A 57,671-nucleotide genomic window follows, 5' to 3' on the forward strand; every position below is an offset into this window, starting at 1 on the left:
ACAGCCGTACGCCAAAAGCGATATTGTCGAAAATCGACATCGGAAAGGGGGTCGGCTTTTGGAAAACCATGCCGACCCGGGCGCGCAGCAACGACACATCGCGCTTATCGGTCAGGATATTTTCGCCATCAAGCAGAATTTCACCCTCCGCGCGCTGTTCGGGGTAAAGCTGGTACATCTTGTTAAAGGTACGCAATAGCGTGGACTTGCCGCAGCCGGACGGACCGATAAACGCCGTCACCTGGTTACGGGCAATATCGAGGCTGATATTTTTCAGCGCGTGGAATTTTCCATAATAAAAATTCAGATCGCGAACCTGTACTTTGCTGTCGGTGGCGTTGTTGATCGTGCTCATGCAACACTCTCTCTTTCAATCAAAGACGCGTCGGCGTCTGATGCTTAATAAGTTTTTTTGGCAAAAATAATCCGGGCGATAATATTTAATAACAGCACGCACAGGGTGATCAACAAGACCCCGGCCCAAGCCAGCTGTTGCCATTCCGCGAACGGACTCATGGCGAACTTAAATATGGTGACCGGAAGATTGGCGATGGGCTGCATTAAATCGGTACTCCAGAACTGGTTGGAGAGCGAGGTAAACAGCAGCGGCGCGGTTTCACCCGCGATCCGGGCCACGGCCAGCAATACGCCGGTAATAATGCCGGAAACCGAGGCCTTAAGCGTAATAGCCGAAATCATCTTCCATTTAGGCGTGCCCAGCGCATAGGCCGCTTCGCGCAGCGTATCGGGCACCAGCCGCATCATATTTTCCGTGGTGCGGATAACAATCGGCACCTGTAGCAATGCCAGCGCTATCACTCCGGCCCAACCGGAGAAATGCTCCATCTTCGCCACTACCAGGGTATAAACAAACAGCCCGATCACGATGGAAGGCGCGGAAAGCAAAATATCGTTAATGAAACGAATCACTTCCGCCAGCCAGGATTTACGGCCATATTCCGCCAGATAGATGCCCGCCATAATGCCCAGTGGCGTGCCGCCTATGGTGGCCCAGAGAATCAGCAACCCGCTGCCGGCCATGGCGTTCGCCAACCCGCCGCCGGCGGTGTTGGGCGGCGGCGTCATTTCCGTGAACAAGGCCAGCGACATGCCGTCAAAGCCCCGGCTTACCGTAGTCAGCAAAATCCAGCACAGCCAAAACAAGCCAAACACCATGGTCGCCATGGATAAAAACAGCGCCAGGCGGTTTTTTTGCCGGCGCCAGGCCTGCCTTTTACGTTTGGCTTCCATTTGCGGGGCGCTATGGGACAAATGATGTTCAACGGTCGCCATTATTTGGCCCCCTCATTTTTAGCCAGGCGCATAATCATTAATTTGGAACAGGCCAGCACCACAAAGGTAATCACAAACAGAATCAGCCCCAGCTCCATCAGCGCGGCGGTATGCAGCCCCGCCTGCGCTTCGGCGAACTCGTTGGCCAGCGCCGAAGTGATGCTGTTGCCGGGCATAAACAACGAAATGCTGTCCAGCTGATTGGTATTGCCGATAATAAAGGTTACCGCCATGGTTTCGCCCAGCGCGCGGCCCAAGCCCAGCATTATACCGCCGATAACGCCGTTTTTCGTGAAGGGCAGCACCACGCGCCAGATAACTTCCCAGGTAGTGCAACCGATGCCGTAGGCTGACTCTTTCATCAGCACCGGCGTTTGTTCAAAGACGTCGCGCATAACGGCGGCGATATAAGGAATAATCATTATCGCCAGGATAATACCGGCAGCCAGAATACCGATACCGAATGCCGGCCCTGAAAACAATACGCCGATAAAGGGAATGGTCGACATCACATCGCCCAGCGGCTGCTGGAAATACTGCGCGAACAGCGGCGCGAAGACAAACAGGCCCCACATACCGTAAACGATGCTGGGAATGGCGGCCAACAGCTCAATGGCCACGCCGAGCGGGCGTTTTAACCAATTAGGCGCCAGCTCGGTAAGAAACAAAGCAATGCCGAAACTGACAGGAACGGCAATCAGCAGGGCGATAAACGAGGTGACGAGGGTGCCGTAAATGGGTACCAGCGCGCCGAATTTTTCACCGGGCGGATCCCATTCTTTGGTCCAGAGAAAGGCGAAGCCGAATTTTTCAATGCTCGGCCACGAAGCGACAATCAGCGAAACGATAATTCCGCCCAACATCAATAAGGTAATCAGCGCGGCCAGCCTGACCAGTGTGCCGAATATCAGGTCGCCTTGTTTACCGGGGGCATGCAGTGCCGGCTTATTGTCAGCCATAAGATACTCTTTTAGTTGGTTCGTAATCCCTTCCCCGCGCGGGGAAGGGACGAAACACACATGCTTACTTAGTAGAGAGCTTTACCGTTACTGTCTTTGATATTGGCCTTCCAGGCGGCGCGAATCTGAGTGACTACGTCTTGCGGCAAGGTTGCATAATCAAGGGCATTGGCCTGCTCGGCGCCCTTGTTGTAAGCCCAGTCAAAAAACTTCAGGGTTTCACGGCCTTGTTCGGGTTTAGTCTGGCTAGTATGCAGCATAATGAAGGTGGTCGAGGTGATCGGCCAGGCATTGTCGCCCTTTTGATTGGTTAAATCCTGAGCAAAAGATTCCTGCCAGTTCACGCCTTTGGCCGCGGCGCTGAAGTTAGCCTGGGTCGGCATAACCGGTTTGCCGTCGGCGGAAATCAACTTGGTATAAGCCAGGTTGTTTTGCTTGGCGTACGCGTATTCCACATAACCAATGGCGCCAGGTAAACGCTGGACAAACGCGGCGATGCCGTCATTGCCTTTACCGCCCAGTCCCACCGGCCAGTTGACCGTAGAGCCGGCGCCGATTTTTTCTTTCCAGGTCGGGTTCACTTTGGCCAGATAGCTGGTGAACACAAACGAGGTGCCTGAACCATCGGCGCGGCGCACTACCGCGATATTCTGGTCGGGCAACTTCACGCCGGGATTAAGCTTGGTTATGGCCGGGTCGTTCCATTTCTTAATGTTTCCCAGGTAGATTTCACCCAGCGTATGGCCATCCAGGGTCAGCTCGCCGCTTTTAATGCCCGGGACATTGATGGCCAGCACCACGCCGCCAATCACGGTGGGGAATTGAAATAAACCTTCTTTTTTCAGGTCTGCATCGCTTAAAGGAGCATCGGACGCGCCGAAATCAACGGTGTTGGCTATGATTTGTTTTATGCCGCCCGAGGAGCCGATGCCCTGGTAGTTTACTTTAACGCCGGTTTCTTTTTGATAGGTATCGGCCCATTTAGCATATACCGGGGCGGGGAATGTGCCGCCGGCACCGGTCAGGCTTGCGGCAGCGAACGAAGAAATACTCGCCAGGGCGAACGTAGCTGCGACAACACTGGCAACGGTGGTATGCATCAGTTTCATAATCCCTCCTGTGGGATATTAAATTCGGCCCAAGGCCGCTTTCTTCAATTATCTAGGCTGCAGGAAGGAAAATAGGACAATTAGGTTACAGCGACATGTCAGTAATATGACGGTTTTATGACGGCGTAAAAGGATGGAAAAAAACCCGTTAATTATGCTGATTCCCCTCCGCAAAACCAGTATAGCCCATACTGCCGGCCGGAAGCGTGCGGTGCGCCAGTTCGCTGGCCATGGCGTGCATATAGGGCGCGATATGGGAAAAAATAGCTTTGTAGCCGGCGCATAAATGATTGTGCCACTGCCCGTCTATGCGCTGGATGCGATGTTTGGGGCAGCCGCCATGGCAGGCGAATCGATATTCGCAGGCCTGGCAAAGCGCGGATACGTTGGCTTTTTGCTGGCCGAATTGCTGCTGTTTTTTGCTTGCGGCCATCGTTGATAAAGCGCCGGTCAGCAGGTTCCCCAATCGGTATTCGGGATACACAAAATGATCGCAGCTGTAGATATCGCCGTTTTGCTCCACCACCAGCGCTTGTCCGCAGGTAGGCTGCATGACGCACAGGCTGGGCTTCACGCCGCTCCAGGCGGCCAGCGCGTTATCAAATAACTGCACGTAGACCTTGCCCACATCGTGGCGGACCCAGTAATCAAAGATGCTATTGATAAAGGCGCCATAGTCTTTGCCGCTGACCGACCAGGGCGTCAGCGTTTTTTCACCCATCGCCCGGGGAAAAATCAGTTCTCCCCGCGCCGGCCCGGCTAATGTTTGCTCCACGACGGGAATAAACTGCACAAAACGCGCACCCAGTTCCCGGGTAATAAAATGATAAATTTCCAGGGGCGCGCGGGCGGTTTCGTGATTTACCACAGTCAACACATTATATTCAATGCCATAGCGCTCGAAGAGCCGTATCGCGTTGATGACCTTATCGAACACCGATCGCCCGCTGGCGGATTGGCGGTAAAGATCGTGTAGCCTGGCGGGTCCGTCGAGCGAAATACCCAGCAAAAAATGATTATCCGCGAGAAAACGGGCCCATTTTTCATCGATCAATACCCCATTGGTTTGCATACTGTTATGTATGCGCTTCCCCGCGGCGAAGCGTTGCTGCAAGCGCAGCACTTTTTCATAAAAATCGATGCCGGCCAGGGTCGGCTCGCCGCCCTGCCAGGAAAAATGCACGTCGCTACCGGCGCTGGCGGCGATATATTGTTTAATAAACTGTTGTAAAACATCATCGGCCATATGTTTTAAAACGGTTTTCCCCCGCGGGATCACGGCATCTTTTTTGCCTAAATAAAAACAATACTCGCACTTCAAATTGCATTGGTAACTGGTCGGCTTCGCCATGACATGAAAGGGGCGCTTCATGATCGCTTCTCCATCGTTCTCGCCATAGCGGCGGCTTAGCTCCCGTCAGCCGGTCAGGCTGCAAAAATCACTGAAAAACAGACCATACCCGCCACCGCCAGCAGCGTTAACGAAACCGCCCCGAAGACCCGACTTCTGTTCGCCAGGCCCGCGGAATCATTCATATGATCCAGCACCCTATATTTTCTGCCGATCGCCACCATGACGGCCAGGCACAGCAGAACCACCCCCGCGCCAACAATGAGCGGCAGATGTTTTGTCAGGCCGACGCGTAAAAATAACAGGCTATCGAGAACAATCACATATAGGGTCCTGGTCCACGCCAGGCTGGTGCGCTCGGGCTGTAGCCCGTTATCCCGCTTTATGGCCACCGGCTTGCTGGGTTCCATATCCTACTCAATAGACGGCGATAAAAATAATAAATAAAAATGCTATCAGCGCGATAAAAAGAGATATAGCCGCCAACAGCCGGGTGTAAGGCAACGGCGCGTCCTGGCGCATGGCGTTTTCGTTATCAGCCCAGCGCCGTAATGCCACCAGGGCCAACGCCGCGCCCCCCATCGCCAGCAGGATAGCCAACATCACCCGGATCGCCGGCGAGGCGAAGTCGGGGGTAAGTTGATCGATGGCTATCGACCCGGCTAAAAAAGCCAGCGCGGTGCGAATCCACGCTAAAAAAGTCCGCTCATTGGCGAGTGAAAAGCGGTAATCGGGGTTTTTCCCCTGGCGCTGCCAATCTTGGTTTCTGAAAAACATAGCGTTCCTTCCGTTACGGAGGCGTCCCCTATAGTCTACCAAGCTACCATGAAGCACATTATTTAATGTTAATCGTTATCATACCCAAGCATGACGGACTTAAGCGGATGTCACTGTGGAAGAAAGGAAAGCGCGGCGGAAAACACCTGCGGAATGGGGGTTCCGCAGGCCAGGGTTTTACTCGACGGTAACCGATTTGGCCAGGTTACGCGGTTGGTCCACATCGGTGCCTTTGATTAGCGCGATATGGTAAGCCAGCAGTTGTAGCGGTACGGTATAGAATATCGGCGCTACGATCTCTTCCACGTGCGGCAGCGAAATAATCTTCATATTTTCGCTGTCGCTAAAGCCGGCATCCTGTTCGGCGAAGACATACAGCAGGCCGCCGCGCGCGCGCACTTCTTCGATATTTGATTTCAGCTTTTCCAGCAGCTCGTTATTGGGCGCAATAACGATGACCGGCATATCGGCGTCAATCAGCGCCAGCGGGCCGTGCTTCAGCTCGCCGGCGGCGTAGGCTTCCGCATGAATATAGGAAATTTCTTTGAGCTTCAGCGCGCCTTCCATGGCGATAGGATAAAGATCGCCCCGGCCCAGGAACAAAGCGTGGTGCTTATCCGAGAACCCTTCCGCCAATTGCTCGATGGGCTTGTCCAGCGCCAGCATCTGCTCGATGCGTGCGGGCAAAGCCTGCAAGGCGTGGACGATTTGCTGCTCGATGGCCACATCCATGCCCCGCAGGCGGCCGATGCGCGCCACCAGCATCAACAATACCGTTAACTGGGTGGTAAAAGCTTTGGTTGACGCTACGCCGATTTCCGTCCCGGCGCGGGTCATTAACGCCAAATCGGATTCGCGCACCAGCGAAGAACCGGCGACGTTGCAAATAGCCAGCGAACCAAGATAACCCAAGGTTTTGGTCAGGCGCAGAGCCGCCAGGGTATCGGCGGTTTCACCGGATTGCGACAAGGTAATCAGCAGGCTGCCCGGCCGCACGGCGGATTTACGATAGCGGAATTCGGAGGCGATCTCCACGTCGCAGGGCACGCCGGCCAAGGCTTCGAACCAGTAGCGCGACACCATCGCCGAATGATAGGACGTGCCGCAGGCGATAATCTGCACATGCTGCACCTGGGACAGCAGCCGATCGCTGCCTTCGCCCAGTTCGGACAGCGTGATTTCGCCATGCTTGAAACGGCCTTCCAGGGTATTTTTAATCGCCTGGGGCTGCTCGAAGATCTCTTTTTGCATGTAATGGCGATACAGGCCCTTATCGCCGGCATCGTATTTTACCTGGGATTCGATTTCCGGCCGTTCAACCGGGTTGCCGCGGGTATCCCAGACGCGCACCGTGCGCCGGGTGACTTCGGCGATGTCCCCCTCTTCCAAAAACATAAACCGGCGGGTAACCGGCAGTAACGCCAGCTGATCGGACGCCAGGAAGTTTTCGCCCACGCCCAGGCCGATGACCAGCGGACTGCCGGATCGCGCCGCCACCAGGACGCTGGGGTCGCTGCTGTCCATGATTACCGTGCCGTAGGCGCCGCGCAGCTGCGGGATCACGCGCCGGATGACTTCGGCCAGCGTGCCCCCGCCCTGGTTTTGTTCCCAATGCACCAGATGCGCAATCACTTCGGTGTCCGTTTCGGATGCAAAACGATAACCGCGCTCGATCAGCAGCTTACGCAGGGGCTCATGGTTTTCGATAATGCCGTTATGCACCACCACGATATGGCCTGAAACATGGGGATGGGCATTGATTTCCGACGGTTCGCCGTGAGTGGCCCAGCGGGTATGGGCGATGCCCGTGCCGCCGGTCAGGGGATGTTCCGTCGCCGCCTGCGACAGCGCGCTAACCTTGCCTACCCGGCGCAGGCGCTGTAAATGGCCTTCGTTATCCACCACCGCCAACCCGGCGGAATCATAACCACGATACTCAAGCCGGCGTAATCCCTCTAACAGGATTTCGGCAATATCACGCTGCGCAACCGCGCCTACTATTCCACACATCAGTGTTATTCCTAAATGAACGGCATTGGTTAGCCGTTTCGATGTCTTTGACCTGACTGATACCGGTTGTTACCGGTTTCCCCGAGCCTGTAGAACAGGGGATTATTATGTTTTGTCAGCCACTCTCAGGGAAAATGGCTGACAAAACAGGGCAGTGGCGCCGCCCCGCCCGCGTAAAACCATAATATGGCTTAACTCGTCTTGGTTTTTTTTACCGGCCGTTGCCAGCCGGTAATATGGGTTTGCCTGACCCGGCTGAGCACCAGCTCGTTTTCGCCGACATTGCGCGTCACGGTGGTGCCCGCGCCAAGGGTGGCGCCGTTGCCCACGGTAACCGGTGCCACCAATTGCGTATCCGAACCCACAAACACATCATCGCCGATGATGGTTTGATGCTTGTTGGCGCCGTCATAGTTGCAGGTAATGGTGCCGGCGCCGATATTCACGCCGGCGCCAATCTGCGCGTCGCCCAGATAGCTCAGGTGCCCGGCTTTTGATCCCCGGCCGAGCCGCGCCTGTTTCATCTCGACAAAATTACCGACATGGGCGCCCTGCGCCAGTTCCGACCCCGGCCGCAGGCGGGCAAACGGCCCCACGGTAACGTCGGCGTGCAGCACGGCGCGGTCGATAACCGTATAAGGGCTGATAACCACCCCGTCGCCGAGCTCGCAGTCCTTCAGCACGCAGCCGGTACCGATAACCACGTTATTACCCAGCGAGACCCGGCCTTCAATAATCACGTTGGTATCGATGATGACATCACGGCCATGGGTTAATTCGCCGCGCAGATCGAAACGCGCCGGATCGTGCAGCGTAACCCCGGCCAATAACAGGCTTTCCGCCTGCTGCCGCTGATAGGCCCGCTCAAGGCTGGCCAATTGCAGGCGATTGTTCACCCCCTCCACTTCGGTGAACCGGTCTGGATTAACGGTATTGATGCGCCGTCCTTCCTCCCAGGCCAAGGCGATAATATCGGTAATATAATACTCGCCCTGGGCATTATGATTATCCAATTGGCTTAACCAGCGTTTTAAATCGCCGCCGTTGGCTACCAGAATGCCGGTATTGATTTCTTTAATCAGGCGCTGCGCCTCGGAGGCGTCTTTTTGCTCGACGATGCCGGTCACGCTGCCGTTTTCACGCACGATACGCCCGTAACCGGAGGGATCGTCCAGGGTCGCCGTCAACAGGCCGATGCCGCCGGCGGGCTTGGCCGCCACCAAACGCTCCAGGGTGGCCGGGGAGATCAGCGGCACGTCGCCGTAAAGCATCAGGACATCTTCGTCATCGGCAAAAAAGGGCGCGGCCTGCTGCATCGCATGGCCGGTGCCCAGCTGTTCGGCCTGCAATACCCAGCTTAGGCCGGAAACCGGGGCGTTAAGACGTTGCTGGAGCAAGTCGCCGCCATGGCCATAAACCATATGGATGCGCGCGGCGCCCAATGACGCGGCGGTATCGATAACATGCTGTACCAGCGGTTTGCCCGCCAGGGGATGCAATACCTTTGGCAGATCGGAATACATGCGGGTACCCCTGCCGGCGGCAAGGATCACTACGCTCATCAATCGATTCGACATAACCATCCTGATGAATCAAATTCAATAGTCGAAAGTAAACCCGTTCAGAGAAGGGATTACCACATATTTTGGGTCGAAAAACACGTTATGCCAGCATAACGCCCGAAGCGGCGTCCATTCTACCCCGATTAGGGTTTCTTAAGAGAATAGCGGGCTTTTCAGGGTGAATATGCAGCAACCTGCTCGGAAAATACCGAATTTAATGCCTGGCGGGGGGAAGACTTATTTTAAAAGAGAAAATAAGAAGGTATCTAGGCAATCAATTACCGGGGCGGGACGCACGATCGGCCAATAAAAAAGCCAGCCCCCTGGGACTGGCTTTTCGAACGTAATGTCTTGCTTACATTGCTTTTTTCGTCAATTCAATGACGCGCAATTTAGCGATAGCCCTGGAGAGTTCAGCGGAGGCCTGAGCATAATCCACATCGCCGTGTGAATTATTAATATGCTCTTCCGCCATACGCTTGGATTCCATCGCTCTCGCTTCATCAAGATCTTGGCCACGAATGGCGGTATCGGCAAGAACGGTAACGGTGCTGGGTTGCACTTCAAGAATACCCCCGGACAGGTAGATATACTCTTCTTCGTTATGCTCTTTGACGATACGCACCATACCGGGCTTAATGGCAGTGAGCAGCGGGGCATGACCGGGATAGATCCCCAGTTCGCCTTCGCTCCCCGTCACCTGGATTTTTTCCACCAGCCCGGAGAACATTTTTTGTTCCGCGCTGACGACATCCAGATGGTAAGTGTTTGCAGCCATGTCACCCTCCTCTCACAGCGTTACAGTTTCTTGCCTTTTTCCACTGCTTCATCAATGGAACCGACCATATAGAACGCCTGCTCTGGCAGGTGATCGTATTCACCGTCCATGATGCCTTTAAAGCCACGAATAGTGTCTTTCAAGGAAACATATTTACCCGGCGAGCCGGTAAATACTTCAGCGACGAAGAACGGTTGAGACAAGAAGCGCTGGATTTTACGTGCGCGGGACACTACCAGTTTGTCGTCTTCGGACAACTCGTCCATACCCAGGATGGCAATGATATCTTTCAGCTCTTGATAACGCTGCAGGATAGACTGCACGCCGCGGGCGACATCGTAATGCTCCTGGCCGACGACCAGTGGGTCCAGCTGACGGCTGGTTGAGTCAAGCGGGTCAACCGCCGGGTAGATACCCAAAGAGGCGATTTGACGGCTCAATACTACCGTGGCGTCAAGGTGGGCGAAGGTGGTTGCCGGTGACGGGTCGGTCAAGTCATCCGCCGGTACGTATACCGCCTGCACGGAGGTGATGGAACCGGTTTTGGTGGAGGTGATGCGTTCTTGCAGCACGCCCATTTCTTCCGCCAGCGTCGGCTGGTAGCCTACCGCTGAAGGCATACGGCCAAGCAGCGCGGATACTTCTGTCCCGGCCAGGGTGTAACGGTAGATATTATCGATAAACAGCAGCACGTCGCGGCCTTCATCACGGAATTTTTCCGCCATGGTCAGCCCGGTCAGCGCCACGCGCAGACGGTTTCCCGGCGGCTCGTTCATCTGGCCGTACACCAACGATACTTTGTCGATAACGTTTGAATCGGTCATTTCGTGATAGAAGTCGTTCCCTTCACGGGTACGTTCGCCCACGCCGGCAAATACCGAATAGCCTGAGTGCTCAATCGCGATGTTACGGATAAGCTCCATCATGTTGACGGTTTTACCTACGCCGGCGCCGCCGAACAGGCCGACTTTACCGCCCTTGGCGAACGGGCACATCAGGTCGATAACCTTGATACCGGTTTCCAGCAATTCCTGCGAGCTGGACAAATCTTCGTAGCTCGGCGCCGGACGATGGATTGACCACCGTTCTTCTTCACCGATTTCGCCCTTCATATCAACCGGTTCGCCCAGTACGTTCATGATACGTCCCAGCGTGGCTTTGCCCACCGGCACTTCAATCGAACGTTCCAGGTTAGTCACTTTCAGTCCGCGACGCAGACCGTCTGACGAACCCATGGCGATGCAACGGACGACGCCGCCGCCTAACTGCTGTTCTACTTCCAGCACCAATTTGGTGGCACCGTTTTCCACTTCAAGGGCATTGTACACTTTAGGTACAGCATCTTGCGGGAACTCGACGTCAACCACGGCGCCGATAACCTGGATAACATTTCCAGTAGCCATCTTGAATCCTCTACGTAATTCGTAACCCTAACCTAAACCGCGGCGGCTCCCGAAACGATCTCGGTGAGTTCCTGAGTGATGCTGAATTGACGAGCCTTATTGTAAACAAGTTGCAACTCTTTGATCAGGTTGCCACCGTTATCCGTTGCGGCTTTCATCGCTACCATTCGCGCGGCCTGTTCGCTGGCCAGGTTTTCAACGACGCCCTGATAAACCTGTGATTCCACATAACGGCGCAGCAGGGTATCGAGCAGCGCCTTCGGATCAGGTTCATACAGATAATCCCAGGTTTTCTTCTTCAGTTCCTCGCCGTCTTCCGCTGGGGGCAAAGGCAGGATTTGTAAAAGTTGCGGTACCTGAGACATGGTATTAACGAATTTATTGCTGACAATATAGAGCTTATCCAGGCGGCCTTCGTCATACGCTTGCAGCATGACTTTTACCGGCCCAATCAGTTCCGACAGCGTGGGGTTATCCCCCATACCGGTTACCTGGGCAACCACTTTGCTGCCAACGGCGTTAAAGAAAGATACTGCCTTGGAACCAATCAGCGCCAGTTCTGCCTCAACGCCTTTTTCATTCCAGCCTTTCATGTCCGTCAGCACTTTTTTGAACAGGTTAATGTTCAGGCCGCCAGCCAGACCACGGTCGGTCGACACCACCAGATACCCAACGCGCTTAACGTCGCGCTCTTCCAGGTAGGGATGTTTATATTCCAGATTTCCCAAAGCAAGGTGACCAATCACTTTACGCATAGTTTCTGCATAAGGACGGCTGGCCGCCATACGCTCCTGCGACTTGCGCATTTTGGATGCGGCAACCATCTCCATCGCTTTGGTGATCTTCTGCGTGTTTTGCACGCTGGCGATCTTAGTACGTATTTCTTTGGCGCTGGCCATCTCTGCTCCTCCTCATTGCTTTATGGCCTGCCGAAGCAGGCCATAGCGCGTTACCAGGACTGGGTTGCCTTGAAGTTATCGAGGATGCCTTTCAGCTTGCCTTCGATCTCATCGTTATAGGCGCCTGTCTGGTTGATTTGCAGCATCAGCTCGCTTTCTTCGCGGTCGACGTAAGCCATAAGCGCGGCTTCGAAGTCACCGACTTTAGCCAGCTCAATGTCTTCCAGATAACCACGTTCAGCGGCGAACAGAACCAGGGACTGCTGTGACACGGACATCGGCGCATACTGTTTCTGCTTCAACAGTTCTGTCACTTTCTGACCATGATTCAACTGCTTACGGGTAGCTTCATCCAGATCGGAAGCGAACTGCGAGAACGCAGCCAGTTCACGGTACTGGGCCAACGCCGTACGGATACCGCCCGACAGTTTTTTCATGATTTTCGTTTGAGCGGCACCGCCCACGCGAGAAACAGAGATACCCGGGTTGACCGCAGGACGAATACCGGAGTTGAACAGGCTTGATTCCAGGAAGATCTGACCATCGGTGATGGAAATCACGTTGGTCGGAACAAACGCGGAAACGTCACCCGCCTGGGTTTCGATGATCGGTAATGCGGTCAGCGAGCCGGTCTTGCCCTTAACTTCACCCTTGGTGAAAGCTTCGACGTATTCGACGTTGACACGCGAGGCACGTTCCAGCAAACGGGAGTGAAGATAGAATACGTCCCCAGGATAGGCTTCACGTCCTGGCGGGCGACGAAGCAGCAGGGAAATTTGGCGATATGCCACGGCTTGTTTAGACAGATCATCATAAATGATCAGCGCATCTTCGCCGCGGTCACGGAAATACTCGCCCATGGCACAACCAGAATACGGCGCCAGATATTGCAGGGCGGCGGACTCGGAAGCGGTGGCGACCACAACGATGGTGTTCGCCAGTGCGCCATGCTCTTCGAGCTTGCGCACCACGTTGGCAACGGTGGAGGCTTTCTGGCCGATAGCGACATAAACGCATTTTATGCCGGAATCGCGCTGGTTGATTATCGCATCGATCGCCAGCGCCGATTTACCGGTCTGACGGTCGCCGATGATCAGCTCACGCTGGCCGCGGCCGATAGGAATCATGGCATCGACGGATTTGTAACCGGTCTGTACCGGTTCATCAACCGATTGACGCTCGATAACGCCCGGCGCAATCGCCTCAACGGCGGAAAATCCGTCATTATCAACCGGGCCTTTACCGTCGATAGGCGCACCGAGGGTATTGACCACGCGGCCCAACAGGCCCCGTCCTACCGGCACTTCCAGAATACGGCCGGTACATTTGACCTTCATGCCTTCAGCCAGATCTTCGTAAGGCCCCATCACCACGGCGCCGACAGAGTCGCGTTCCAGGTTCAGGGCGATAGCGAAGCGGTTACCCGGCAGAGCGATCATCTCACCCTGCATAACTTCGGCCAGGCCATGAATACGGATAATACCGTCACTCACGGAGACGATAGTACCTTCATTGTGAGCTTCGCTCACTACATTGAACTGAGCAATGCGCTGCTTGATCAGTTCGCTGATTTCGGTGGAATTCAGTTGCATGCTCCAGTCCCCTTAAGACTGCAATACGTCTGCCAGGCGTTCGAGACGACCGCGTACGCTGCCATCTATCACCATATCGCCCGCACGAATGATTACGCCGGCAATTACAGACTTATCAATTTTGCAATTCAGCTTAACTTTGCGTGACAGACGTTGTTCCATCGCGGCAGTAATTTTCGCCAGTTGCTCATCTTTCAGTGTGCTGGAGGAAATCACTTCCACTTCCACAGTCAATTCCTGCGCGGCACGCAATTGAATAAACTGTTCCAGCACATCAGGCAAAACCGCCAAACGTCCATTTTCGGCCATGACCTTAATAAGATTTTGGCCCGCCTGGTCGAGTTGATCGCCGCACACCGCGATAAACGTTTCCGACAGTGTTTCTGGCGCAATGGCGCCGGATAACAGTTCAGCCATCTGATCGTTGCGGCTGACCTCGGCGGTAAATGACAACATTGCTTGCCACTGTTCAACGCTTTGGTGCTCGACGGCAAAGTCAAACGCTGCTTTGGCGTAGGGGCGAGCTACAGTAACTAATTCAGACATCAGCCCCTCCCTCCTTACAGTTCAGCGACCAGTTTATCTACGATGTCGCTGTTGGCAGCTTCATCCACGGAACGTTCGATAATCTTCTCGGCACCAGCTAAAGCCAGCAGCGCGACTTGCTTACGCAGCTCTTCACGAGCCCGTTTGGTTTCGGCCTGAATTTCGGCCTGAGCCTGCGCTACGATTTTGTTGCGTTCGTCTTCTGCTTCCGCTTTTGCTTCGTCCATAATCTGAGCTTTGCGCTTGTTGGCTTGCTCGATGATTACCTGGGCTTCGGCTCTCGCTTTTTTCAGTTGATCGCTCGCGTTGGCTTGCGCTATGTCTACCTCTTTTTTGGCCATATCCGCAGAAGCGAGGCCATCAGCAATTTCTTTCTGACGCTTCTCGATGGCTGCTATGAGCGGCGGCCATATGTATTTCATGCAGAACAGGACAAACAGGATAAACGCGATGGCCTGGCCGAGGATTGTTGCGTTAAGATTCACAGCACAATGCCTCTTATAAAGTTAACGGGTTGATGTTTTACTAATTTCACGCAGTGATACACACTACGCTACGGCAAACATCACGTACAGTCCCAGACCTACAGCGATCATGGGGATGGCGTCGACCAGGCCCATAACGATAAAGAACTGAGTACGCAGCAGAGGAATCAGATCCGGCTGACGCGCTGCACCTTCCAAAAATTTACCACCCAGGATGCCGATACCGATCGCAGCACCGATTGCCGCCAGACCCATCATCACAGCGGCAGCCATGTACAGCAGATCGAGATTCAGGTTTTCCATGACAGTCTCCAGTTTGTTTCAGATTAAACGCAACAGTATTGTAAAAAAATCAGTGTTCTTCGGACGCCATCGCAAGATAGACAATCGTCAGCACCATAAAGATAAAGGCTTGCAACGTAATGATCAGTATATGGAAAATGGCCCAGGGCACATTCAGAATCCACTGCGACCACCACGGTAACAGACCGGCAATCAGAATGAAGATCAACTCACCCGCATACATATTGCCGAACAACCGAAGGCCTAAAGAAACTGGTTTAGACAGTAAGCTAACGCCTTCGAGAATCAGGTTGATGGGTATAAACGCCCAATGGTTAAACGGCTGCATGGTGAGTTCTTTGACAAAACCACCAATCCCCTTCATCCGCACGCTATAGATAAGAATGAGGATAAATACGCCCAGCGCCATGGATATGGTGATATTCACGTCCGCGGAAGGCACCACGCGCAGCGCCGGCAGCCCCATATAGCGTTCGGCGATAGTGGGCAGCAAATCGATAGGCAGCAAATCCATCAGGTTCATAAGGAAAACCCAGACGAAAATGGTTAACGCCAGCGGCGCGATAAGCTTGCTCTTGCCGTGAAACATGTCCCGCACGCTGCCGTCGACAAACCCGATAATCAGTTCAACCGCGGTTTGCAGCTTTCCAGGGACGCCGCTGGTGGCGCCTTTGGCTACGCGAGCAAAGATGGTGATAAAAATCACACCGAGCAGCACGGAAAAGAACATGGAGTCAATGTTGAGCGTCCAGAAAGTCGCCGGGCCGTCGTGGGGATTAACCAGTTCAAAAGTACGCAGGTTCAACTGAAGGTTATTCAGGTGATGGCCTATGTATTCCTGTGGAGTAGAGATTTCTCCTGATGCAGACATGATGCCTCTTACCCTTTGTTGTTAATTACGGCCGGTGCCAATATCTGCACAATCAGCACCGATAAATAGGTCAGGCCCAGTGGAACAAACGCTGCCCTGAACATCCCAAGCGCCACTATCAGCAAGGCTATGGTGGCGACTACCTTGAGCGCCTCTCCGATGGCGAACGACCAGGCTACCCGCCCCGCGGCCGGAACGCTCACCTGAAGGCACGAGGTAAATAGCACAAACAACACATTCGGCAGCCAGGCCGCCAGTCCCCCGCCAAGGGCGGAAACGCCCCACTGCGAACTCCGCAGCGCGAACAGCGCGCTGAACAGGACCAACGCCATTAGCTGGATAAATAATAACTTTCCAGCAACTTTCCCGCTATAGAGGGATAAGGACATATGTTCACTCCCCCCTACCCGTTCTGGTCAGATTGCAGGTGTATAAAACTGCCTTTAGCGCCATGAGTCAAGTAACGAAAAACGTGCAAATTATACGGGTAGACACTACGAATTCAATGCATAAGTAGCGAAAAGGTGAACAATAATTTAAATCCCTTCGTTTTAGCCCTTTTTCCCCTTAAAGCGCGGGAATCATACCATGCATAACTTTATACTGCTTGAGCAATTATTGCTTACGAAACTGTGCGCGTGATCACGTTAAAAGGGGGGAATGTTTTTGCAACGCGGATTCCCTTTTTTCGCCGCTGGGTGAAGTTAAATTAATAAATATATCAAATTCATACAGTTATATATTTTTTTATAAAAAACAGCCTTTATATCCCGCCAATCCCCTCTGACGCCCATAAGACCGACTATTTTCCGGAAATCAGGCGGGTAATAGCATAGACATGTTTAGACATATATATTTTACATAGTTACTATTAGGACTAGAACTAATTTTCTGCCGCCGGATAATGCTAATAGGATGTAAAATTTAAGTAAACAACATTTAAAATAGTTGACTGCTAAAATTAATTTACCCTACCAAGACGTCGTTTATTCTATTCAATCTTTTATTGATAAAAAACAAATTTAACGTGGCCGGATGACCACTAAATGCCGTTCGCCTTGTAATTGCGGAACGGCTAACTCAATCACCGCTTCCAGGACGAATGTTGCCGGCAGCGCGGCCAGCTCATCGGCCGGCACCACGCCTTTAAGCGCGTAGAACCGCCCTTGCCCCGCCGCGGGTAAATGATGGCACCATGCCAGCATATCGTTTATGGAGGCGAAGGCGCGGCTGATAACGCCGTCAAATGGCGCGTCAGGCTGATACTCTTCCACCCGGCTTTGTACCAGTTCGATATTATCCAGCCCAAGCTCATGCTGCGCCTGGCGCAAAAACCGCATGCGCTTGCCCAGGCTATCGAGCAAGGTAAAGCGGGCATCGGGCCGCACAATGGCCAGCGGTATGCCCGGCAGGCCGGCGCCGGTGCCCACGTCGATAAAATCGCGTCCCCGCAAATGGGGGTTCACCACGATGCTGTCGAGGATGTGGCGCACCAGCATTTGTCCGGGTTCGCGTACCGACGTCAGGTTGTAGGCTTTGTTCCATTTGTTCAGTAGCTCGACATACAGCACAAGCCGCTGTTTTTGCTCATCGGTAAGCGTTATTTCCGCCTGGGCGAGTAATGATTCCAGTTTAGCCAGCATGATGAGTCCCTCGTATACGGCACGGCCGGCGTTAATGCCGTCGCGGATAATGTGGCGTGTTGTATAAAAAAACAAAGCCGCCGGGAAGATCCGGCGGCAAAGGGTCAGAGCGGGCCGATCAGGCGCTGCGGCGCAGCAACCCCTGCTTTTTCAGCCATACCAGCAGGATCGAGATCGCCGCGGGCGTTACGCCTGAAATGCGGGAAGCCTGGCCGATGGAGTTGGGCTTATGATCGTTTAGCTTGGCAATGACCTCGTTGGACAACCCCGCCACCTGCAGGTAATCCAGCTCTACCGGCAGCAGGGTGTTCTCATTGCGCAGTTGGCGGTCGATCTCATCCTGCTGGCGCGTGATATACCCTTCATATTTGATCTGGATTTCCACCTGTTCGGCTGTCCGCGCATCGGTTAATCCCGGCGCAAACATCGGCAAAGCGGTCAATATGTCATAGGTCATCTCGGGACGGCGCAGCAGCTCTTCACCGCTGGCTTCGCGGGATAACGGCGCTTTTAACAGCTGGTTGACGCTGGCGACATCCTCGGTACGGGGATTAACCCAAACGTCGCGCAAGCGCTGGCGTTCCCGTTCGATATTTTCCAGTTTCTCGCTAAAGCGCGCCCAGCGCTCGTCGTCAACCAGGCCAAGTTCACGCCCGGCGGCGGTCAAACGCAAATCCGCGTTGTCTTCGCGCAGCAGCAGGCGGTATTCGGCGCGGGAAGTAAACATACGATAGGGTTCTTTGGTGCCCAGGGTGCAAAGATCGTCCACCAGCACGCCGAGGTAGGCTTGATCGCGCCGCGGCGACCAGCCTTCCTGTTCATTGGCCAGACGTCCGGCGTTGATACCGGCCAGCATGCCCTGCGCCGCGGCCTCTTCGTAACCTGTGGTGCCGTTGATTTGCCCGGCGAAGAACAACCCGCCGATATATTTGCTTTCCAGGGTGGGCTTTAAATCGCGCGGATCGAAAAAGTCATATTCAATGGCGTAGCCGGGACGCACGATGCCGGCATTTTCCAGACCTTTCATCGAATGCACCATTTTCATCTGTACGTCGAACGGCAAACTGGTGGAAATGCCGTTAGGGTAAACTTCGTTGCTGGTCAGCCCCTCGGGTTCAAGGAAGATCTGATGGGAATCGCGATCGGCAAAACGCATCACCTTGTCTTCGATAGAAGGGCAATAACGCGGGCCTACGCCTTCGATCACCCCGGCATACATCGGGCTGCGATCCAGATTCTGGCGTATTACCTCATGGGTGCGTTCATTGGTGTAGGTAATGTAGCAGGGCACCTGGCGCGGATGCTGTTCCACCGAGCCCATGAACGAGAAGACCGGCAGCGGCACATCACCCTGCTGCGTGGCCAACTGGCTGAAATCGATCGTCCTGGCATCCAGGCGCGGCGGGGTGCCGGTTTTCAGGCGTTTGACCCGGAAAGGCAGTTCGCGCAGGCGTTTGGACAATGAGATCGACGGCGGATCGCCGGCGCGGCCGCCGCTGTAATGATCCATGCCGATATGGATCTTGCCGTCCAGGAAGGTGCCTACGGTCAATACCACCGCTTTAGCCCGGAATTTCAGACCCATCTGGGTGACGGCGCCCACGGCCCGATCGTTCTCGACGATAAGATCTTCCACCGCCTGTTGAAAGATCATCAGGTTGGGTTGGTTCTCCAGCGCGGTCCTGATCGCCAGCCGGTAAAGCAAGCGATCGGCCTGGGCACGGGTGGCGCGCACGGCCGGCCCTTTGCTGGCGTTTAGTATCCTAAACTGAATCCCCGCCTGGTCAATCGCCTTGGCCATCAGGCCGCCCATGGCGTCGATTTCTTTGACCAAATGGCCTTTACCGATCCCGCCAATTGCCGGATTGCAGGACATTTGTCCAAGCGTATCAATATTATGCGTCAACAGCAGGGTTTTGCATCCCATGCGGGCTGACGCCATGGCCGCTTCCGTACCGGCATGGCCGCCACCAATGATGATGACGTCAAATTGATCGGGATAGAACATGCTAAATAAACCTCGCTTGGGGCGAAAGATCGTCAAGGGCCTTCGGGAAAGTGGATTCTACTCAACTTTGGCAGTGAAACAAGCCCCGGGGATCGGCAGGTAATTAAAGAAAGATCTTTTTATTTAAAGATCTCTTTATTATGTCTACTACTATGATCGCGATCCTCTGTGGATAAGCCTTTTTTCATCTGCGAAAACAGATCGTTATCGACGATCGTTTGCTGTGAATGATCGGTGATCCCAATCGGTATAAGCTGGGATCAAGATCGGCACTTATCCACTGATTGAAAAGCGAACAAAGGTTATACAGTGGATAACTACCGGTTATAGGCGGGTTTCAAGCCAGGTTATCCACAGAAAAAGAGCGATCTTTTTTTAATTATATTAGGTCGATCCAGCTTTTCACCCACTCTTCCGCCGGATCTTCAGGAATTTCATGTTGGGTGATATCGATCTTCAGAATAGCGCCGACCCGTGACGCCCCGCGTTCGATCATCTGGCGATCGATACTGTCGATAGCGCCGCAAAACGTGTCGTATTCGCTGCTGCCGATGCCGATAGCACCGTATTTCACCCCGGCCAGCGAGGGTTGCTCGGCGGCCAGCTGTTCAAACAGCGGTTGCAGGTTATCGGGAAGATCGCCCGCGCCGTGGGTCGAGGAAACGATCAGCCAAACGCCTTGCGGGATCAGCTCTTCAAGCTCAGGACCGTGCAAGACATTGGCCGTATGCCCCTGTTGTTCAATAATGCCGGCGAGATGCTCCGCCACATACTCGGCGCTGCCCAGGGTACTGCCGCTAATGATCGTTACGTCGGTCATAATCGTTCCGTCTGAATAAAGAGCCGATATTGTACGCTGTGTATCGCCTGGGATCTACCTGTGGATAATAGGGGTATAAGAAATTACTGTCAGGGGACGATGGTGCGGCTGATGGGGTTCTGCAGGGAGATCAGCGTTTCAGTGGACTGGATCTCGTCGATGGTTTGGATCTTGTTGATAAGTACCTCTTGCAAGGCATCGATGGAGCGGCACATGACTTTAATAAAAATGCTGTAATGTCCCGTGGTGTAATAGGCTTCCACCACTTCTTCCAGCGCATCGAGCTTTTTTAGCGCCGACGGGTAATCCTTGGCGCTTTTGAGGATGATGCCGATAAAACAGCAGACATCGTAACCCAAATGCTTGGCGCTCACATCCACTCGGGCGCCGGTGATAATGCCCGCCTGCTTCATCTTCTCCACACGCACATGAATGGTGCCGGCGCTGACCATCAGCTGTTTGGCCAGTTCGGCATAGGCGGTGCGGGCATTGGCCATCAAGGCCTGTAAAATGGCGCGATCGAGCGTATCTATCTGATAACTTTCCGGCATTATTTCCTCTGTATCAACGGTGCCAGCGGCGTAATAAACGGTGTTTAAAATCGGTGTCGAAATGCCAGACATGATCGAATATCTTCAGGATACCCGGTTTTCCCAGCGATGACAGGGCGACCGCGTGGAAACGCTGCTGCTGCCCTCGCTGTTTTTGTTTTATGCGGGCGATAAGCGCATCAGGCAGCCGCTGGGCGATAAAATCCGATATCACCACCGCGTCGGCGTCCCGCCAATCCGCGGTATCCAGGCGATCGGCCAAAGCGGCGATGCAGGCGCTGAGGTCGGTGCCGCCGCTAAAGCGCTGGCCAAGAAAACGGATCGCCTGTTCCAGTCCCGAGGATGCGCTAAGTTCGTAGCTGACCATGCCGGTGGAGAATAAGGTAATAAAGCAACGGCGATTATCCGCCAGCGCGATGCGCATCAGCGCCAGGCAAAAGGCTTTTGCGCACTGCTCGTTAAACCCGCCCATCGAGCCGGAGGTATCGACGCAGACGACAAAAGGCCCTCTGGGCTGCGTCTCGCGGTGTTCGCTGTGCGCCGATCGTTTTACCACCCGTTCTTCCCACCCTTCGCCTTGTAAACGGTAGGTGAGCAATCGCTTTTCCAGCAGCCGGCGATAAAACTCAAACTCCAGCTCGTCAATGCCCAGGGTGGCCAGCTCGGTGGGTAATAATCGCAGCAAATCGTCGCTTTGATGAATACCGCTGACTTCTTCCGGCTGTACCGCCGGTACGCGCATGCGCAGGCGGACCCAGCGCTGCGGGGCATCGGGAGCCGAGACGGCATGGGCTTCGCGGCTGCGCCCCAGTTGATCCGCCAGTGAGCGCAGTTCCGGCTGTCGCTGCAAAAACTCGCCGTAATGGACTAACAGCCGGTAATCCTGCCGCTGTCGCTGCCCGACGGCCATATCCCATAATCGCCCGGCGGAGGCATCGTTTTCCACCATTAAAGGCGCCAGCGCACCGCTGATGGCCAATTGCTGCTGCAATTCGTTAAGCAGCATCTCCCGCTCCTGTTCCAACAACCGGCGGTGCAGGGTTACCGCCCGCATCGTCAGGCTGATGCGCCAACGTTGCAAAAACAGCAACTGGAAGCTTTCATCGGGGCGGTCACCTGCAAAGGTTACCGCTCCAGCCAAATGCCCGGCTTCCGCATAAAAATCCGAGTGCAACTGCCCCAGCCGTTCCAGGGTCGGGGCCAGCCCGGTCCTGAATTGTCCCAGCGGCATAAGCTGATTTTGCTGGAATAGATAGAACTCCGCCGCCAGTTCAGGTGATACCCGGGTTTCGGTCAGCGCCTGTTCCAGGCGTTGTTTAACCAGCGGTATCCGCTTGAGCAGCGCTTTTTTAAACGGCGGGTATTTTTCCAGGAATACCACCAACTGCGGGCTGGCAAGCAGCGTCAGGATAAATTCATCCAGCAGTTCGCTTTCGTTAATCGATAAAAACAGATCGAGCGTGGTTAACGCCAGCATAATGGGTTAATCCTGCCAGGCGTGCTGCAGTTGCCGTGAAACGTCCAGTAAACTGGCTTCAATTTTCGCTACCCACTCTTTAGGGATAAACAGGCAGGATTGGTGCTCGCTGAAACGGTTGCGCTGCTGATGGAATTGCCGCTCGACCAGGGCCATGGCTTCTTGCAACTCCGGCGTGAGCTCCAGGGACGGTTGCTGCCCTGCTGGCGCCAATAAGGAGGCCTGCCGGCTGATATCCAGGACTTCCAGTTGTCCCTGGGCGGTAATGCGCGCCTCCAGGGATTGGGCAAAACCGATGTTGTTCAACTTAGCCTTCAATTGGCCGCCTTTTTGTAGCCAGTGTTGCAAGGCGTCCCGCTCAAGGGAAATATGGGTCACCGTGATGTCATGTAAAATCAGCGGCGTTTGCAATATCAATTGCAGGGTGGCGGCGGTAACGCTATCAGGCAGGGAATAAACCGCTTTGCGGGCCATCATTCCTTTTTTCGCCTCCAGGGTCAGGGCCTGTAACTGCTGGCCTGCGCGGCGTTGCTCCACTCTTTCCCGTTCGATATCCTGAATTTTCATTATCATGGCCTGTTGCTGGTAGCCTTGCTCCACCATCAGCAGTTCCACCTGATTGGCCACCAGCGCCAGGCTGTCCGGGTCATGCCACAGGCAATCCTTTAACAGGATAAGATCCACCGGCGCGATAGCCTGGCGGTCGCTGAAAAAGGCGCTCGCCTGCAATAGACGCAATGCTTTTTTCCAACGCCGGTCGGACACATAGGGCGCCTGCGCCAGGGCATCCAGCCGTAGGCGGAGCTGATAGATCAATTCAAAACAGTCCGTCGGCAACGTTATCCGGTCGATTTGCCCCTGCCAGGCGAGATATTCCTCATCGCCGATGCGCAGGGACTCGGGAAAGGCGTGTTCATCGATATCATTATTATGCGTAAGCAGGGCGTGGAAATTGCTTTTATCTTTGACCTTATGCAGCCAGAGACGAATCAGCATACGGTCATAAAGCGCTTCCAGGCCGCTATCGGCATCCGGCAATTCATTCGACGCGGTAATTAACAGACGCAGCGGCAGGACTTGCTCCGTATCGCCGTTACGAAACCGTCGCTCGTTAATGGCGGTCAGTAAGGTATTCAAAATCGCCGGTCCGGCTTTCCAAATCTCATCGAGAAACACGATCTCCGCTTCTGGAAGATAACCCCTGGTTAAGCGGTGGTATCGTCCTTCCTCTTTCAGGGCCTGGATGGAGAGCGGGCCGAAGACTTCTTCCGGTGTGGAAAAGCGCGTCATCAGGTAATCAAAAGCCCGGGCGTGGCGGAAGGCGTGTTTGAGGCGCCGCGCTATCAGGCTTTTGGCAATGCCCGGCGGCCCTAATAAAAAGACGCTCTCGCCGCATAAAGCCGCCAGCAGGCAGAGCCGGATAGTATGCTGTCGCTCGTATAACCCGCTTTCCAGCGCGCTACTCAGGCGATAAATTCTCTCAACCAGCGGGGACGAATGAGCCATAATAAATGCGTTATCCCAATTAATAATGGTGACGAAACAATAAACCACCGCTTTTTATAATGATAGAGCCGAAATAACGCGCCGGGTGGCCGGATTTCATATCGTTTTGGCGGTTTGTAACGGATTGAAGCGGATATTAGATTAGGTATTCTACAAGTTTCATGCATACTGTGCGCTTTTTGATGAGCTACGGATCGAGCCCACCAAACGCTTACGGATATAAAACAGCGCGAAGAGGTTATGAGCAAAGAGAATAAGCAATCCTTGTCAGCGGTGACATTGGCAGCAATCGGCGTGGTTTATGGGGATATTGGTACCAGTCCTCTATATACCTTAAGAGAATGTCTGGCGGGACACTATGGCTTTGGCGTTGAGCGGGGTGCGGTGCTCGGCTTTCTCTCATTAATTTTTTGGCTGCTGATCCTGATCGTTTCATTTAAATATCTCAGTTTCGTTATGCGGGCGGATAACGCGGGCGAAGGCGGGATATTAACTCTTATGTCCCTGGCCGGTAGAAACACGTCCGCACGCATGACATCGGTCTTGGTTATTATGGGGTTGATTGGCGGCAGTTTTTTTTATGGCGAGGTTGTGATTACGCCTGCCATCTCGGTGCTTTCGGCCATCGAAGGGTTGCAAATCGCCGCGCCGTCGCTGGACACTTATATTGTCCCCTTATCTATCGCCGTGCTGACGTTGCTGTTTCTGATCCAGAAAAAAGGCACCGGTGGCATCGGCAAGCTATTCGCCCCCGTGATGGTGGTTTGGTTCCTGACCCTGGCGGTATTAGGGGTGCGCGGAATTATCAGCAATCCGGAAGTGCTATATGCCCTTAATCCTAAATGGGCGGTCAGCTTTTTTATCCAATATAAAACTATCTCGTTCTTTGCCCTGGGCGCCGTGGTGCTGTCGATTACCGGGGTTGAGGCGCTGTATGCCGATATGGGGCATTTCGGTAAATTGCCGATCCGCATCGCCTGGTTTAGCGCGGTATTGCCCTCGCTGGTGCTCAATTATTTCGGCCAGGGGGCGCTATTACTGAAAACGCCCGCGGCCATAAAGAACCCTTTCTTTTTATTAGCGCCGGATTGGGCGCTGATCCCGCTGCTGGTGCTAGCCACCCTGGCGACGGTTATTGCCTCCCAGGCGGTGATTTCCGGAGTGTTCTCTTTAACCCGCCAGGCGGTCCGCCTGGGGTATCTGCCTCCTATGCGTATCGTCCATACTTCCGAGATGGAATCCGGACAGATTTATATTCCCTTTATTAACTGGCTGCTCTATGTCGCCGTAGTGCTGGTCATTATGAGCTTTGAGCACTCCAGCAATCTGGCGGCGGCCTACGGTATCGCCGTTACCGGGACCATGGTGCTGACCAGTATTTTGTCCTGTACCGTGGCGGTAAAAAACTGGCACTGGAACCGCTTTCTGGTCATGGCGTTGCTGGTGTTATTGTTGGCGATGGATATCCCCATGTTTGCCGCCAATGCCCTCAAGATTTTCTCCGGCGGCTGGTTGCCGCTCCTGCTGGGTTTCCTGATGTTTATCGTCATGACCACCTGGAAGAGCGAGCGGTTCCGGCTGCTGCGGCGCATGCACGAGCACGGCAATTCCCTAGAGGCGCTGATTGCATCGCTGGAGAAATCGCCGCCGGTCAGGGTATCGGGCACGGCGGTATTTATGTCGCGGGCGATGAACGTGATCCCTTTCGCCATGCTGCACAACCTCAAGCACAACAAGGTACTGCATGAACGGGTCGTGCTGCTGACCTTGCGGACCGAGGATGCGCCCTTCGTACATAACGTGCGCCGAGTGACCATCGAGCAGCTTTCCCCGACCTTTTGGCGGGTAGTGGCCAGCTATGGGTTTAAAGAGACACCGGATATGGAGGAGATTTTCCATCGCTGCGGGCTGGAAGGATTATCGTGCCGCATGATGGAAACGTCTTTCTTTATGTCCCACGAATCGCTGATCCTGGGTAAACGTCCCTGGTATCTGCTAATCCGCGGCAAACTGTTTATCGCCCTGAGCCGTAACGCCTTGCGCGCGCCAGATCAATACCTTATCCCGCCTAACCGGGTGATAGAACTGGGCACGCAGGTGGAAATTTAGGCCAGCGCCCGCCGGCGCGGCGCCTTGCTTATTCCTCAGTCATTGCCTGCCAGTAATCGCTTGCAGGCCGCCATCGCCTCCCTGGCATCGGACGCCAATATCGCGTCCACAATGGCCTGGTGCGGATCGGGTTTTACCCGATCATCGTTTACGATGGCGCGAAAATAGTTCTGATAAATCGAACTGAACAAATTGGCAAATGAAGATAAGAAAGGATTACCGCTTATCTCATAGATATGCCGGTGGAACTGCGCATCGACGCTTATCCAGCGTTCGCGGTCGAAATGTTGGTGCAGGGCGTACATCTCTTCCATTATCGCGGCCAGCGTACGTTTCTCCTCCCCGGTGGCATTGGTGGCCGCCAATGCGCAGGCCTGAGGTTCCAGGCTGGTGCGCATAACCAGGAAGTGCTGCATGACCTCCTCGAAGTTCTCGCGGGTCAGCCACCAGCCCAGCAGCTCCTGATCCAGGAAATTCCACTGATGCCGCGGCAACACCCGGGTACCGATGCGCGGGCGGGGTAATAACATCCCTTTGGCCGCCAATATCTTTACCGCTTCCCTGACCGCGGTGCGGCTTACTCCGAAAAGTTCCCCTAACTCGATTTCCCCGGGCAAGATCTCGCCGGCGGTGTATTCCCCCGCCAGGATGCGTTGGCCCAGTTTCTCGGCCAGGAGATAGGAAAGGTTTCTTTGTGCGGCTTGTTGTTGCGGTGTCAAATGCATCGCGGCCAGTCCTGTGCTGTTATCATTCTCTTCATAGTATGCCCGCAGGCCGTTATATGGCGCGGCAAATGTTGTAAATGTCGCCTCGATCCCTGAATTTAACCCACATTTGTTGAAAATTAAACCGATCGGCTTGTTTTTACGAATAAGAGCTTGTCAGGCCTGAGAAAGTCCCTATAATGCGCCTCCACTGACCGGGAACAAACGCTAACGCGACGCCGGGTCGGCAAGGGGAAAGCGCTCCGCCGCATCACGGGCCGGAGCAAATAAAAGCTTGACTCTTCAGCGGGAAAACGTAATATACGCAACCCGCGCCAGGTGAGTTTTACATCACGCTGGCCATGCTCTTTAACAATTTATCAGACAATCTGTGTGGGCACTCACAAGACGGTATCGAAACACAAAATACCAAGTCTTGAAGAGTGACATACGGTAATTCAAAAGATTAACAGTATGACAATCTTTGAGCATCAAGCTTTTAATTGAAGAGTTTGATCATGGCTCAGATTGAACGCTGGCGGCAGGCCTAACACATGCAAGTCGAGCGGCAGCGGGAAGTAGCTTGCTACTTTGCCGGCGAGCGGCGGACGGGTGAGTAATGTCTGGGGATCTGCCTGATGGTGGGGGATAACTACTGGAAACGGTAGCTAATACCGCATAACGTCGCAAGACCAAAGTGGGGGACCTTCGGGCCTCACGCCATCGGATGAACCCAGATGGGATTAGCTAGTAGGTGAGGTAATGGCTCACCTAGGCGACGATCCCTAGCTGGTCTGAGAGGATGACCAGCCACACTGGAACTGAGACACGGTCCAGACTCCTACGGGAGGCAGCAGTGGGGAATATTGCACAATGGGGGAAACCCTGATGCAGCCATGCCGCGTGTGTGAAGAAGGCCTTCGGGTTGTAAAGCACTTTCAGCGAGGAGGAAGGGGTAGGGGTTAATAGCGCCTATCATTGACGTTACTCGCAGAAGAAGCACCGGCTAACTCCGTGCCAGCAGCCGCGGTAATACGGAGGGTGCGAGCGTTAATCGGAATTACTGGGCGTAAAGCGTACGCAGGCGGTCTGTTAAGTCAGATGTGAAATCCCCGGGCTTAACCCGGGAACTGCATTTGAAACTGGCAGGCTAGAGTCTCGTAGAGGGGGGTAGAATTCCAGGTGTAGCGGTGAAATGCGTAGAGATCTGGAGGAATACCGGTGGCGAAGGCGGCCCCCTGGACGAAGACTGACGCTCAGGTACGAAAGCGTGGGGAGCAAACAGGATTAGATACCCTGGTAGTCCACGCTGTAAACGATGTCGATTTGAAGGTTGTGGCCTTGAGCCGTGGCTTTCGGAGCTAACGCGTTAAATCGACCGCCTGGGGAGTACGGCCGCAAGGTTAAAACTCAAATGAATTGACGGGGGCCCGCACAAGCGGTGGAGCATGTGGTTTAATTCGATGCAACGCGAAGAACCTTACCTACTCTTGACATCCAGAGAAGTTTGCAGAGATGCGAATGTGCCTTCGGGAGCTCTGAGACAGGTGCTGCATGGCTGTCGTCAGCTCGTGTTGTGAAATGTTGGGTTAAGTCCCGCAACGAGCGCAACCCTTATCCTTTGTTGCCAGCACGTAATGGTGGGAACTCAAAGGAGACTGCCGGTGACAAACCGGAGGAAGGTGGGGATGACGTCAAGTCATCATGGCCCTTACGAGTAGGGCTACACACGTGCTACAATGGCGCATACAAAGAGAAGCGAACTCGCGAGAGTAAGCGGACCTCACAAAGTGCGTCGTAGTCCGGATTGGAGTCTGCAACTCGACTCCATGAAGTCGGAATCGCTAGTAATCGTGGATCAGAATGCCACGGTGAATACGTTCCCGGGCCTTGTACACACCGCCCGTCACACCATGGGAGTGGGTTGCAAAAGAAGTAGGTAGCTTAACCTTCGGGAGGGCGCTTACCACTTTGTGATTCATGACTGGGGTGAAGTCGTAACAAGGTAACCGTAGGGGAACCTGCGGTTGGATCACCTCCTTACCGAAAGATGCCTCATTGTGACGTGTCCACACAGATTGTCTGATAACTGTAACGAGCAAGAAAAACCTTCTATAGGCTTGTAGCTCAGGTGGTTAGAGCGCACCCCTGATAAGGGTGAGGTCGGTGGTTCGAGTCCACTCAGGCCTACCAGTTCTACTTACCCTGGTCATTTTCACCGCGGCGTGACCCATGTGCTCACGCACACTGCGTTACTCGCGCCGAAACTGTCTGCGGCTAAGCGAACTGGCTATCGTGCTGTCCCTTATCCCGATGTTCAATTGCTGTGTATCCTTTATGGTGCCCGGTGATTTTTTCGTGGAAAAGACTGGCCGGTATTACGAGGTTTTAACGACTTGGGGCTATAGCTCAGCTGGGAGAGCACCTGCCTTGCACGCAGGGGGTCAGCGGTTCGATCCCGCTTAGCTCCACCATTTCCTTCAGGGCCTGCGTTTGTGACATATGTTTACGGCCTGTGTCTAAGGAAGGGATAGGTAAGATTGTCTGGTTTTTCTTGTTTATTTCAGAGCACACTCTAACGAGTATGCTGCGAAATACCGCTCTTTAACAATCCGGAACAAGCTGAAAATTTGAAATACCATGCTGAGCAAAATCAGTATGCGAGTCTCTCAAATAAACACACCTAAACAGGTCATCGTGTCGATGATGGCCGTGTTGAGGAATGAGCGAGAAAGCACCGGCCAAGGCGCCCGGCGCGCAGTCAGCGCAGTGGACTTGATGTCCATGAGCATGACGAGCACCGCGCAACACCGGCAGGGGCCTTTCGCCGCCATTTCGAAGACATCTTAGGGTTGTGAGGTTAAGTGACTAAGCGTACACGGTGGATGCCTAGGCAGTCAGAGGCGATGAAGGACGTGCTAATCCGCGAAATGCGCCGGTGAGCTGATATGAAGCGCTATCAGCCGGCGATGTCCGAATGGGGAAACCCAGTGCAATTCGTTGCACTATCGTTACGTGAATCCATAGCGTATCGAGGCGAACCGAGGGAACTGAAACATCTCAGTACCTCGAGGAAAAGAAATCAACCGAGATTCCCCCAGTAGCGGCGAGCGAACGGGGAACAGCCCAGAGTCACCATCAGCTTTTGCATCAGGAGAGCGGTCTGGAAAGTCCGGCAACACAGGGTGATAGCCCCGTATCCGAAGGTGCAATGGCTGTGAGCTCGATGAGTAGGGCGGGACACGTGATATCCTGTCTGAAGATGGGGGGACCATCCTCCAAGGCTAAATACTCCTGACTGACCGATAGTGAACCAGTACCGTGAGGGAAAGGCGAAAAGAACCCCGGCGAGGGGAGTGAAACAGAACCTGAAACCGTGTACGTACAAGCAGTGGGAGCCTTGATTCGTCAGGGTGACTGCGTACCTTTTGTATAATGGGTCAGCGACTTATATTCTGTAGCAAGGTTAACCGTTTAGGGGAGCCGTAGGGAAACCGAGTCTTAACTGGGCGTCAAGTTGCAGGGTATAGACCCGAAACCCGGTGATCTAGCCATGGGCAGGTTGAAGGTTGGGTAACACTAACTGGAGGACCGAACCGACTAATGTTGAAAAATTAGCGGATGACTTGTGGCTGGGGGTGAAAGGCCAATCAAACCGGGAGATAGCTGGTTCTCCCCGAAAGCTATTTAGGTAGCGCCTCGTGAATTCATCTTCGGGGGTAGAGCACTGTTTCGGCTAGGGGTCCACCCCGGATTACCAACCCGATGCAAACTGCGAATACCGAAGAATGTTATCACGGGAGACACACGGCGGGTGCTAACGTCCGTCGTGAAGAGGGAAACAACCCAGACCGCCAGCTAAGGTCCCAAAGTCATGGTTAAGTGGGAAACGATGTGGGAAGGCATAGACAGCCAGGATGTTGGCTTAGAAGCAGCCATCATTTAAAGAAAGCGTAATAGCTCACTGGTCGAGTCGGCCTGCGCGGAAGATGTAACGGGGCTAAACCATGCACCGAAGCTGCGGCAGCGGACATATCACTTAAAGCGCTTGATGACGCGGATAACGTCAGTCAAAAGGGGCGGGACAGGGTGATGGGAGAGTAAACCGTCCACGCCAGGGATGGCGTGGAACGAGCCTACAAGGACGTATTCACGGCGATGTTTACGAACCATCATGTTGTCCCGACCGGACACCGCAGGCGTTTTAAGGATATGTCCGTTGGGTAGGGGAGCGTTCTGTAAGCCTGCGAAGGTGGCCTGTGAGGGCTGCTGGAGGTATCAGAAGTGCGAATGCTGACATAAGTAACGATAAAGCGGGTGAAAAGCCCGCTCGCCGGAAGACCAAGGGTTCCTGTTCAACGTTAATCGGAGCAGGGTGAGTCGACCCCTAAGGCGAGGCCGAAAGGCGTAGTCGATGGGAAACAGGTTAATATTCCTGTACTGGGTGTGACTGCGAAGGGGGGACGGAGAAAGCTAGGTTCGCCGGGCGACGGTTGTCCCGGTTCAAGCGTGAAGGTGGAAAGAGCAGGTAAATCCGCTCTTTTATTCAACACTGAGGCGTGACGACGAACCACTACGGTGGTGAAGGAATTGATGCTACGCTTCCAGGAAAAGCCTCTAAGCTCCAGGTCACATCGAATCGTACCCCAAACCGACACAGGTGGTCAGGTAGAGAATACCAAGGCGCTTGAGAGAACTCGGGTGAAGGAACTAGGCAAAATGGTGCCGTAACTTCGGGAGAAGGCACGCTGGCATTAGGTGGAGGGACGTGCTCCCCGAGCCGAAGCCAGTCGCAGATACCAGCTGGCTGCAACTGTTTATTAAAAACACAGCACTGTGCAAACACGAAAGTGGACGTATACGGTGTGACGCCTGCCCGGTGCCGGAAGGTTAATTGATGGGGTTAAGCGCAAGCTGAAGCTCTTGATCGAAGCCCCGGTAAACGGCGGCCGTAACTATAACGGTCCTAAGGTAGCGAAATTCCTTGTCGGGTAAGTTCCGACCTGCACGAATGGCGTAATGATGGCCAGGCTGTCTCCACCCGAGACTCAGTGAAATTGAACTCGCTGTGAAGATGCAGTGTACCCGCGGCAAGACGGAAAGACCCCGTGAACCTTTACTATAGCTTGACACTGAACATTGAGCCTTGATGTGTAGGATAGGTGGGAGGCTTTGAAGTGTGGACGCCAGTCTGCATGGAGCCAACCTTGAAATACCACCCTTTAATGTTTGATGTTCTAACTCCGGCCCGTGATCCGGGTCGAGGACAGTGTCTGGTGGGTAGTTTGACTGGGGCGGTCTCCTCCTAAAGAGTAACGGAGGAGCACGAAGGTTAGCTAATCACGGTCGGACATCGTGAGGTTAGTGCAAAGGCATAAGCTAGCTTGACTGTGAGAGTGACGGCTCGAGCAGGTGCGAAAGCAGGTCTTAGTGATCCGGTGGTTCTGAATGGAAGGGCCATCGCTCAACGGATAAAAGGTACTCCGGGGATAACAGGCTGATACCGCCCAAGAGTTCATATCGACGGCGGTGTTTGGCACCTCGATGTCGGCTCATCACATCCTGGGGCTGAAGTAGGTCCCAAGGGTATGGCTGTTCGCCATTTAAAGTGGTACGCGAGCTGGGTTTAGAACGTCGTGAGACAGTTCGGTCCCTATCTGCCGTGGGCGTTGGAAGATTGAGAGGGGCTGCTCCTAGTACGAGAGGACCGGAGTGGACGCACCACTGGTGTTCGGGTTGTCATGCCAATGGCATTGCCCGGTAGCTACGTGCGGAAAAGATAACCGCTGAAAGCATCTAAGCGGGAAACTTGCCTCGAGATGAGTCTTCCCTGTGGCTTTAAGTCACCTGAAGGGACGTTAAAGACGATGACGTTGATAGGTCGGGTGTGTAAGCGCAGCGATGCGTTGAGCTAACCGATACTAATGACCCGTGAGGCTTAACCTTACAACACCTAAGATGTTTAAGAGACGAAAGAATTTTCAGCGACTGTTCCGGATAAAGGCCGATGGTTACCCCGACGAAAGCGGCGGGATAACGGTTGGTTAATCGAATTTGCCTGGCGGCACTAGCGCGGTGGTCCCACCTGACCCCATGCCGAACTCAGCAGTGAAACGCCGTAGCGCCGATGGTAGTGTGGGGTCTCCCCATGCGAGAGTAGGGAACTGCCAGGCATCCAATTGATAAGCCCTCTGTGAAAACAGAGGGCTTTTTCATTTGCTGCAAAAACCGGTCCGCCGGAAAGACGCGGCGCTTCACGGAGCTGAAGAACGCCCGCGACCCAGACAGGGTAATTCACATGACCGTAGGTTATTACCCGGCGGTCAACCCCAGTCAAACGGCGGAGGAGCGTGCCGTGGGGGTTGAGGCGGCCATTTTGCCGGCCGTCCGCATGCCCCCCCGGTGCGCCAGACCCGCCGCGCACCGGGCCTCGTTCCAGCCGCGCAGCCGGCCAAACCCGAATCGGGCAAACCGGCACCCGGCCGGCTACCCCCTACTTCTATCACCAATCGGATTCATCACTATCATCATTAACGAGTTTTCGCCTTTCTCTCATCGTTTCTTCATCGGACTTTTTATCGCTTTTATCATCGCTCAACTTTGAATTGTCTGACCTATAGCCCGATGATGAGGATTCAACGTTTGTATTCCTTAGCATTTTATCATAAGCCCTTTTCAATACATCAGCCTGCGTAGTTCCAGTTAAAGGCTTCTGATCCTCTACCTTTTGAGGCTTCACCGGCTTAAGCCTTTTTAACGTATTCTGAAGCTCTTCGGGAGTACAAAAAGATTGTGTGCCCGCGGGCTTATTAATCTGCTGGGATGAAACCCCGGAGCTACCTGGCCGACTGACAGATCCATCATTATAAGATCTCAAGCTACCGGAAGGCGGCGGGGGCGGAGGGAGAGGCACATCAACCGCCGAGGGCATTGGCGAATGGCCCGTGTCGGGTGTGCGATCGTCCAATTCATTCACTGGCTGCTGCTCGCCCTGCTCCGAAGTACCACCCTGCTGAACTTCTTCACTCAGCGTAGACATCTCATCCGGCTGCACTTGCTCGTCCTGCGCAACCTTATCATCCTGCCCAAATTCGTCATCACGTTTAGGCTCAGCATCCAGTTGCTGCAAATTCTTACGCTGGAGCAGTTCCTTCAGTAATACCTCCAGATCCGACATTTTATCAGCCGCATCCCCAGCCTCAATGGATGACATAACCTGATAACTATCGATCGTAATAGTCATCTCGCTGCGGTTTGACGCGCTTCCTTGCTTATCATAAGCCACAGCTGAAACAACAAACCGGTTAGAACCTGAACGATCATATTTGGGTAACTGAACCTGATAAGCGCGATCGGATAACGCAATAATTTTTCCACCCCGCGGCAACAGGGAACTATCATCCCACTCAATACGTCCCAATCCCGTTTTGGCCGTGAAAGCAAAATTGATATATTTCCTTTCACCCTCATAACCGGTAAGCGCCGGCGAAAGCCGAAAATGAATAGCTTCTTTTGCCCGGTAGTCAAAAACGATATTGTTATTACGCTCAACCTTATCAAATCTTCTTCCTTCCAGGGTCCTGGCCGCCGGCGCGAATTGCGGATTTAACTGCCTGGCAAGCGGCACATTAAACTGATAATTAACACCGAAGTTCACTTTAGCCTCGCTTTTGCCAAAGCTCCATTGGGCATGATCCACGCCCAGGGTAACTAGCGGTATAGGGGTATAATTCACTCCCAACGTCAACGCCGATGGATTGGCATGCCGTACATTACGCCGTAAAGTTGCGACATCGCCGCCAAAATAACGCTCATATTTCACCTTCGCCCCCAATAAGGGATAGCTCGGTAAATAGCCCTCGGCCATAATATCAAAGCCATTGGCAACCCGTTCATCTTGGCCTTTTAATAATGATGATGATTTCCAGCCAGACAGTCGGTGATAGCCATTTGCGGAGAATTTAACATTATTTCCCCCTAGCTCTAGCCCTATTCCCCCCCGCTGATGATTATTTCCCGCTATCTGCGCATCAAAAAATGCGTTATAACCAAACATCCAATTATCAAGAAAATGGCGCTGGCCCAGGCCCAAATTCATAATATTCCTCTGATCTTGCTTTCTCATGCCTAACTGGCCGAAGATAAGATTGCTATCTTCATTTTTTAAGGGCAGTAAAATATCAAAAGACGTGCCGTAAAACCCCTTTCCTCCTAAGGGAAAGTTAATATTGGATGTCGCAAACACATTGACCGGAGTAACACCCATACCAAGATTTTTCCCCGCTGAGGCATTTATGGCCTCGGCCGCTTTATCGGAGGTTTTAGCGCCAGGCGATCCGGTTTGGTCCGGGACATTCTCATCCCTGGCGGTGGCGTGGTTTACCTTATTTTTTTTAAGGTCCTTTTTTTTATCGGTTGAAAAGCATCCAACCGATAAAATGGTTATACTTGCCAGAACAACACAGTATCTTACAGATATCATATAAATTTAAGCCGTAAAGGGACGATTAGAGCAGTTTTTAAAATACCGCCTGATGATTTTAAATTTATACAGGAGTGTATTAAATAAGAAGGGAACTATAAAAAGTTGTATTAAAAAATACATTTACCTGCACAAAATTATTACTTTTAATCTATTATCACCTTCAATTATTTTATGAAGGCGAGATCTCGACCCGTTGATAATAAATTAATCAATATAAACATTGCATAACATATCAGGAGAAATAATGTTTTATATTTAATGTATTAGCTTATATTAAATTATAACAGCCTATTAATTTCATTCATGACATGAACGACGCACTCAACCCTTGCCGGGGCAATTAAGGGGTGCCCATTGCTTGCTGGCGACGCAGCCAATCACCGATAAATTGCACAATGCCGGCGGGCTGATTGATATCCAGCAAAGGCAGGGTAATATCCAGCCGTTGGTTGCTGGCCACGGCGATCACATGCTCATCGATTAACGTACGCCAATCTTTACCGGTATCCGATCTGAATAGCGCGATTTTAGGCACCCGTTCATGCTTGAAACCTTCAACCAAAATAAGATCGATTTGCGCAGGGTCCATTTGCTCCGCCAGCCAGGTTAGGGAAGGCATCACCAGATCCGGCGTTTCAGTCATTAATGCCCAGCGCGCTTCGCTTGCCACCATCGTTTGCCGCGCGCCGGCTTTACGCAACTCGTAGCTGTCTTTACCGGGGGTATCCACATCGACTTTATGATGGGTATGTTTAATGATGCCTACACGCACGCCGGCTATATCAAGTAGCGGAATAAGCTGTTTTAGCAGGGTGGTTTTGCCGGTACCGCTGTAAGCGGTAATCGCCAATAAGGGGACGTGCGTATGCGACATGATATTACTCCTGATTAACCGGCCAGTTCTGTAAATCCTGCGGCGTATTGAGATTTAAAAATGCCCCCTGACCCGCCGGGAACATAACCCTGACCGCGCCGACGCGGGCAAAAAACAGCATCACCTTGCGCTCTCCCTGCGCTAAAAAAATTTCCAGGGCCGGAATTAACGCGCGGCCAAGCAGCGCGAAGGCGGGATGATCGCGTCCGCCCCCGCAGGCGAAAGCCGCGGCGGCCTCTTGCTTGCCCTGCCAGAGACATGAAACCAAGTCCGCAGGGAAAACCGGCACATCACAGGGCGCGAAAACCACCCATTCGGTGCGTGCCGCCTGTAAACCCGCCAGCATGCCGGCCAAGGGCCCCGGGTAATCGGCGAGGGTATCGGTAATCACCGGCTGGCCGCTTTGCCGGTAGCATGCAAGATTGCGGTTGGCGTTAATCATGACGCAGCCGACCTGCGGCGCAAGGCGGTCTAAAACATGACGGTACAAGGGCTGCCGGTTAAGCATTATCAACCCCTTGTCCTCTCCTCCCATGCGAGTCGAACGTCCGCCCGCCAGGATCACGCCGGTTATTTCAGCTGTCAGAATGGTTATCTCCCGTTAGCTCTAATCGTTGATAGGCAGATTCACATATTAAGATACAATGTTTCAGATGCGACTGAACAATGATGTTTATCCTGTCCGTTGAATCTTGATACATTATCACTGATACCATACAGAAGGACTGAGTAATGAAATATCATCGCGTTAATGAGCTGATTGAGCTTCTTCACCCGGCATGGCAGAAAGAGTCCGACCTTAACTTGCTGCAATTTTTGCAAAAATTAGCAGAAGAAGCCGGTTATCACGGCGACCTGGCCGCTCTGTCCGACGATACTTTAATTTATCATTTAAAGATGCGCGGCGCCGACAAAACCGAAGCGATCCCGGGGCTGCAAAAAGACTATGAAGAGGACTTTAAAACCGCGATCCTGCGCGCGCGCGGCATCATCAAAGAGTAGGCGCAGGTAATAAACGAGCGTTTTATGAATATAACCGCATTTAATTTCAAGACGTTGATGCCAGAGCTCATTATGGATGCCTTGCAAAACGTGGGTTTAAACGTGGATTCCGGGCTGACCGCCCTGAATAGCTACGAAAACCGCGTGTATCAATTTCTGGACGAAGATAAAAAACGCTACGTGGTCAAATTTTATCGACCTGAACGCTGGTCGGTTGATCAAATTCTGGAAGAGCACGAGTTGTCGCTGGGACTTGCCGACGCGGAAATTCCGGTGGTTCCTCCGATGCGGATTAATGGTTCCACGCTTTTGGAACACGAAGGCTTTCATTTCGCCGTTTTTCCCAGCGTCGGCGGCCGGCAGTTCGAACAAGACAATGACGAACAGCTTGAATGGGTCGGACGGTTTATCGGCCGCATCCATCGCAGCAATGGCGATAAATGTTTTACCGCCAGGCCGACTATCGATCTTGAAGAGTATCTGTATGAGCCCCGGCGTGAACTTGAGCGCAGCACCCTGATTACCGGTAAACAAAAAGCCGCATTTTTACAATCCGTTGACACGCTGATAGACGAAGTTAAGTTATGTTGGAACACGCAATGGCGGCCGCTGCGTTTACACGGCGATCTGCATGCCGGCAATATTCTGTGGCGCGACGGTCCGATGTTTGTTGATCTCGACGACGCCCGCAATGGACCCGCGGTCCAGGATCTGTGGATGCTGCTCAACGGCGATCGTATCGAACAGCAATACCAGCTATCGCTGGTGCTTGATGCCTACAGCGAGTTCATGGATTTCAATCCACGCGAATTGGCTTTAATCGAACCGCTGCGGGCAATGCGCATGATTTATTACCTTGCCTGGATTAGCCGGCGCTGGGGAGATCCTGCGTTTCCTTATAGCTTCCCATGGATGGTTGAAGGGGAGTTCTGGTCACAGCAAACGTTGATCTTTACGGAGCAGGTAAGGCTATTGCATGAACCACCATTACAGCTTATGCCTACGTATTAAACATTTGGAGAAAGGATTAATGAAAAAAATTTGGTTTGCGCTTATGGGCCTGGCACTCGCATTTAGCGTTTCGGCGGCACAATTTTCCGAAGGTCAGCAATATATACAACTCGACAAGCCTGCGACCAATGAGCCGCAGGTATTGGAATTTTTCTCTTTTTATTGCCCTCATTGTTACGAATTTGAGCAAAACTACCATATCTCCAGCAGTGTGAAGCAGGCTCTGCCGGCAGGAACCAAGATTACCAAATATCACGTCGACTTCCTCGGCGGCGATATGGGTAAGCAAGTCACCCAAGCCTGGGCCGTGGCCATGGCGTTAGGCGTTGAAGACAAAGTCAGCCCATTGTTATTTGACGGTATCCAGAAAACCCAAACCATCCAAACGCCGGCCGATATTCGCGATGTGTTTATTAAAGCTGGCGTAAGCGCGCAAGAGTATGACGGCGCCTGGAATAGCTTTGTGGTTAAGTCCCTGGTGGTCCAGCAGGAAAAAGCCGCTTCCGATTTACAATTACGCGGTGTTCCGGCCATGTTTGTAAATGGCAAATATATGGTTAAAAATGACGGCCTGGATATGTCTTCCAAGGATGTCTACGTCAAACAATTCGTCGACGTGGTTAAATACTTGCTGACACAGAATTAAATATATTGATGTATCGCACCTGAACGCCGGTTAATGCCGGCGTTTTTTGTGGGCGACGGATGCCAACCGCAGTAAGTTATTTCTAGCATTCCCTCTGTCGAAAATAACCATGTTGTTATATCCTTTTTTTGCCGGAAAAAATCACGGCTTCGCTTCAGTAAAATCGATGCTGGTTATATCCACAAACAAGGAATGCTATTGATATATATGCAAATAGCTGGAGTAAATTGTTAAGCATATGATTTTAATTGATTTTTATCTAAACCTTAAAATCATTAAAGATATTTAAAAATTAAAAAAATTTTTTATTCACAAACTTATCCACAGCTCGATCTCCTGGATCTACTTATCACTTCAGTTTTTTTATCGTCCTTATGCTACGCTAATGTTCGTCTCTAGCGGCCAGCTATGGCATGCTATCCCTCATGATTGCTGACAAAAAAGAACGAAATACGCTATGGCCCACATTGCAGACAATCCGTTAATTCTGGTTGATGGTTCCTCCTATCTTTACCGCGCTTATCATGCGTTTCCGCCGTTGACCAACAGTGCCGGCGAACCGACCGGCGCCATGTACGGCGTGCTGAATATGCTCAGAAGTCTGCTGACGCAGTATAAGCCCAGCCACGTGGCCGTGGTTTTTGACGCCAAGGGCAAAACCTTCCGCGACGAGCTGTTTGAGCATTACAAATCCCATCGCCCGCCGATGCCGGATGATTTACGCAGCCAAATCGAGCCGCTGCACAGTATGGTGAAAGCCATGGGGCTGCCCCTGCTGGCGATCTCGGGCGTCGAAGCGGACGATGTTATCGGCACGCTGGCGCTGGAGGCTGCGCGGGCCGGGCGCGAAGTGCTGATCAGTACCGGCGATAAAGATATGGCGCAGTTGGTCTCGCCGACGATTACCCTCATCAACACCATGTCCAACACGATCCTCGGGCCGGAAGAAGTCCGCGAGAAATTTGGCGTTCCCCCCGAGCTGATAATCGATTACCTGGCGCTGATGGGCGACAGTTCGGATAATATTCCCGGCGTGCCCGGCGTTGGCGAGAAGACCGCCCAGGCGCTGCTGCAGGGATTGGGTAGCCTGGATAATATCTATGGCGACCTGGCGAGCGTGGGCGGCCTGTCATTTCGCGGTGCGAAAACCATGGCGCCGAAGCTGGAACAAAATAAAGAGCTGGCCTATTTGTCCTATCAGCTGGCAACCATTAAGACCGATGTACCGCTGGATTTGCCGTTTGATCAATTAACCGTCACCGATCCCGATGCGGTGGAACTACAGCAGCTGTTTAAAAAATACGAATTCAAACGCTGGCAGGCGGATTTGGAAGAGGGCAAATGGTTGCAGGGCCGCAAGACCCCGAAGGTCAACCCGCCGTCCCCGTTTACCGCCATGCGCCCGCCCGCGGACGAAGAGCAGGGTGAGCAGTTGTCCCAGGACGGCTACCTGGTCATTTACACGCTGGAAGACCTGCAAGACTGGATAGCGCGGATTAAACAGGCAGGCCTGTTCGCCTTCGATACGGAAACCGATAGCCTGGATACCCTTACCACCAATTTGGTCGGGCTCTCTTTTGCCATTACGCCCGGGGAAGCCGCCTATTTACCGGTGGGGCATGATTATCTCGACGCGCCCGATCAATTGAACCGCGATGAAGTCCTGGCCCTGCTTAAACCGCTGCTTGAGGACCCCGCCATTCGTAAAATCGGCCAGAACCTGAAATTCGATCGCGGCGTGTTGGCGCGTTACGATATCGAGCTGGCCGGTATCGCGTTCGACACCATGCTGGAATCCTACGTGCTTAACAGCGTATCGGGCCGGCATGATATGGACAGCCTGGCCGATCGCTACCTGAAACATACCACGGTCGGCTTCGAGGAAATTGCCGGGAAAGGCAAAAATCAGCTGACCTTTAATCAAATCGCCCTTGAGCAGGCGGGGCCTTACGCGGCGGAAGACGCCGACGTGACGCTGCGTTTGCATGAAAAACTATGGCCGCGCATCGACCAGGAAAGCGGTCTGAAAAAAATCTTTGAAGAAATTGAAATGCCGCTGGTGCCGGTGCTGTCGCGCATCGAGCGTACCGGGGTGCTGATTGACGAGAAGATCCTGGCGGCGCACTCGGTGGAATTGACCAAGCGGCTGGGCGAATTGGAAATCGAGGCGCATGAATTAGCGGAAGAACCTTTTAATCTTTCCTCCACTAAACAGCTGCAAGCGATTTTATACGATAAGCAAAAGCTGCCGATCCTGAAAAAGACCCCGGGCGGCGCCCCTTCCACCAACGAAGAGGTGCTGGCCGAGCTGGCCCTGGACTACCCGCTGCCGAAGCTTATCCTGGAATACCGGGGCTTGGCCAAGCTGAAGTCCACCTACACCGATAAATTACCCCTGATGATTAACCCGCTATCGAAACGGGTGCATACCAGTTATCACCAGGCGATTACCGCGACCGGACGCCTTTCTTCCAGCGATCCCAATCTGCAGAACATCCCGGTGCGCAATGATGAAGGGCGCAGGATCAGGCAGGCATTTATCGCGCCAAAAGATGCGGTGATCGTGGCGGCGGATTACTCGCAAATCGAACTGCGCATTATGGCGCATCTTTCACGGGACCAGGGCCTGCTCAGCGCCTTTGCCGAAGGGAAGGATATACATCGGGCCACCGCCGCCGAAGTCTTCGGCCTGGCCCTGGATAAGGTGTCCAATGAGCAGCGCCGCAGCGCCAAAGCTATCAACTTTGGTTTGATTTATGGTATGAGCGCGTTTGGTTTGGCGCGTCAGCTGTCGGTCGGCCGCGCGGAAGCGCAGAGATATATGAACCGCTATTTCGAACGTTATCCCGGCGTGCTGGAATATATGGAACGCACCCGCAAGCAGGCGACGGATCAGGGATATGTCTCTACCCTGGATGGCCGCCGGCTGTATCTGCCGGATATCCATTCCCGCAACGGCACGCGCAAAAAAGCGGCTGAGCGCGCGGCGATCAATGCGCCTATGCAAGGTACCGCTGCCGATATCATCAAGCGCGCGATGATTGCCATCGACGCCTGGCTGCAGCAAGAGCGTCCCGCGGTGCGTATGATAATGCAGGTGCATGATGAGCTGGTATTCGAGGTGCGGCGCGATGCGGTTAGCGCGGCCACCAGCCAAATCAAGGCGCTGATGGAAGGCTGTTTTACCCTTGATGTGCCCCTGCGGGTGGATGTCGGTATGGGTGAAAATTGGGATGAAGCTCACTAAGTGGCGAAAGAATAAGCTTTTATTGTAATTAAGCTACATAAAAAGGTGATTTAAGCCCGCATAATTGCCAAATAAATCAGGCAAGAATGAAATTAAACTACAAAAAATCCTTTTGCACCGCGATAAATTGATGTAAAGTTAAAGACGTAGGGTACAGAGGTAAGATGTTCTATCTTTCAGACCTTTTACTTCACGTAATCGGATTTGGCTAAATATTAGCCGCCCCAGTCATTATTGGCTGGGGCGTTTTTTATTGGGCGCTAGTCAGGCGCTGCGGCCTGTAGTATGAGAGCGGGGAGGGAATCAACCTTCTTCAGGCGCGTCCTCAAAGGTGTCTTCATCGGTCGCCGGAGGGATTTCGCTGAACCAGCTATCCAGTTTCAGGCGAAGTTTGTCGACGCCGGTCTTTTTCAATGACGAGAACGCTTCAACCTGGATATCGCCCATAAAAGCCGCCGCGATTTCCCTTACCTGGTTGACTTGGGCTTTGCAGGCGCCGGAAGCCAGCTTATCGGACTTGGTCAGCAGTACCAATACCGGGATATCCACGCCCACGGCCCATTGCACCATTTGCTGATCCAGATCTTTCATCGGATGACGGATATCCATCAGTACCACCAGGCCTTTCAGGCTGTGGCGTTTTTGCAGATATTCCCCCAGCGCGCGCTGCCATTTGCGCTTCATCTCTTCCGGCACTTCGGCATAACCATAACCCGGCAAATCCACCAGACGCACATCCGTTTCGACTTCAAACAAATTGATGAGCTGCGTACGTCCCGGGGTTTTACTGGTTCTTGCCAACCCTTTTTGGTTGGTCAGAGTATTTAACGCGCTGGATTTACCGGCATTGGAACGCCCGGCAAAGGCTACTTCGATGCCGGTGTCGATGGGCAAATGGCGAATATCCGGGGCGCTCATGACAAAATGCGTCATGTGATAATTATATGAGGTGGTCAAGTGCTTCCTCTCCTGCAGGATGGCTTATTGCCGTCAATTATACGTGCAATAAGGCAAAAAGCGGTTTTTATCTTTGCCGGGCCAGGACGCGCTATCTGAAGTTATGCTGCATTTTTAATAAGATAGGGATTTAACGTAAGTTTTTACCATTTTGCTATTGTGAGAGATTTGCTTGTTTCCAAGGAAGCGATCTCGTTTTAATAAAAATTAATTTATTATAAATCATAACTTTAATTAATTATCTCTGCCAAAATAGCGTCCTTGGTACATGAGACAGCCTTGTACGATAATCTTACTGAGCTACATTAGCTGGCAAGGCAAGGAGCGCCTGGAATTGGCACTTTTCAGAGCGAAAAGTTCAAGGCATGGAATAGTGCTCCGCTTTATCCCTGCACTAAGCCTTTTCATTGATCTTCCCAGGGACGGATTCTGCTCAGGATGAGCGGGTAAAGGAATACATCCTAACCAATCTGCTTCGTATAGAGTAGAATAAAACATCATCACGGCGACGACCCGATACACAGGATGTGAACCATCAGGTTCATCGCCGGTGGACTGTTTTTCTCGCGAAGCACCTTCACTTTATGGTGGCAGATTAACTGCCACCTTTTTTATTGGTAGGGTTTCTGATAGATTCCGCCGCAATTCTATACTTATTTAACGTTACTCAAGAGCAGACATCATGAATCCATCAGCAAAAAGCGGGCGCGGTAAACCGACGACCGCCAAAAAAAATAAACGTAAAAGCCGCGAAGAGTTGAATATCGAAGGCCGCGAGCGCCAGCGCCAGAAGAAACGCCGCGGCCTGGCTTCCGGCTCGCGCGCTCAGGAAGGCAATAAAGACGCGGGCCGCACCGCTGCCGGCGCCAGCACCGATCGCCGGATAGGCAGCAAAAAACCGGTACCGCTGATTGCCAGCGCCGCCACCGTTAAAAAGCCGGCAGAACCGGACTACATCATCCCCGCCACGACGATCTCCCCGCAAATGGAGCTGGATCAGCTGGAAAACGACGACCGCCTGGACGATTTATTGCAGCGACTGGAACGGGACGAAGAACTGGCCCCCGCCGAGCAGGCCTATGTCGATCGGAAACTGGATCGTATCGATGAGCTGATGACCCTGCTGGGCATTGAGCTGGATGAGGAAGGCGACGAGGAAGAAGAGGAGAAAAAAGAAGATATGCTGCAGTTGTTAAAACGCGGTCACCAAAAAGACAACTTTTAACTCTTGAATCCGTTGCTGTTATTTATCGCCGCACCGCTGACATGTTATTTAGTGTGGTTATTGAGTAAACTATGGCGGCTCTCCCGGCGCAAAGACCGGTTACGTAAGGCCCGCACCTCGGGGCGCAGAGCGGTTTTGCCCGTCAGAAGGCGTGGGCGGCGTAAATATCCAAAGGAGTAACCAGCCATGTCAGTGCCAGCGATAGAATGGGATTCGGCCCTTATTCAAAAATATAATCAATCGGGGCCGCGCTATACCTCCTATCCTACCGCTCTGGAGTTTAGCGAGCGGTATGACGAGGCGGCGTTCGTCCAGGCCGTGGCGCGTTATCCGCAGCGGCCGCTGTCGCTGTATTTGCATCTGCCGTTTTGCCACAAGCTGTGTTATTTCTGCGGCTGTAATAAAATCGTTACCCGCCAGCCCGAAAAAGCCGAACGCTACCTCGATGTCCTGGAGCAGGAGATTCGCAGCCGGGCGCCGTTATTTGAACATCGGCTGGTCACCCAGATGCATTGGGGCGGCGGTACGCCCACATTTCTTTCCCAGGCGCAAATATCGCGCCTGGTGCGCCTGCTGCGCGAACGGTTCACGTTTGCGTCCCAGGCCGAGATGTCCATTGAGATCGACCCGCGTGAAATCGAGTTGGCTATGATGGATCATCTTTATGCCGAAGGATTTAACCGCATCAGCATGGGCGTGCAGGATTTTAATCCCGAGGTGCAGCGGCTGGTGAATCGGGAGCAGGATGAACAGCTGATCTTCGCCCTGATAGATCGGGCCAAGCAAGTGGGTTTTTTATCCACCAATATCGATTTGATTTACGGTTTGCCGCGGCAATCGCTGGCGCGCTTTCAACACACCCTGAACCGGGTGATCGAACTTGCTCCCCAGCGCCTGAGCGTATTTAACTACGCGCATATGCCGGCGCTGTTCGCCGCCCAGCGCAAAATTAAAACCGCCGATTTGCCCGACGCATCCCAGAAGATGGAAATTCTACAGCACACCATCGCCACCCTGTGCGGCGCCGGTTATCAGTTTATCGGCATGGATCATTTCGCCCGGCCGGATGATGACCTGGCCATCGCCCAGCGCGCAGGCAAGCTGCACCGCAATTTCCAGGGGTATACCACCCAGGGCGACTGCGATTTATTGGGGATGGGCATCTCGGCGATTAGTATGATCGGGGATAGCTATATCCAGAACCGAAAAGAGATGAAACCCTATGAGGCCAGCGTTGCCCGCCAGGGCAATGGACTATGGCGCGGCGTGGCGCTGTCCGCCGATGATTGCCTGCGCCGGGATGCGATCAAAGCGCTGATTTGCCAGTTTCATATCGACTTTGCCGCGCTGGAGAGCCGCTACGCGATCCGGTTTACCGACTATTTTGCCGAGGATATCGCCCTGCTGCGACCGCTGGAGCGGGACGGGCTGGTGGCGATAAGCGAACGCGCCATTACGGTCACGGCAAAAGGCCGCCTGCTGATTCGCAACATCTGCATGTGCTTTGACGCCTATCTGCGTAATAAAGAGCGCCAGCGCCAGTTCTCGCGGGTTATTTAAACGCCTGTGGCAAGATGACGATTAGCTGAAAAAATTAAGCAGCGCGGCGCAGAGAATGGCAGCCAGGGCGGTTTGCGGTGCGTGGCCCACGGCTGCGGTAACGTCAGCGCCTTGCGTCACCAAATTAATCAATGAATCCAACATGGTTATCCTCCCGTTCACGGACAAGATCATACTGTCTGGACCCAGGAAGTAAAGGGCAAAATAACGCCATTTTTGCGCGTTATCTTGCATTTTTATTATACAACCATCCCCAGCCGCGCGTGGGTTTTGCGCCTTATTCCATGCCCAGCTCTTTGAGCTTGCGGGTCAGGGTATTCCTGCCCCAGCCCAGCAGCCGGGCCGCTTCCTGCTTATGTCCCTGGGTATGGCGCAGGGCGGTGGTCAACAGCGTTCTTTCCATTTCAGGCTGGGCTTCGGACAACAGGTTTTGATGACCGGAGCGCAGGGCGCGATCCGCCCACTGGGCCAGCAGCGTGGCCCAGCTATCGGGCAGCGACTGAATAGTGGAATCCGGCGCGGTACTTTCAAATAATTCCGGCGGTAAATCCTGAATCAGGACTTCCTGGCCGGCCGCCATTACCGTCAGCCAGCGGCAGGTATTTTCCAGTTGGCGCACATTACCCTGCCAGGGCAGGCGGGTCAGGGCGGTCTCGGTTTCGGGATGCAGGATTTTCGGGTCCACGCCCAGCTCTTTGGCCGCCACTTGCAGAAAATAGCGCGCCAGGCGGGGGATGTCTTCGCGCCGCTCGCGCAGGGGAGGCAAATGGACCCGGATGACGTTTAGCCGATGGAACAAATCCTCGCGGAATTTGCCTTCCTGCACGCGCAGCTCCAGATTCTGATGGGTAGCGGCAATAATCCTGACATCCACTTTAACCGGCGCATAACCGCCGACCCGGTAGAATTGGCCGTCCGCCAATACGCGCAGCAAGCGGGTTTGCACATCAAGGGGCATATCGCCTATTTCGTCGAGAAACAGGGTGCCGCCGTCCGCTTGTTCAAACCGCCCCTGCCGTACCTGATTGGCGCCGGTAAAGGCCCCTTTCTCATGGCCGAACAGTTCCGATTCGATCAAATCCTTGGGGATCGCCGCCATATTCAAGGCGATGAACGATGCCTTGGCGCGCGGGCTATGGCGGTGAAGGGCATGAGCGACCAGTTCTTTACCGGTGCCGGATTCACCGTTAATCAGCACGCTGATGGAGGAGCGTGACAAACGACCGATAATGCGAAACACATCCTGCATGGCGGGCGCTTCACCGATAATATCCGTCGTCGGGCCGCTGGCGGGCTGCGCGCGCGCCGGCTGCTGCTGCTCCAGGTAGTGGCTGACCGCGCGTTCAACCAGGGCCACGGCTTCATCGATATCAAACGGCTTGGGCAGATAGTCGAATGCCCCTTGCTGATAGGCGCTGACCGCGGCATCCAAATCGGAATGGGCGGTCATGATGATCACCGGCAGCATCGGGTGGCGCTGTTTGATCTGTTTAAGTAATGCCAGGCCGTCCATGCCGGGCATGCGGATATCCGATAACAACACGTCCGGGGTTTGGGTAGACAGCGCATCCAGTACCTGGCCGCCGCCTTCGAAGGCGACGCACGTTAACCCGGCTCCAGTGAGGGCGCGTTCGAGCACCCAGCGGATGGAGCTATCGTCGTCGACGATCCAGACTATCCCTCGTTGCATAGTGACCTCACTGGCGAATGGGCAGGAAAACCGAAAATTCGGTATGACCCGGCCAACTGTTGAATTCAATTTTACCCGAATTTTGGTCGATAAGACTGCGGGCAATGGATAACCCTAAACCGGTCCCCCCCTCACGGCCGCTGACCATGGGGTAAAACAGCGTATCCTGCAATTGCGCGGGAACACCCGGGCCGTCATCTTCAATATCAATTCGCGCTACCAAACGATAACGTACACCATGCAACGTTAGTTGGAACGCGGTACGGGTGCGTATAGTGATCGTGCCGCCGTCCGCACCCAATGCTTGCAGCGAGTTACGGGTAATATTCAGTAATACCTGTTCCATTTGGTCGGGATCGTGCGCCAGTTCAGGCAGGCTGGGATCGTAATCGCGCAGCAGGGTGACGTTTTCCGGTTTTTCCAGCGAGACCAATTGGAAAACCCGTTCGGCAACCTGATGGATGCTTTGCGTGACGTGCATGCCGGGTTGTTGCGGTCCCAGCAGGCGGTCGACCAAATTGCGCAGGCGATCGGCCTGTTCGATAATGACTTTGGTATATTCCAGCAATGAGGGATCGGGCAGCGCTTTGGCCAGTAACTGCGCCGCGCCGCGTAATCCACCGAGCGGGTTTTTGATTTCATGGGCCAGCCCGCGCACCAGATCCCGCGCCGCGACCTGCTGGGCGTGCTGAATTTGTTCCTGGCTGAGACGCCGCTGGTTATCCATGGGCGCCAGCTCCATCAGGACGTAATTGTCGGGCAGGCGTTGCACGGTGAGAGAAAGAATATGGGCACGGCCGTCCACTACCAGCGTGACCTCATTATCGGTAAAGCCGTGGCCTTCGTTAAGGCTCTCGCGCATTAACTCGATGTTAAGCGAGAAATAACCCAGCAGTTCCGGCAGCGGCGTACCAAATAATTTGCGCGAGCTTTGAGCCAGCAGTTGCTGCGCCGCCGGATTGGCGTAATGAACGGCAAGATCGTTGTCCAGCACCAATATGCTGTTTATCAACGAATTTAGGATCTGCCCAGCATCGGGCAATGAGCCTGTAGCCATAAAGCAGTCTCCCGCACTATTTGAGTGCATTTATTCCATTAGATAATAATGCGCTTGGCTATGCGCAAGGCTTGGTGGAGAAAAAAGCCCATCCGAAGATGGGCTGAAAGTTTCCACGGCAACAAAAAACACTTTCAAGTTATACGCTGTAATACAGCTCGAACTCTACCGGATGCGGTGTCATGCGAATACGATCGACTTCTTCGGTGCGCAGGGTGATATACGCGTCGATGGAATCCTCGGTAAATACGCCGCCGCGGGTCAGGAATTCGTGATCGGCTTCCAGCGCCTTAAGGGCTTCTTCAAGCGAACCGGCCACCTGTGGGATTTCCTTGGCTTCCTCTGGAGGCAAGTCGTACAGGTTTTTGTCCATGGCATCGCCAGGATGGATTTTGTTGATAACGCCGTCCAGGCCGGCCATCAGCAGGGCGGCAAACGCCAGGTACGGGTTGGCGGCCGGGTCCGGGAAGCGCACTTCGATACGGCGGGCTTTCGGGCTGGCGACTACCGGGATACGGATGGAGGCGGAACGGTTGCGGGCGGAATAGGCCAGCATAACCGGCGCTTCATACCCCGGGACCAGACGTTTGTAGGAATTGGTGGTCGGGTTGGTCAGGGCATTGATAGCCTTGGCATGTTTGATTACGCCGCCGATATAGAACAGCGCCGTTTCCGACAGGCCGCCGTACTTGTCGCCGGAGAACAGGTTATTGCCGTCTTTGTTCAACGACATATGGCAGTGCATGCCCGAGCCGTTATCGCCGAACATCGGTTTCGGCATAAAGGTCGCGGTTTTACCAAATGCGTGGGCGACGTTATGCACCACATATTTGTAGATTTGGATTTCGTCGGCTTTTTTGGTCAGGCTGTTAAAGCGGGTCGCGATTTCGTTCTGGCCGGCGGTGGCGACTTCATGGTGATGGGCTTCAACGACCAGGCCCATTTCTTCCATGGTCAGACACATGGCGGAACGCAGATCCTGCGATGAATCCACCGGGGGAACCGGGAAATAACCGCCTTTCACGCCGGGACGGTGGCCTTTATTGCCGCCTTCGTAGGCTTTATCGGTGTTCCATGCGGCTTCGATGTCGTCAATGGCGACGTGGGAACCGGAAATGGAAGAACCAAAACGAATGTCATCGAACAGGAAGAATTCGGGTTCTGGCCCAAACAGCACGGTATCCGCGATACCGGAAGATTTCAGGAACTCTTCGGCGCGTTTGGCGATGGAACGCGGATCGCGATCGTAGCCCTGCATGGTGGCAGGCTCAAGAATGTCGCAACGGATAATCAGCGTTGATTCTTCGAAGAAAGGATCAAGCATTGCGGTGCTGGCATCAGGCATCAGCACCATATCGGATTCATTAATGCCTTTCCAGCCGCCAATGGAGGAGCCGTCAAACATTTTTCCATCTTCAAAGAAGTCGGCATCTACCTGATGGGCTGGTATAGTGACGTGCTGTTCTTTACCTTTCGTATCAGTGAAACGCAGGTCGACGAATTTTACTTCGTGCTCGTTAAGCATCGTCAAAACGTGTTCAGCGGACATAACTTGTATTCTCCCGGATGTGCCATTGTGTCGTCGTGGAACGAAATCGTATGGATCGAATTTTATTTAACTTAGCTACGCTAGGCTAAACTAAAGCTAAAAGTGTGCCAACATTGCTAAAATGATGCAAAGGGCCGCATAACCGGCCTTTAACCAGAAGTCCGGATGCACCACATTGGTGGGAAAGTGCCATCATAGTGCATTTGGGCAGTAGGTGGGCACTATTTTGGTGCAACAAGTGGGGCGAGGAGAAATAATGCACTGAGAAAGGGATGACGAAGCGTTAAAAATGACGCAAATGCAGAGATCATCGCGATCTTGTTTAGTCCCTCGCTTATTACGTGTACAATAACGCGCTATTTCTAATGCCTGAGGCAAAGTTGTGATCGAAAATTTGCGTAACATCGCCATCATCGCGCACGTCGACCATGGTAAAACTACCCTGGTCGATAAGCTGTTGCAACAATCCGGAACATTGGGTGACCGCAACGACGCCACCGAGCGCGTTATGGACTCCAACGATTTGGAGAAAGAGCGTGGGATTACCATCCTCGCTAAAAATACCGCTATTAACTGGCACGACTACCGTATCAACATCGTTGATACCCCCGGACACGCCGATTTCGGCGGCGAAGTTGAGCGCGTAATGTCCATGGTTGACTCAGTATTGCTGCTGGTCGACGCCATGGACGGACCTATGCCGCAAACCCGGTTCGTGACCCAGAAAGCCTTTGCTTATGGCCTGAAACCCATAGTGGTAATCAATAAAGTCGACCGTCCGGGCGCACGTCCTGATTGGGTCGTCGACCAGGTGTTTGATTTATTTGTAAACCTCGGCGCAACCGATGAGCAACTGGATTTTCCGATCATATATGCCTCCGCGTTAAACGGTGTTGCGGGCTATGAACACGAAAACATGGCCAGCGACATGACCCCGCTGTTTGAATCTATCGTCAAGAACGTCGAAGCGCCCAATGTGGATAGCGACGGCGCATTCCAGATGCAGATTTCTCAGCTTGATTACAACAGCTATGTCGGCGTCATCGGCATCGGCCGCATCAAGCGCGGTTCGGTTAAACCGAACCAGTCCGTGACCATCATCGACCATGAAGGCAAACGCCGCAATGGTAAAGTGGGCCAGGTATTGGGCCACATGGGCCTGCTGCGTATCGAGTCCAAACTGGCTGAAGCCGGCGATATCATCGCCGTTACAGGTCTGGGTGAACTGAACATCTCCGATACCATTTGCGACCCGGCCCAGGTTGAAGCGTTGCCGCCGCTGACCGTGGACGAACCTACCGTGTCCATGTCTTTCGGCGTTAACAATTCACCGTTCTGCGGCAAAGAAGGCAAGTACGTCACTTCCCGCCAGATCCTTGAGCGCCTGAATAAAGAACTGGTGCACAACGTGGCCCTGCGCGTGGAAGAAACCGTCGATCCGGATACCTTCCTGGTATCGGGCCGCGGCGAGTTGCATCTGTCGGTGCTGATCGAAAACATGCGCCGCGAAGGGTTTGAAATCGGCGTTTCACGGCCGAAAGTTATTTATCGTACCGTTGACGGTAAAAAACAGGAACCGTTCGAACAGGTTACGCTGGATATCGAAGAGCAGAACCAGGGCCCGGTTATGGAGGCCATGGGTATCCGTAAGGGTGAAATGCGCGATATGCTGCCGGACGGCAAAGGGCGCATCCGTCTTGATTACATCATCCCCAGCCGTGGTTTGATTGGTTTCCGTACCGAATTCCTGACCATGACCTCCGGCACCGGCCTGCTGTATTCGTCATTCAGCCATTATGACGACGTGCGTCCGGGTGAAATCGGCCAGCGTCAAAACGGCGTGATGATCTCCAACGGCCAGGGTAAAGCGGTGGCTTACGCCCTGTATAGCCTGCAAGACCGCGGCCGCCTGTTCCTGGGCCATGGCGCCGAAGTGTACGAAGGCCAGATCATCGGCATCCACACCCGTTCCAACGATTTGACGGTTAACTGTCTGACCGGTAAAAAACTGACCAACATGCGCGCGTCGGGTACCGACGAAGCTACCACCCTGGTGACGGCGATTAAAATGTCGCTGGAGCAGGCGCTTGAGTTTATCGATGATGATGAACTGGTGGAAGTCACGCCGCTGTCTATCCGTTTGCGTAAGCGTCATTTGACCGAAAATGACCGTAAGCGCGCCAACCGTTCAGGTAAAGAAGCGTAATCAGCCCATCCCAGGATAGGTTTATAAGCTTAAAAATGCCGGTCCGCACAAGCGGACCGGCATTTTTTATGCCTGCAATAACCCCTGCCGGTCAATCGGTCCCGTAGATCAGCGCAATATTATGCTGCTGGCAATAGTCATGAAACTTATGGGGCGGGGAACGATCGGTTATCAGGGTATTAAACTGGGTCAGCGGCCCGATGGCCGCGGGCTTGGTGTTATCGAATTTACTGCTATCGGCCACCAGGATCGCCTGCTGCGACATGGCTAACGCACGGTGCTTCATGGTTAGTTCGTCGAAGTTAAAGCAGGTGGCGCCGTAGCCGATATCGATGCCGGCCGCGGAAATAAACGCCTTATCCGGGCAGATATTATCCAGGATGGAGTATTGGGTCAGGGGCGTAAAAATACAGTTGGCGGCATGGAATTCGCCGCCGCACAGAATGACTTTGCAGTTGGGCCGGTCTTGCAGCGCCAGGAATGTGTTCAGGGAATAACAGATGGCGGTAAAGGCCAGGTCTTCGCTTATGGCGTCGATAATCAGCGGCGTCGTGGTGCCGCAATCAAAAAACACCGTGTCGTCCGGCTGTATCAGCCGAGCCGCCAGCCGGCCGGCGATGCTTTTCTCTTCAACGTGTTTGGCTTTTTGATCCGAGACAAAATAGTGAGTGACCGCGCTGCTTCTCGGATCGTTGACTATATAGCCGCCAAGCAGCACCACCTGGGCAGGTTCGGCGCTGAGATCGCGGCGGATGGTCATTTCAGAGACACCCAGCAGGATGGCGGCATCTTTCAGGTGAAGCTTGTCTTCCCGCTTCAATGCCATTATCAGCTTATTAATCCTTTCCTCGCGCCGCGTTTCCATAGTACATCCTGCGTCATGAGATCCGGTATTTCCGAATCCCTAAATTAATAGTTGCCGGTCGCCGCCGCCCCCGACACGATAGATACGCCGGAGCTGGTGCCGATGCGGGTAGCGCCGGCCTGAATCATGGTTTTGGCGGTTTGGCGATCGCGCACGGCGCCGGAAGCTTTAACCCCCACGTCTTCACCCACCGTCTGACGCATTAATTTGACGTGATCTTCACGTGCGCCGCCGGTGCTAAAACCCGTGGACGTTTTAACAAAAGCCACCTTGAGTTCCCGGCAAATCTGGCAAACTTCAACGATTTGTTGCGAACTCAACAAGCAGGTTTCCAATATTACCTTCAATGGAATAGCCGCGCAAACCTCATGGACCGCCCGGATATCGGCGGTTACCGCGTCGATTTTTCCGCTTTTCAGCCAGCCTACATTAATCACCATGTCAATTTCCTGCGCCCCCGCCTGGATAGCCGCCTGCGCTTCAAACGCCTTGACCGACGTCAGGGCCGAGCCCAGCGGGAACCCGATTACCGAGCACACTTTAACCGCAGAACCCCGTAGCGCTTGTGCGGCGAACGGAACGTAACCGGAATTCACGCATACAGAATAGAAACCAAACCGTTTTGCTTCGTCGCACAGGGTGGCGATTTGCGCTTCGGTGGCGTCCATGGCCAGCAAGGTATGGTCAATATAACGGGCAAAATCGATTTCAGGTTGAGTCATTTTAAGGTCCTTTATGAGGATTGATATTGTTGCAATGTTAGAATAATAACATCATAGAACCGCTTTCAATAGCCATTTATCAATTTTTCATTCATTAATTGGTGTGATTAATGTCACGTTAATAACATTTAACAGTTGTTAGTGTTACAGGAATAACATTGAATAGAGTGAAATTTATGAGGGCTAATAATTATGGATATTGCAGTTATCGGTTCCAACATGGTGGATCTCATCACCTATATCACAAAGATGCCTAAAACCGGGGAGACGCTCGAAGCGCCGGATTTTGAAATCGGCTGCGGCGGCAAAGGGGCCAACCAGGCGGTCGCGGCCGCCAAGCTTGGCGCCGGCGTGATGATGATTGGTAAAGTGGGCGAGGATATGTTCGCTGAAAATACCGTCAATAATCTGCGGCATTTTGGCGTTGATACCCGCTATGTCGAAACGGTGGCGGGCGTATCCAGCGGCGTTGCGCCGATTTTTGTTGATCGGGATTCACAAAATCGCATCTTGATCATCAAGGGCGCGAACAATCACCTGGGCGCTGCGGATATCGACAACGCGGCGGATCGGCTTAAAAGCTGTAAATTAATTATCCTGCAATTGGAAATTCCCCTGGCCACCGTTTACCACGCCATTGATTTTGCCAGAAAGCACCAGGTTCCCGTCATTCTCAATCCCGCGCCGGCCAGCCGGGAGCTGGATATCGGTTATGCCTGCCAGTGTGATTTTTTTATGCCTAATGAAACGGAACTGGAAATCCTGACCGGGATGCCCGTGGACAGCGAGGAGAATATCCTCGCCGCCGGCCGGTCTTTACTGGCGAAAGGTTTGAAGAATCTGATTATTACCATGGGCCAGCGCGGCTCGGTGTGGTTAAGCGGCGCCGACATCCACCGGGTTGAGCCGGTAAAGGTCGACGCGGTGGATACCAGCGGCGCCGGCGATGCGTATATCGGCTGCTTTGCCCACTACTACGTTAACGGCGGCGACGTAAAACAGGCGATGGAGTATGCCTCCGCGTACGCCGCCTACAGCGTCAAGGGTAAAGGCACCCAGCGTTCTTATCCCGATGCCGCCCAATTCCATGATTTCCTCGCCACCTTACATCAGGAATAACATCATGCGCCACAATACGGTACAAATGCCTGACGGCTATTTAAATAAGACCCCGTTGTTCCAATTCATCCTGCTGTCGTGCCTGTTTCCCTTATGGGGCTGCGCGGCCAGCCTGAATGACATTCTGATTACCCAGTTTAAATCGGTGTTTGCCTTAAGCGATTTCGCCAGCGCCCTGGTGCAAAGCGCGTTTTACGGCGGTTACTTCCTGATAGCCATTCCGGCGTCCATGGTGATCCGCAAAAGCAGCTACAAATTTGCCATCATGATCGGCCTGTCGCTGTATATCATCGGCTGCGTGCTGTTTTATCCCGCCTCCCATATGGCCACCTATACCATGTTCCTGGCGGCGATTTTCGCCATCGCCATCGGCCTGAGTTTTCTTGAGACCGCGGCCAATACCTATAGCTCGATGATCGGTCATCGCGACTATGCGACGTTGCGCCTGAATATCAGCCAGACGTTTTACCCCATCGGCGCGCTGATGGGCATCGTGCTGGGCAAGTATCTGGTATTCCAGGAGGGCGGCAGCTTAAGCAGCCAGATGGCCGCCATGACCCCGGAACAGATCCATCAGTTCCGTCTCAACATGCTGGAACTGACCCTGGAACCCTACAAGTATTTGATTATGGTGCTGGTGGTGGTGATGGTGCTGTTTATGATTACCCGCTATCCCCATTGTAAACCCCAGGTGGATAAAACCGACCGCGCCGCCACGCCGGGCATGGGTGAAACCCTGCGCTACCTGGCGGGCAATTCCCGTTTCAAAAAAGGCATCGTCGCGCAGTTCTTATATGTCGGCATGCAGGTGGCGGTCTGGTCATTTACCATCCGCCTGGCGCTAAACCTGGGCGCGGTTAATGAACGCGATGCGTCCAATTTTATGATTTACAGCTTTATCTGCTTTTTCATCGGCAAGTTTGTCGCCAATTTCCTGATGACGCGCTTTACGCCGCAAAAGGTGCTGATCGCCTATTCGATACTGGGCGTCGCGACGCTGGCTTATGTGGTATCGGTGCCTAATTTCACCGCCGTTTACGCCGCGGTATTTGTCAGCGTGCTGTTCGGGCCGTGCTGGGCCACCATCTATGCCGGCACGCTGGATACGGTGGATAACAAATACACCGAAGTGGCCGGGGCCGTTATCGTTATGGCCATCGTCGGCGCCGCCGTGGTGCCGGCGATCCAGGGGTTCGTTTCCGATCACCTGGGTTCAATGCAGCGGGCGTTCGGCGTCTCGTTATTGTGTTTCGCCTATGTGGGTTACTATTTTTGGGGCGAACTGCGTAATAAGCAGCCGTTAGCGTCGGCCACCCGGATCACCAATTCGAATTAAGGAGAAGCGCTTATGTCCGCTGTTATTTATCTTCAGCGCGGCCAGTTCACCGAACGGCCGGTTTGCCTGGTGGAAAGCGCCGAGCTTAGCGTGACGCTATTTAAATATCCGTCCGGTATTGAAGCCGTGACCCTGCGCAACAGCCGGGGATTTGTAACCTTGCTGCCCTATTACGGGCAAATGATTTGGGATGCGCAATTCGACGGCCACAGCCTGAGAATGGACAACCCGTTCAACGAGCCGAAGTGGGGCGAGTCGGTGGTGGATACCTACGGCTGCTTTGCGTTCCATTCCGGCCTGCTGAGCAACGGTTGCCCGGCGCCGGACGACGTGCATCCGCTGCATGGGGAAATGCCCTGCGCGCGTATGGACCGCGCGTTCCTGGAATTGTCCGGCAATGGCGTGACCCTCGGCGGCGATTATGAATATGTCAAAGGGTTCGGCCATCACTATCGGGCCTCGCCCTCGGTCACGCTGAACGGCGGCGAGACGCTGCTGACCATAAGCATGGCGGTGACCAACCTGGCCAGCGTAGCGATGCCGCTCCAATATATGTGCCATATGAACTACGCTTATGTCCCCCATGCCGTCTTCAGCCAAAATATCCCCGCGGGGGCGTTTGAGCTGCGTTCATCGATACCCGGCCACGTGCATCCCACCGCGCAGTGGCTGGAATATACCGCAGGCCTGGCGCGCAATCCCGCCGCGCTCGGCGCCTTGGATCAGCCGGAGTATTACGATCCGGAAATCGTGTTTTTCGCCGACGATCTGGCGCAATACACCGCCCAGGCCGAGTTTTTTATGCAGGCGCCGGGAGGGGGGCCGCGTTTTGCGACCCGTTTTGACACCGGGCAATTTAACTATGCCACGCGCTGGATCTTATATAACGGCGATCAAAAGGTGGCGGCGTTCGCGCTGCCGGCCACCTGCCGTCCCGAGGGGCAGTTGGCGGCCAGCCGGGCGGGCACGCTGATCCAACTGGCCGCGGGCGCCACCCGGCGATTCAGCGTGGTAACCGGTTTGGATAATTAGCTTTCCCCCAGCCGCCTCCCGATCCTCGTTCATTACTGTTCAGTTGGAGCATTTCCCGCTACAGTGAGAACACCATTAGAGATCGGGAGGGAGCCATGCTTTATATCTTTGATTTAGGTAATGTCGTTATAGATATCGATTTCGGCCGCGTGCTGGGGGTATGGAGCAATCTCAGCGGGGCGCCTTTGGCCAGTTTAAAGAAGCAGTTCGTCATGGGCGATGCTTTCGAGCAGCATGAACGGGGCGATATCACCGATGAAGCCTTTGCCGCCAAAATCTGCGGCGAATTGGGCATCGCCCTGAGCTTCGAACAATTTACCGCCGGCTGGCAG

47 protein-coding genes, 2 tRNA genes and 3 rRNA genes (2 of these 52 running past the window's edge) are annotated in these 57,671 nt (G+C 53.6%); 17 read left to right on the forward strand and 35 right to left on the reverse strand.

Features of this window, described 5'->3' with window-relative positions; genetic code table 11:
* The 24 genes from pstB to ravA all read right to left on the reverse strand — a co-directional run.
* Nucleotides 1-355: the 5' end (the start) of a phosphate ABC transporter ATP-binding protein PstB gene (pstB, locus tag ACL2XP_RS26525; protein ID WP_413736410.1), read on the reverse strand. Its footprint begins 422 nt before the window's first position; 355 of the gene's 777 nt are visible here — the first part of the coding sequence; the start codon lies at nucleotides 353-355; the stop codon falls past the left edge of the window.
* A gap of 44 nt (nucleotides 356-399) precedes the next feature.
* Nucleotides 400-1,293 carry a phosphate ABC transporter permease PstA gene (gene pstA, locus ACL2XP_RS26530; RefSeq protein ID WP_413736411.1) on the reverse strand — a complete coding sequence of 298 codons (894 nt, stop codon included), beginning with the start codon at nucleotides 1,291-1,293 and terminating at the stop codon, nucleotides 400-402.
* Nucleotides 1,293-2,252: a phosphate ABC transporter permease PstC gene (gene pstC, locus ACL2XP_RS26535; protein WP_413736412.1), complete on the reverse strand. Its 960-nt coding sequence runs from the start codon at nucleotides 2,250-2,252 to the stop codon at nucleotides 1,293-1,295. Before pstC ends, pstA begins: the two co-directional genes overlap by 1 nt.
* A 68-nt stretch (nucleotides 2,253-2,320) precedes the next feature.
* Entirely contained in the window at nucleotides 2,321-3,361 is a 1,041-nt protein-coding gene (pstS, locus tag ACL2XP_RS26540; RefSeq protein WP_413736413.1) for a phosphate ABC transporter substrate-binding protein PstS, read from the reverse strand.
* Nucleotides 3,362-3,509: 148 nt separating this feature from the next.
* Complete coding sequence (locus tag ACL2XP_RS26545; protein ID WP_413736414.1) at nucleotides 3,510-4,733, reverse strand: anaerobic sulfatase maturase; 1,224 nt, start codon at nucleotides 4,731-4,733, stop codon at nucleotides 3,510-3,512.
* 53 nt (nucleotides 4,734-4,786) lie between these two features.
* The gene (locus tag ACL2XP_RS26550; protein WP_413736415.1) at nucleotides 4,787-5,122 is read right to left on the reverse strand and encodes a DUF202 domain-containing protein; all 336 of its coding nucleotides are present in this window, start codon (nucleotides 5,120-5,122) and stop codon (nucleotides 4,787-4,789) included.
* A gap of 7 nt (nucleotides 5,123-5,129) precedes the next feature.
* A complete protein-coding gene (locus ACL2XP_RS26555; RefSeq protein ID WP_413736416.1) occupies nucleotides 5,130-5,489 on the reverse strand; it encodes a YidH family protein in 360 nt (119 codons plus the stop codon).
* A gap of 177 nt (nucleotides 5,490-5,666) precedes the next feature.
* Complete coding sequence (gene glmS, locus ACL2XP_RS26560; protein WP_413736417.1) at nucleotides 5,667-7,499, reverse strand: glutamine--fructose-6-phosphate transaminase (isomerizing); 1,833 nt, start codon at nucleotides 7,497-7,499, stop codon at nucleotides 5,667-5,669.
* Between the two features lie 191 nt (nucleotides 7,500-7,690).
* Nucleotides 7,691-9,076 carry a bifunctional UDP-N-acetylglucosamine diphosphorylase/glucosamine-1-phosphate N-acetyltransferase GlmU gene (glmU, locus tag ACL2XP_RS26565; protein ID WP_413736418.1) on the reverse strand — a complete coding sequence of 462 codons (1,386 nt, stop codon included), beginning with the start codon at nucleotides 9,074-9,076 and terminating at the stop codon, nucleotides 7,691-7,693.
* 340 nt (nucleotides 9,077-9,416) lie between these two features.
* Nucleotides 9,417-9,839 (reverse strand): F0F1 ATP synthase subunit epsilon, encoded by a 423-nt coding sequence (locus ACL2XP_RS26570; RefSeq protein ID WP_413736419.1) that lies wholly within the window; start codon nucleotides 9,837-9,839, stop codon nucleotides 9,417-9,419.
* Nucleotides 9,840-9,859: 20 nt separating this feature from the next.
* Nucleotides 9,860-11,242, reverse strand: a complete 1,383-nt coding sequence (gene atpD, locus ACL2XP_RS26575) for a F0F1 ATP synthase subunit beta (protein ID WP_162368311.1) — start codon at nucleotides 11,240-11,242, stop codon at nucleotides 9,860-9,862.
* Nucleotides 11,243-11,274: 32 nt separating this feature from the next.
* Entirely contained in the window at nucleotides 11,275-12,141 is an 867-nt protein-coding gene (gene atpG / locus ACL2XP_RS26580; RefSeq protein ID WP_413736420.1) for a F0F1 ATP synthase subunit gamma, read from the reverse strand.
* Between the two features lie 50 nt (nucleotides 12,142-12,191).
* On the reverse strand, nucleotides 12,192-13,733 hold the full coding sequence (gene atpA / locus ACL2XP_RS26585; RefSeq protein WP_413736421.1) for a F0F1 ATP synthase subunit alpha: 1,542 nt from the start codon (nucleotides 13,731-13,733) through the stop codon (nucleotides 12,192-12,194).
* Between the two features lie 12 nt (nucleotides 13,734-13,745).
* On the reverse strand, nucleotides 13,746-14,279 hold the full coding sequence (atpH, locus tag ACL2XP_RS26590) for a F0F1 ATP synthase subunit delta (RefSeq protein ID WP_413736422.1): 534 nt from the start codon (nucleotides 14,277-14,279) through the stop codon (nucleotides 13,746-13,748).
* 14 nt (nucleotides 14,280-14,293) lie between these two features.
* Nucleotides 14,294-14,764 (reverse strand): F0F1 ATP synthase subunit B, encoded by a 471-nt coding sequence (atpF, locus tag ACL2XP_RS26595; RefSeq protein WP_413736423.1) that lies wholly within the window; start codon nucleotides 14,762-14,764, stop codon nucleotides 14,294-14,296.
* Between the two features lie 63 nt (nucleotides 14,765-14,827).
* The gene (gene atpE, locus ACL2XP_RS26600) at nucleotides 14,828-15,067 is read right to left on the reverse strand and encodes a F0F1 ATP synthase subunit C (RefSeq protein WP_132924133.1); all 240 of its coding nucleotides are present in this window, start codon (nucleotides 15,065-15,067) and stop codon (nucleotides 14,828-14,830) included.
* Nucleotides 15,068-15,116: 49 nt separating this feature from the next.
* The gene (atpB, locus tag ACL2XP_RS26605; RefSeq protein WP_413736424.1) at nucleotides 15,117-15,938 is read right to left on the reverse strand and encodes a F0F1 ATP synthase subunit A; all 822 of its coding nucleotides are present in this window, start codon (nucleotides 15,936-15,938) and stop codon (nucleotides 15,117-15,119) included.
* Between the two features lie 8 nt (nucleotides 15,939-15,946).
* A complete protein-coding gene (atpI, locus tag ACL2XP_RS26610; RefSeq protein ID WP_413736425.1) occupies nucleotides 15,947-16,327 on the reverse strand; it encodes a F0F1 ATP synthase subunit I in 381 nt (126 codons plus the stop codon).
* 633 nt (nucleotides 16,328-16,960) lie between these two features.
* On the reverse strand, nucleotides 16,961-17,581 hold the full coding sequence (gene rsmG, locus ACL2XP_RS26615) for a 16S rRNA (guanine(527)-N(7))-methyltransferase RsmG (RefSeq protein WP_413736426.1): 621 nt from the start codon (nucleotides 17,579-17,581) through the stop codon (nucleotides 16,961-16,963).
* Between the two features lie 118 nt (nucleotides 17,582-17,699).
* Nucleotides 17,700-19,589: a tRNA uridine-5-carboxymethylaminomethyl(34) synthesis enzyme MnmG gene (gene mnmG, locus ACL2XP_RS26620; protein WP_413736427.1), complete on the reverse strand. Its 1,890-nt coding sequence runs from the start codon at nucleotides 19,587-19,589 to the stop codon at nucleotides 17,700-17,702.
* 379 nt (nucleotides 19,590-19,968) lie between these two features.
* Nucleotides 19,969-20,409: an FMN-binding protein MioC gene (gene mioC / locus ACL2XP_RS26625; RefSeq protein WP_413736428.1), complete on the reverse strand. Its 441-nt coding sequence runs from the start codon at nucleotides 20,407-20,409 to the stop codon at nucleotides 19,969-19,971.
* A gap of 89 nt (nucleotides 20,410-20,498) precedes the next feature.
* The gene (gene asnC / locus ACL2XP_RS26630; protein ID WP_413736429.1) at nucleotides 20,499-20,960 is read right to left on the reverse strand and encodes a transcriptional regulator AsnC; all 462 of its coding nucleotides are present in this window, start codon (nucleotides 20,958-20,960) and stop codon (nucleotides 20,499-20,501) included.
* Nucleotides 20,961-20,973: 13 nt separating this feature from the next.
* Nucleotides 20,974-22,437, reverse strand: coding sequence for an ATPase RavA stimulator ViaA (gene viaA / locus ACL2XP_RS26635; protein WP_413736430.1), 1,464 nt, complete (start codon nucleotides 22,435-22,437; stop codon nucleotides 20,974-20,976).
* Between the two features lie 6 nt (nucleotides 22,438-22,443).
* Nucleotides 22,444-23,943, reverse strand: coding sequence for an ATPase RavA (gene ravA, locus ACL2XP_RS26640; RefSeq protein WP_413736431.1), 1,500 nt, complete (start codon nucleotides 23,941-23,943; stop codon nucleotides 22,444-22,446).
* A 240-nt stretch (nucleotides 23,944-24,183) separates the two neighbouring features.
* Here ravA and kup point away from each other — a divergent pair, with 240 nt between their 5' ends.
* Nucleotides 24,184-26,052, forward strand: coding sequence for a low affinity potassium transporter Kup (gene kup / locus ACL2XP_RS26645; RefSeq protein ID WP_413736432.1), 1,869 nt, complete (start codon nucleotides 24,184-24,186; stop codon nucleotides 26,050-26,052).
* A 35-nt stretch (nucleotides 26,053-26,087) separates the two neighbouring features.
* On the opposite strand, the gene ACL2XP_RS26650 is transcribed toward kup, so the two are convergent.
* Nucleotides 26,088-26,777, reverse strand: a complete 690-nt coding sequence (locus tag ACL2XP_RS26650) for a FadR/GntR family transcriptional regulator (RefSeq protein WP_413736433.1) — start codon at nucleotides 26,775-26,777, stop codon at nucleotides 26,088-26,090.
* A 479-nt stretch (nucleotides 26,778-27,256) separates the two neighbouring features.
* Between ACL2XP_RS26650 and ACL2XP_RS26655 the strand changes: the two genes are divergently transcribed.
* The 5 genes from ACL2XP_RS26655 to rrf all read left to right on the forward strand — a co-directional run bounded on the left by ACL2XP_RS26655 (nucleotide 27,257) and on the right by rrf (nucleotide 32,929).
* Nucleotides 27,257-28,799 (forward strand): 16S ribosomal RNA (locus ACL2XP_RS26655).
* A gap of 73 nt (nucleotides 28,800-28,872) precedes the next feature.
* A tRNA-Ile gene (locus tag ACL2XP_RS26660) sits at nucleotides 28,873-28,949 on the forward strand.
* A gap of 205 nt (nucleotides 28,950-29,154) precedes the next feature.
* Nucleotides 29,155-29,230 (forward strand) — tRNA-Ala (locus tag ACL2XP_RS26665).
* Nucleotides 29,231-29,614: 384 nt separating this feature from the next.
* Nucleotides 29,615-32,702: ribosomal RNA gene (locus ACL2XP_RS26670) — 23S ribosomal RNA — on the forward strand.
* 111 nt (nucleotides 32,703-32,813) lie between these two features.
* A 5S ribosomal RNA gene (gene rrf / locus ACL2XP_RS26675) occupies nucleotides 32,814-32,929 on the forward strand.
* Together the 16S, 23S and 5S rRNA genes with 2 tRNA genes alongside form the textbook arrangement of a ribosomal RNA operon.
* Before the next feature lie 329 nt (nucleotides 32,930-33,258).
* On the opposite strand, the gene ACL2XP_RS26680 is transcribed toward rrf, so the two are convergent.
* The 3 genes from ACL2XP_RS26680 to mobA form a co-directional block, all read right to left on the reverse strand.
* Nucleotides 33,259-35,238, reverse strand: coding sequence for an inverse autotransporter beta domain-containing protein (locus ACL2XP_RS26680; protein WP_413736434.1), 1,980 nt, complete (start codon nucleotides 35,236-35,238; stop codon nucleotides 33,259-33,261).
* A 343-nt stretch (nucleotides 35,239-35,581) separates the two neighbouring features.
* Nucleotides 35,582-36,115 carry a molybdopterin-guanine dinucleotide biosynthesis protein MobB gene (gene mobB / locus ACL2XP_RS26685; RefSeq protein WP_413736435.1) on the reverse strand — a complete coding sequence of 178 codons (534 nt, stop codon included), beginning with the start codon at nucleotides 36,113-36,115 and terminating at the stop codon, nucleotides 35,582-35,584.
* Nucleotides 36,116-36,119: 4 nt separating this feature from the next.
* Nucleotides 36,120-36,701 carry a molybdenum cofactor guanylyltransferase MobA gene (gene mobA, locus ACL2XP_RS26690; protein ID WP_413739303.1) on the reverse strand — a complete coding sequence of 194 codons (582 nt, stop codon included), beginning with the start codon at nucleotides 36,699-36,701 and terminating at the stop codon, nucleotides 36,120-36,122.
* Between the two features lie 146 nt (nucleotides 36,702-36,847).
* Between mobA and ACL2XP_RS26695 the strand changes: the two genes are divergently transcribed.
* The 4 genes from ACL2XP_RS26695 (at nucleotide 36,848) to polA (ending at nucleotide 42,021) form a co-directional block, all read left to right on the forward strand.
* A complete protein-coding gene (locus ACL2XP_RS26695) occupies nucleotides 36,848-37,117 on the forward strand; it encodes a YihD family protein (protein ID WP_413736436.1) in 270 nt (89 codons plus the stop codon).
* Between the two features lie 24 nt (nucleotides 37,118-37,141).
* Entirely contained in the window at nucleotides 37,142-38,128 is a 987-nt protein-coding gene (locus ACL2XP_RS26700) for a serine/threonine protein kinase (protein ID WP_413736437.1), read from the forward strand.
* A gap of 19 nt (nucleotides 38,129-38,147) precedes the next feature.
* The gene (dsbA, locus tag ACL2XP_RS26705; RefSeq protein ID WP_413736438.1) at nucleotides 38,148-38,774 is read left to right on the forward strand and encodes a thiol:disulfide interchange protein DsbA; all 627 of its coding nucleotides are present in this window, start codon (nucleotides 38,148-38,150) and stop codon (nucleotides 38,772-38,774) included.
* Between the two features lie 457 nt (nucleotides 38,775-39,231).
* A complete protein-coding gene (gene polA, locus ACL2XP_RS26710; RefSeq protein WP_413736439.1) occupies nucleotides 39,232-42,021 on the forward strand; it encodes a DNA polymerase I in 2,790 nt (929 codons plus the stop codon).
* 303 nt (nucleotides 42,022-42,324) lie between these two features.
* On the opposite strand, the gene yihA is transcribed toward polA, so the two are convergent.
* The gene (gene yihA / locus ACL2XP_RS26715; protein WP_413739304.1) at nucleotides 42,325-42,954 is read right to left on the reverse strand and encodes a ribosome biogenesis GTP-binding protein YihA/YsxC; all 630 of its coding nucleotides are present in this window, start codon (nucleotides 42,952-42,954) and stop codon (nucleotides 42,325-42,327) included.
* A gap of 706 nt (nucleotides 42,955-43,660) precedes the next feature.
* Here yihA and yihI point away from each other — a divergent pair.
* Together yihI and hemN are read left to right on the forward strand one after the other, a co-directional pair.
* The gene (gene yihI, locus ACL2XP_RS26720) at nucleotides 43,661-44,203 is read left to right on the forward strand and encodes a Der GTPase-activating protein YihI (protein WP_413736440.1); all 543 of its coding nucleotides are present in this window, start codon (nucleotides 43,661-43,663) and stop codon (nucleotides 44,201-44,203) included.
* Nucleotides 44,204-44,389: 186 nt separating this feature from the next.
* The gene (gene hemN, locus ACL2XP_RS26725) at nucleotides 44,390-45,763 is read left to right on the forward strand and encodes an oxygen-independent coproporphyrinogen III oxidase (RefSeq protein ID WP_413736441.1); all 1,374 of its coding nucleotides are present in this window, start codon (nucleotides 44,390-44,392) and stop codon (nucleotides 45,761-45,763) included.
* Between the two features lie 21 nt (nucleotides 45,764-45,784).
* Here hemN and ACL2XP_RS26730 read toward each other — a convergent pair whose 3' ends face one another.
* The 4 genes from ACL2XP_RS26730 to glnA form a co-directional block, all read right to left on the reverse strand.
* The gene (locus ACL2XP_RS26730; RefSeq protein ID WP_413736442.1) at nucleotides 45,785-45,907 is read right to left on the reverse strand and encodes a YshB family small membrane protein; all 123 of its coding nucleotides are present in this window, start codon (nucleotides 45,905-45,907) and stop codon (nucleotides 45,785-45,787) included.
* Between the two features lie 133 nt (nucleotides 45,908-46,040).
* Nucleotides 46,041-47,453, reverse strand: coding sequence for a nitrogen regulation protein NR(I) (glnG, locus tag ACL2XP_RS26735; protein WP_413736443.1), 1,413 nt, complete (start codon nucleotides 47,451-47,453; stop codon nucleotides 46,041-46,043).
* 7 nt (nucleotides 47,454-47,460) lie between these two features.
* A complete protein-coding gene (gene glnL / locus ACL2XP_RS26740) occupies nucleotides 47,461-48,510 on the reverse strand; it encodes a nitrogen regulation protein NR(II) (RefSeq protein ID WP_413736444.1) in 1,050 nt (349 codons plus the stop codon).
* 139 nt (nucleotides 48,511-48,649) lie between these two features.
* The gene (glnA, locus tag ACL2XP_RS26745) at nucleotides 48,650-50,059 is read right to left on the reverse strand and encodes a glutamate--ammonia ligase (protein WP_413736445.1); all 1,410 of its coding nucleotides are present in this window, start codon (nucleotides 50,057-50,059) and stop codon (nucleotides 48,650-48,652) included.
* A gap of 382 nt (nucleotides 50,060-50,441) precedes the next feature.
* Between glnA and typA the strand changes: the two genes are divergently transcribed.
* Nucleotides 50,442-52,265, forward strand: a complete 1,824-nt coding sequence (gene typA / locus ACL2XP_RS26750) for a translational GTPase TypA (protein WP_413736446.1) — start codon at nucleotides 50,442-50,444, stop codon at nucleotides 52,263-52,265.
* A gap of 91 nt (nucleotides 52,266-52,356) precedes the next feature.
* On the opposite strand, the gene deoR is transcribed toward typA, so the two are convergent.
* Nucleotides 52,357-53,130, reverse strand: a complete 774-nt coding sequence (deoR, locus tag ACL2XP_RS26755; protein WP_413736447.1) for a DNA-binding transcriptional repressor DeoR — start codon at nucleotides 53,128-53,130, stop codon at nucleotides 52,357-52,359.
* Nucleotides 53,131-53,174: 44 nt separating this feature from the next.
* Complete coding sequence (gene deoC / locus ACL2XP_RS26760; protein WP_413736448.1) at nucleotides 53,175-53,852, reverse strand: deoxyribose-phosphate aldolase; 678 nt, start codon at nucleotides 53,850-53,852, stop codon at nucleotides 53,175-53,177.
* Nucleotides 53,853-54,044: 192 nt separating this feature from the next.
* Between deoC and rbsK the strand changes: the two genes are divergently transcribed.
* From rbsK to yihX, 4 genes are all read left to right on the forward strand, one after another.
* Nucleotides 54,045-54,971: a ribokinase gene (rbsK, locus tag ACL2XP_RS26765; RefSeq protein WP_413736449.1), complete on the forward strand. Its 927-nt coding sequence runs from the start codon at nucleotides 54,045-54,047 to the stop codon at nucleotides 54,969-54,971.
* 4 nt (nucleotides 54,972-54,975) lie between these two features.
* Nucleotides 54,976-56,307: an L-fucose:H+ symporter permease gene (gene fucP / locus ACL2XP_RS26770; protein WP_413736450.1), complete on the forward strand. Its 1,332-nt coding sequence runs from the start codon at nucleotides 54,976-54,978 to the stop codon at nucleotides 56,305-56,307.
* A gap of 12 nt (nucleotides 56,308-56,319) precedes the next feature.
* Nucleotides 56,320-57,339 carry an aldose 1-epimerase family protein gene (locus ACL2XP_RS26775; RefSeq protein ID WP_413736451.1) on the forward strand — a complete coding sequence of 340 codons (1,020 nt, stop codon included), beginning with the start codon at nucleotides 56,320-56,322 and terminating at the stop codon, nucleotides 57,337-57,339.
* Between the two features lie 95 nt (nucleotides 57,340-57,434).
* Nucleotides 57,435-57,671: the start of a glucose-1-phosphatase gene (yihX, locus tag ACL2XP_RS26780; RefSeq protein ID WP_413736452.1), read on the forward strand. It continues 351 nt past the right edge of the window; the window shows 237 of its 588 coding nt (coding positions 1-237); it begins with the start codon at nucleotides 57,435-57,437; the stop codon falls past the right edge of the window.

This window comes from Sodalis sp. RH21, assembly GCF_047324175.1.
Classification (GTDB): Bacteria; Pseudomonadota; Gammaproteobacteria; order Enterobacterales; family Enterobacteriaceae; genus Acerihabitans.

Bases quoted from the DNA above. Each gene is read 5' to 3' on its own strand.
- pstA (WP_413736411.1), bottom strand. From the start codon at position 1,293: ATGGCGACCGTTGAACATCATTTGTCCCATAGCGCCCCGCAAATGGAA.
- pstC (WP_413736412.1), bottom strand. From the start codon at position 2,252: ATGGCTGACAATAAGCCGGCACTGCATGCCCCCGGTAAACAAGGCGAC.
- pstS (WP_413736413.1), bottom strand. From the start codon at position 3,361: ATGAAACTGATGCATACCACCGTTGCCAGTGTTGTCGCAGCTACGTTC.
- ACL2XP_RS26545 (WP_413736414.1), bottom strand. From the start codon at position 4,733: ATGAAGCGCCCCTTTCATGTCATGGCGAAGCCGACCAGTTACCAATGC.
- ACL2XP_RS26550 (WP_413736415.1), bottom strand. From the start codon at position 5,122: ATGGAACCCAGCAAGCCGGTGGCCATAAAGCGGGATAACGGGCTACAG.
- ACL2XP_RS26555 (WP_413736416.1), bottom strand. From the start codon at position 5,489: ATGTTTTTCAGAAACCAAGATTGGCAGCGCCAGGGGAAAAACCCCGAT.
- glmS (WP_413736417.1), bottom strand. From the start codon at position 7,499: ATGTGTGGAATAGTAGGCGCGGTTGCGCAGCGTGATATTGCCGAAATC.
- glmU (WP_413736418.1), bottom strand. From the start codon at position 9,076: ATGTCGAATCGATTGATGAGCGTAGTGATCCTTGCCGCCGGCAGGGGT.
- ACL2XP_RS26570 (WP_413736419.1), bottom strand. From the start codon at position 9,839: ATGGCTGCAAACACTTACCATCTGGATGTCGTCAGCGCGGAACAAAAA.
- atpD (WP_162368311.1), bottom strand. From the start codon at position 11,242: ATGGCTACTGGAAATGTTATCCAGGTTATCGGCGCCGTGGTTGACGTC.
- atpG (WP_413736420.1), bottom strand. From the start codon at position 12,141: ATGGCCAGCGCCAAAGAAATACGTACTAAGATCGCCAGCGTGCAAAAC.
- atpA (WP_413736421.1), bottom strand. From the start codon at position 13,733: ATGCAACTGAATTCCACCGAAATCAGCGAACTGATCAAGCAGCGCATT.
- atpH (WP_413736422.1), bottom strand. From the start codon at position 14,279: ATGTCTGAATTAGTTACTGTAGCTCGCCCCTACGCCAAAGCAGCGTTT.
- atpE (WP_132924133.1), bottom strand. From the start codon at position 15,067: ATGGAAAACCTGAATCTCGATCTGCTGTACATGGCTGCCGCTGTGATG.
- atpB (WP_413736424.1), bottom strand. From the start codon at position 15,938: ATGTCTGCATCAGGAGAAATCTCTACTCCACAGGAATACATAGGCCAT.
- atpI (WP_413736425.1), bottom strand. From the start codon at position 16,327: ATGTCCTTATCCCTCTATAGCGGGAAAGTTGCTGGAAAGTTATTATTT.
- rsmG (WP_413736426.1), bottom strand. From the start codon at position 17,581: ATGCTGGCTAAACTGGAATCATTACTCGCCCAGGCGGAAATAACGCTT.
- mnmG (WP_413736427.1), bottom strand. From the start codon at position 19,589: ATGTTCTATCCCGATCAATTTGACGTCATCATCATTGGTGGCGGCCAT.
- mioC (WP_413736428.1), bottom strand. From the start codon at position 20,409: ATGACCGACGTAACGATCATTAGCGGCAGTACCCTGGGCAGCGCCGAG.
- asnC (WP_413736429.1), bottom strand. From the start codon at position 20,960: ATGCCGGAAAGTTATCAGATAGATACGCTCGATCGCGCCATTTTACAG.
- viaA (WP_413736430.1), bottom strand. From the start codon at position 22,437: ATGCTGGCGTTAACCACGCTCGATCTGTTTTTATCGATTAACGAAAGC.
- ravA (WP_413736431.1), bottom strand. From the start codon at position 23,943: ATGGCTCATTCGTCCCCGCTGGTTGAGAGAATTTATCGCCTGAGTAGC.
- kup (WP_413736432.1), top strand. From the start codon at position 24,184: ATGAGCAAAGAGAATAAGCAATCCTTGTCAGCGGTGACATTGGCAGCA.
- ACL2XP_RS26650 (WP_413736433.1), bottom strand. From the start codon at position 26,777: ATGCATTTGACACCGCAACAACAAGCCGCACAAAGAAACCTTTCCTAT.
- ACL2XP_RS26680 (WP_413736434.1), bottom strand. From the start codon at position 35,238: ATGATATCTGTAAGATACTGTGTTGTTCTGGCAAGTATAACCATTTTA.
- mobB (WP_413736435.1), bottom strand. From the start codon at position 36,115: ATGTCGCATACGCACGTCCCCTTATTGGCGATTACCGCTTACAGCGGT.
- ACL2XP_RS26695 (WP_413736436.1), top strand. From the start codon at position 36,848: ATGAAATATCATCGCGTTAATGAGCTGATTGAGCTTCTTCACCCGGCA.
- ACL2XP_RS26700 (WP_413736437.1), top strand. From the start codon at position 37,142: ATGAATATAACCGCATTTAATTTCAAGACGTTGATGCCAGAGCTCATT.
- dsbA (WP_413736438.1), top strand. From the start codon at position 38,148: ATGAAAAAAATTTGGTTTGCGCTTATGGGCCTGGCACTCGCATTTAGC.
- polA (WP_413736439.1), top strand. From the start codon at position 39,232: ATGGCCCACATTGCAGACAATCCGTTAATTCTGGTTGATGGTTCCTCC.
- yihA (WP_413739304.1), bottom strand. From the start codon at position 42,954: ATGACGCATTTTGTCATGAGCGCCCCGGATATTCGCCATTTGCCCATC.
- yihI (WP_413736440.1), top strand. From the start codon at position 43,661: ATGAATCCATCAGCAAAAAGCGGGCGCGGTAAACCGACGACCGCCAAA.
- hemN (WP_413736441.1), top strand. From the start codon at position 44,390: ATGTCAGTGCCAGCGATAGAATGGGATTCGGCCCTTATTCAAAAATAT.
- ACL2XP_RS26730 (WP_413736442.1), bottom strand. From the start codon at position 45,907: ATGTTGGATTCATTGATTAATTTGGTGACGCAAGGCGCTGACGTTACC.
- glnG (WP_413736443.1), bottom strand. From the start codon at position 47,453: ATGCAACGAGGGATAGTCTGGATCGTCGACGACGATAGCTCCATCCGC.
- glnL (WP_413736444.1), bottom strand. From the start codon at position 48,510: ATGGCTACAGGCTCATTGCCCGATGCTGGGCAGATCCTAAATTCGTTG.
- glnA (WP_413736445.1), bottom strand. From the start codon at position 50,059: ATGTCCGCTGAACACGTTTTGACGATGCTTAACGAGCACGAAGTAAAA.
- deoR (WP_413736447.1), bottom strand. From the start codon at position 53,130: ATGGAAACGCGGCGCGAGGAAAGGATTAATAAGCTGATAATGGCATTG.
- deoC (WP_413736448.1), bottom strand. From the start codon at position 53,852: ATGACTCAACCTGAAATCGATTTTGCCCGTTATATTGACCATACCTTG.
- rbsK (WP_413736449.1), top strand. From the start codon at position 54,045: ATGGATATTGCAGTTATCGGTTCCAACATGGTGGATCTCATCACCTAT.
- fucP (WP_413736450.1), top strand. From the start codon at position 54,976: ATGCGCCACAATACGGTACAAATGCCTGACGGCTATTTAAATAAGACC.
- ACL2XP_RS26775 (WP_413736451.1), top strand. From the start codon at position 56,320: ATGTCCGCTGTTATTTATCTTCAGCGCGGCCAGTTCACCGAACGGCCG.